This window comes from Desulforhopalus singaporensis (assembly GCF_900104445.1).
GTDB classification, from domain to species: domain Bacteria; phylum Desulfobacterota; class Desulfobulbia; order Desulfobulbales; family Desulfocapsaceae; genus Desulforhopalus_A; species Desulforhopalus_A singaporensis.
Genome location: NZ_FNJI01000020.1, coordinates 1 through 57,671 on the forward strand (window position 1 = coordinate 1; position 57,671 = coordinate 57,671).

Here is a 57,671-nt window from a genome sequence, read left to right on the forward strand (position 1 = left end):
CAAGCAACTCCTCCAACTGGGAAACATACTCGCCAAGTTGAGGCTGGGGTTGAAGCTTGCGCTCGTAAGTATGTTCCGTTGCACCGCTACGAATAACTTTACGGACTGTATTTCTAGACAGTCCAAGCTTACGACTAATCGTTTTTATCCCAAGCCCTTCTGAAAAGTGTAAACGACGTATTTTTGCTATGGTCTCCACTATTAACATCCTCCATTTCCTCCGTGATAATTTCATCACGGACGGGATAACATAGAGGGGTCAATTTTCGACGCTGTTTTCTTCTCTAAGGGGTCATTATTGCACGCTGATTAACAGGTATTTAGAATACAAAGATAGAGCAGCTTGTTCAGGGTGTTCTGAATTGGGAACGCACCTCTGTCGGCATACAACCTCGATAATGTTGGTGGTATAGATAACATGAAGAATTTATACTTATATTTAAGATATTGGTTCGGCCTCGGCGATTTCTTTGCTACTTGCTTTATAGACCCGCTTGAGATCTATCATGAATTCCTTCTGATTAACAAGGGATGTGGACAAGATGATTTATTTTGGGGTTAGATTTTTACTACGGAGTGTCTCTTGGTTCATGGCCTCTTTTGGTGCCATATGATCTGAATGGGAACAGTGTGATAAAACTTACCTGTTTTTTTCGATTATTGATGATGTAAAATGCAGCCATGCAAAATCGAACATTAACCTTCATCTTGGCAGGAGGCGTAGGTTCTCGTCTATTGCCATTGACCTTAAGACGCTCAAAGCCTGCAGTTCCTTTTGGTGGCAAATACCGGATTATAGATTTTACTCTGGCAAATTGCCTGCATTCCGGATTGCGTAGAGTTTTGGTGTTAACACAGTATAAATCTCATTCCCTGCATAAGCATCTCAGAGATGGCTGGTCTATTTTTAATCCCGAACTGGGAGAATATATAACGGCTGTTCCTGCTCAGATGAATTATGGCGATCATTGGTATGAAGGTACCGCAGACGCCGTTTTTCAAAATCTTAATTTGATAGACCGCAGTGATGCTGATTTCACTCTGATCCTTTCCGGAGACCATATTTACCGCATGGACTATGAGGCATTGCTCAGATTTCATAAGGATCATGGAGGGGATGTCACTGTAGCCTGTATTGAGGTTGCAGTCGAAAGAGCAAAAGATGCATTTGGTGTCGCCGTTACCAATGAACAGATGCTAATTGTTGATTATAAAGAAAAACCGAAACAACCGACGCCCATAGCTGCCGATCCCAATAAAACACTAGCGTCAATGGGTTTGTATGTGTTTCCTACAAAATTGCTGAAGCAGGTTTTGTTAGAAGATCAGTACAATACTGATTCGAGTCATGATCTGGCCAAAGATGTTCTTCCAGTCTTGGTGCAAAACAAAAAAGTGTACGCCTATAAATTTGGCGGTAAAAAAGGTAGGGTGACACAAGATCGCTACTGGCGTGATGTTGGAACTATAGATGCCTACTACAAAGCAAACATGGATCTTCTTGAGCCAGTTCCGCCTTTGAATCTTTATCAAGTCGACTGGCCTATTCGAACCTATCAACCACAGACACCACCCGCAAGGATTGTTCCTGGCACCTCTGGAGCAGAAGGTGTTTTCATCAGCTCAATGCTGGCTAGCGGTGTTGTTGTTTCGGGCGGTAACGTCAGGAACTCTGTTTTGTTTGAAGGTATTTTTATTGATGACAGAGCGACCATTGACCAGTCAATACTGTTTGCAGGAGTTCAAGTTGGCGCCGAGGCCGCATTACGAAACTGTATAGTCGACAAAAACGTTAAAATCCCACCCCAAGAGCAAATCGGTTATGATCTGACCACAGACCGACACCGTTTCACCGTTACTGAACAAGGAATTGTTGTAGTACCTGAAGGTTTTGTTTTTGGATAAAGTGACAATTGCTAATAACTGCCAGAAAACATATCAACACAAAGTTTTGTGCCATCGCTTAACTTTTTCACTAACAATTTTCTCAAAGCGGCAGAGACATTATGACCTTAATGATGACCTTCAGTGTCAGGAAAGTTGCCGCATGAACTGAATCCCGTTATATAAGGGGCGTGGCAGCTGGCAAAAAAAGTTGCAAGAATCTAGGTAGCACAGGTAGAATTTTGTCAGTCGGGTTAAAAGAATTCTAGCAGAATAGGTGGTTTTACAGCAGCACCTGAAAAAGCGATGTTTTATCACCAAACCACTAAGCATCGGAAGAATATCAAATACATGATATAGACCTCATATAAACGCCATAACGTTTAAATAAGGAAAAAACAAATGATACATGTACTCGCATCAATACAGATTAAAGAAGGCTACATCTCAGAATTTATTGAAATTTTCAAAGCCAACATCCCAAATGTTCTTGAAGAGAAAGGATGTATTGAGTATGCACCAACCATTGATGTTCCAACAGGTTTCGCCCCCCAGGAGTTGAATGCGAATAGAGTAACAATAATTGAAAAATGGGCTAGTTTAGAGGATTTAAAAGCGCATTTATCAGCACCTCATATGCTGTCTTACAGAGAAGCAACAAAACACCTTGTTACTGATCTGTCCATCAGGGTTCTCAAACAGGTATAATCTTTCTTTATTTTTTAACCATATACCGTAACAAACAGTTGAGGAAATATTTATGTGTGCATAAACCATTTTAACAACACCAAGGTTTTCTCTGGAAGAAGTTCAATTCTTATGATGCTTCATTTTTTGCGGGATCAATCGGCCATGAGTCCCAGTATCAGTGAAAGATACTGAGGATTGGTAGCAATCAGATTTAGCAATTGGTATTAATTATGGAAAATTTTTGGAAGGCTTCTTTAAGTATTTGTGGTTTTAGTGCAGTGGCTGCATTTGTTTTTTGGAGTTTGTATAAGAATTGGTTATCCTTACCAATTTTTTCTCGACTTAACCAAAATTATACTTTTATTTTGATGTTGGTTTTTTTAATTTTAACTTTTGCCGCGCTATCCTTAATGCTAATTACTTATCTAAAAGTAAACAGTACAAAGGAACAAGAAAATAATTCGATTGTAAATCAGTCTGCGGCCTTTTGTTACAGAAAAAACCCAGAATTAAAAGTGATGCTAGTGAGAACATCAGGAAGAAGGTGGACATTCCCTAAAGGAACAAACGTCGAAGGACAATCCAATTATTCCACTGCAAGGATAAATGCATTGGAAGAAGCTGGAGTCAAAGGATTTATCCAAAAGAAACCATTTTCTAACTATAAACATTATAAACAAGAGCTAAAAAATGATGGCAAGGACTGTTTAAATGAAATTTTTTTTCTTAAAGTAGATGAAGTCGTTGCTTGCAATGAAGCGCATAGAAAACCAACGTGGTTTACCTTCGATGAAGCTGAAATAGCTTTACGTGAAGGTAGAGATGCATTTTATGCAAAAGAATTTTCAAGAGTAATCAATGAAGCGAAAATAATATTATCAACATAAAATATAACTTTATAGAATAAATGCAGGATAAACTATGGTAAAAATCTCCGAAGAAATAGTTAAAATATTTATTAGGACAGAAATACACTACATTTTTTCACGAAAAAAAGCATACGGTAAAAAAAGTGACGGCTTGCTTGAACTTATTGGGGGCCATGTTGAAGATGGAGAAACGCCATTCGAGGCACTTCAAAGAGAAGCGAGGGAGGAAGAAGAAACAGGAATTCTTGCTAATTTGTTAGTTGAAAAACAATTAACTCCTATAAATGTGAATGTTGAAGTAGATGGGCTTAGTGAACAACATTTTGTTTACATTTTAAATATTACCGAAGAAGACTCGAGAAAATTAAAGGCTAGTAGTGATGAAAGTTATGGGCTAGAATTTATTGAAAATTCTTTTATTGAAACAAGTGAAGGGTTGTCAAAGCTTCGTTCTGATATCACATGGAAAACAAATGAAATTTTTATCGCATTAAGAAAAGAGGATAGCAATTGGCTCCGCCAGTTCATATAGCAGGTAATTTTTCGGTTACAGTAGCTAGATCAAGATACTTGAAGGCTTAATACTTTATGAGCAAAACACTTGGAATTTTGGGAGTGGGACATCTTGCAAGTTATGTAGTAACCGGATTGCGCAACGCGGGCGATAGCCAAGCGGTTGTGGACCAATGCAGCAAGATTGTCTTATTAATCCGGCGGCCAAATAAGAGACTGGTGGAATGTCAAACGGCGTGTAATTTTGATCCCATTGGCTTAAATATCTCTTATCTTTAAAAGCTCTTAACCCTCTAGTATGAAGAGATTTTAAAGATAAAAGATATTCAGGTCTCCATGTCGCAAAGGGGGCACTATTCAAAGCGGAAAAGGGTCTTTCGACGCTGAATGACAATTGGCCGGATTGCTCTGGAAACCTTGGCCGGAATCAAACGGAATTCACATTTTATACTCCTACTTTATAGTGGCTTAGATATTGGTTATGTGTCTTGAGATTTCTTTGGAAATATAAATAGATATCTCTATTTAGAAAAGCATATTTGGCAGCCACAGAATGATCTGCGGGAACATCATGAACAATCCGAGGCAGACAATTTGAATAAAAACAAAGGGCAATACAGAGCGGTAGATGTCTCCCATGCTGACATCGGGTGGAGCTACCGCTTTCATGTAAAATAAGTTTATACCATAGGGTGGTGTGATATATGCCATTTGCATATTTACGACGTAGAGTACGGCAAACCAGACGGGATCGAACCCAAGGCCTTTGATAACTGGGATGTAAATCGGCATACAGAGAAACAATATCGCCAGATCATCGAGAAACATGCCTAGAATTATGAAGCTAAGCTGCATGATGATCAGGACAACCCAGGGGCTTACATCCAAGCCGACAATAGTCGATTTAATCATCTGTGTAGCGCCGAGCCCGGTATAGACTGTACTGAAAACTACAGCACCGATAATGATGAACGCGGTAAAACTCGAAACATTTAATGTTTTAAGCGCCGAGTCTTTTAACATTTTCCAGCTTATTTTTTTTCGTGTAGCTGCGGCGACAATCGCGCCCAGTGCTCCCACTGCAGCAGCTTCTGTGGGAGATGTAAGCCCGAAAAAGATACATCCCAATACCGCTATAATCAGAATGCCCGGCAAGATAAGCCCTTTCAAGGAGGTTACTTTCTCTCTCAGACTGGCGCGTTCTTCTTCAGGGATTCCAGGACCTAACTCTGGCTGGAAATAACATCGCAAACCTATATAGACCATGTAGCATACTGCAAGAATAAAACCCGGAATCACTCCACCGGCAAACAGCCTGCCGACCGATTCACCAGACAGGAAAGCATACATGATCATCATCATGCTTGGTGGTATCAGAAAGCCGAGTGCACCACCCGCCTGAATCAAGCCATGGCAATTTTTTTGTCGTACCGCTTCTCCAGCATAGCTGGAAGAGCAATAACCCCCATGGAAATTGTTGCAGCCCCGCTGATTCCTACCATCGCAGCCATAATTGCGCAAATGGCTACGGTTCCAATTCCAAGGCCGCCTCTAATCCGTCCCGCCCACAGATATACTGCGTCGAAAAGATCCTTTGCCACACCAGAACCTTGCAGGATGTAACCCATAAATATGAAAAGCGGTACGGCGATGAGAATGAAATTGTTTTGAACATTCCAAACAGTAAAATATACAAGATCAAGAGAAGAAGAACCCCAGAGCCAGAGAGTCGTAGTCAACCCTACAGCCCCTAGACAAAATGCGATCGGCACACCCAGAACCATCAGAATCAGCATACTTGAAAACATGATTCCAGTTACAGCAAAAGGACTCATAACCGTTCCTCCCCGGTGACAATAAGAAGCAGATTGCGCAGAAAATCACTCAACAACTGAAGCCAAAGTAAAATCAGCCCTGCTGCTACAACGATTTTCCATTGATAGAGCGGTGGGCTCCAAACCGAGGAGGCATGCTCACGAATCTGAAAAGACTCAATCCCATAAGCAAACGCTTTCCAACACATAACCGAGAAAAAAAAGGCTACCAGCGGGTAAGTGCAGATATCCACAATCGCCATGGTCCTCGGGGACCATTTCGAATAAAAAATATCCATATTCACATGCGCCTTGCTGATTACCGCATAGGCGCCGCCACCGATCATATAGGTTCCGAAAGTCATTGTTGCTGCTTCCAGCGACCAGGACGTCGGACTATTAAAGAAGTATCTGGCAACAACCTCATAATTGACGATGAAGATCATCAAAAAAATCAACATGGAAAGAATGGAACCCGACAACTTACTCAAGGAATCGATCATTATGATGTAACGACTCAATAGATTTTTCATGATTCCTCACAAATATTATTCTGTTAATCTAAGTCCTGGAAGAGGGGCCTTGCTTGCATGCCCCTTCTTCCAGGACAAACACTTTCTCAAACTATTCTACAAGACTACTCAGCTGTTTGAGCAGGCCTATACCTTCTGCAACCGTGGTAGATCGCTTTGCTTCTTCATCCCAAACAACGACAGCAGCTTTGCGCAAAGTTGTGATATCTTCTTTCGGAAAACTGGTAACCCCCTTAAACGCTTTGCTACGCAGCAGATATTCTTCTTTTAGGATGTCATCGTAGTACTCAAGACCAGCGCGCAATGCCGCTGTCTCCAAGATGGTTTTCATATCTTCTGGCAGCTTATTCCACAGTTTTGGGTTGACAATAAAGGAGTCGATAATCGGGTCGACAATTGGAGTGGCACTGTAATAGCCAGCAACTTCGCTTAATTTCATTGCCTGATAATCAAGAGCGCCACCAAACAAAACGCCATCCACCTGACCTGTACTCAGAGCAAGATACATCTCACTCGATTTGATATTAACCGTCGCAACACCGACCTTGTTCAACATCTTGGCAGCACCACCAATGGCGCGGATTTTCATTTTACGCAGATCATCCAGAGAATTGACCGGCTGTTTGGTCAAAATATGATAGGTTGCAACCGGAGCCCAGCCGAGATAATGAACTCCCTGGTTTTCATAATTCTGTGCAACAAGTTTTTCGAAACCGAGCCCCTCAAATAGCAGTCTGGCTTCAGATACGTTTTTCCAGGCCATTGGTAGACCAATTTCGGTATTGCCGATTTCTAACTCAGAGTAATATGATCCACTGCCCTGACCGATATCAATCATCCCTGCCTTGACTGCTTTAAGAATGTTGTCAGGCGAAGTGAGGGTGCCATCTGGAAAAACGGTGATGTTCAGGCGACCATTACTCATAGTTTTGGCCAATTTTGCAAAGGTTTCTGCGCAGCCAATCATGCTTTGTGGGTAATAGCTTTGCATACGCAGGTTAAAAACACTGTCGTCTGCCAGAGCGACCATACTTGTAAACAAAAGCATTGAAACCATCAGTGCTAAAATTCTCTTTTTCATCTTTCATGTACCTTTTGGTTGAGTTGAGTAACAGTTAGGTAAATCAGCAGTAAAAGTTCATTGCATAAAAATCAACGAAACGCAGAATATGATTTTTATACCGCCGATCCTTTGTAGTTAGCTCCGGGTAAAACACAGAGCATTTCAAACAACAAATTAGCAGCCAATGTTGCCGTCCGTCCGTAAGGATCATAAGGTGGTGAAACTTCAACACAATCGCAGCCAACAAGATTGATACCTTGGCATCCCCGTATAATTTCCAAAGCCTGAATTGGATTGAGTCCACCAACCTCCAATGTTCCCGTTCCTGGTGCATAAGCTGGGTCAAGAGCATCAATGTCAAAGGACAGATATGTGGGGCGATTGCCAACCAGTTGCCGTACTTCCGACATCAATGGTGTCAACGATTTATGCCAGCATTTTTCAGCCTCAACGACACGAATGCCCTTCTGTTTTCCCCAATCGAAATCCTCAGCAGAATAGCCTGAACCACGCAAACCAATCTGAATGCTGTGATCCGGAATGATCAGGCACTCCTCAAAAGCACGACGCACTGGTGTTCCATGAGCTATTGTTTCACCTTGCATGACATCGTTGGTGTCGGCATGGGCATCGACGTGAATCAGACAAACCGGTCCGCTCTTTTTCGCTACTGCCCTTAATATAGGCAATAAGACTGTATGATCTCCACCGATGGCCAGGGGGATACAGTTGAAATCAATAATTTTTTTGGTAACGAACTCCTCAATTGCTTCGACCGATTTTAGTAGGTTATAAGGGTTGAGAGGAGCATCACCGATATCGGCAATGGATAAGGATGAAAATGGTCCGGCACCGGTTCCCATGTTGTAAGGGCGGATTTGAGTAGATTCAGCACGGACCTGTCGTGGTCCCAGACGCGTTCCAGAACGTGCAGATGTCCCCCAATCCATGGGGAGGCCATAAAAACAAGCATCAAGCCCTGAAGCATCCTCACGTTGAGGTAAACGCATGAACGTCGTTGGTGCCCCGAACTTTGGGGCAACGTTGGCACTGAGCGGTTGGTAGAAATTTTTTTCCATTGTATATCCTCTTTGTGTCGAATTCCCTTAGAAGAAGGAGTGATAGGAGAACAAAAAAATGTGTCAAAAAAAACTCAAGATAATCGAATGAGATAACGGTATATTATTTAGATGAACATGACAAACGATACGATTTTGCACATAACTTGAAATTTTCTCACATTATATCTTTTTGTACATAGGGGGGTGTGTTTGATTTTTTCGGGTAACAAAAATCCGTCGAAGGGAGAAAGGAAATGAGCAATGGATAGTTTCGATAGAATGTTTTCCCTAAATACTCTCAAGGTTTTTGAAACTGCGGCAAGGCATCGTCAGCTGGCCAGCGCTGCAGAAGAGCTTTGTGTTACATACAGCGCTGTCAGTCATCAAATTAGGGCTCTAGAGGATGCCCTTGGGGTGAAACTCTTTGATCGTTCACACAAACCAATGCTACTGACAGCAGCTGGCGCCAGGCTTTCGCAGACTCTCGTGGAAGCATTATCCAATATTAATCGAGTAACAAGAGAGTTGTCTGATAATCAGGCGACTAGAACCTTACAAATCTCCTGTGCTCCGTCACTGGCTCTCAAATGGCTCGTTCCGTCGTTGAGATCCTTCCAGGATAAATTTCCCGCACTGAGTATTCAAATTATCCCTGAAACACAGTTAACAGATCCGCGGAACGCTGATCTGGCGATCTGCTATGGGGAACCAAAAGACATTCCTGGGTGGAGAATTGTCTCAACTGCTTATGTCGAACTGACTCCAGTTGCAAATCACGACTTTATTAATCGCGTACGCGTGATTAAAAAGCCAGAGCAGTTACTGGAACATACTCTGTTGCACGAAGACGATGGGACAGTCTGGACACGCTGGCTGAGTGCATCAGGAGTTCAACTTAGCGGTAAGCTTTCGGGGCTGTTCATGGGACGGGCACATTTGGCATTGGAGGGTGCGCTTGAAGGTTGTGGAGTTGCCCTGATCGATTTGATATTAGGTGAAAAAGACATCCAGTCTGGGCGACTTATCAGACTATTTGGCCAAACAGTTCCAATGCCGTATCCTTACTATTTACTTGCCCCCAGAAAAAAAATCACATCCTTGCCGGTTCAAGAGATGGAGGAAATTATTTGTTTCGCGTTTAAAAAATGGTCTTTCAAGCAAATTGATAGAGATCTGCGAACAGAACTGCGAGGTCGCAACGCGAGCGATAAAGGGATTGTCTGAGTAATCCTAAAATCGAGTGGAGCTACATTATATGCAAAACAAAGTGGTGTCCATTATTTGACCTGTGGCGCTTCAAACCTCTCAAACCAACTATGCTGTTATATTTCCTGATATTGGCAAGCATAGTCTACACCACAGGCCTGAGTACAATTACTGTTAGAGTTGGTTTCAATTCCTGAAGTGATGAACAACGTCTCAAAACAAATAATTCTCACGAGATTTTAATCGCTCGCAATCTAACGCTTATCTACACTCATTATTTTTGAAAATTTATCTCTGTATTCTCTTGGGCTCAGATTGGTCCTGGTTTTGAATAATCTTCGGAAGGTACTTGCGTTTGCGTAGCCTATCTGCAGGGTTATGTCGTCGATACTGGCAAGCGTCGACTCCAGTTTTTTCTTTGCAGACCCGATTCGGATGTTTTGCAGGTAGGTAAGTGGAGAACAACCCACCGCTTGTTTGAACCGACGTTTGAAGTGGCGGGAGCTAATGCCCACATGGTCTGCAATTTCATCTATTATCTTAATTTCTGAATATTTTTCATGCATAAGCCGCTGCGCTTTTTCAATAGCCGCATCTGCATGCTTTTCAGCGCGACGTTCAAGAAAATAGGGTGCCTGACTTGTCCGATTTGGGTCAATCAGGAGAGCCTTGGCACATACATTTTCCAAGTCTTCTGAACCATACCGTCTGATGAGGCTCAGTCCGAAATTAAGATAGGCGGTGGCGGCACCTGTGCATATCAGACCATCTTCTTCAGTTAGAATCAGTTCGGGTCTTAGCTTGACCTTTGGAAACAGTTGTTGAAATTTTCCTGCAAACTGCCAGTTCGTGGTTGCTGTACGGTCATCGAGCAAGCCGGTTTCAGCCAGCAGGAATGAACCGGTGCAGACTGCGGCAATGGGAACATGGTGTCTGTGGTTCTCGGTCAGCCAGTTCTGGACGTCTGGTGTTAATTGATGACCCAGGTTCGCGGAAGGAAAGACCGGCGGCACGATAATGTATTCAGGTTTTTCCGTCTCCTTAATGGATCTGTGCGTCTTAAGCTCAATACAGCCACTGCTGGTAATGGGTTTGCCATCGATTGATACAAGCTCTGTGGTAAAGAGTTGCTCGCGACTATCGGTCAGCTCCTGCTGCCAGAGATTGGCAATAGCAAAGGCATCGAGCAAGCCAACCACTCCTGAAGTAAAGCAGTGTTCCGTGATGAGAAAGGTAAATTTCATGTAAAACTCAGCCCATTCGTTGGTATGAAATGAATACCTGATGTCTTTTTTTGCGCGATATTTGTCATAAATGCCACTTTGCGACGATTAAGGCAAATGGTAATTTACTTCTACGTTAAAAACAAAAAGAGGGATGTGCCGCTTCTAGCGCGAAACATCTAGCCCACGCAAAAGGAAAACGGTGATGAAAGAGTGGAAAAAATCAAGCTGCGTACTTTGTGCCCAAAACTGTGGATTGGAACTCCTGGTTGAAAACGGCCGAATGGTTAAGGTTCGACCTGATAAGGATAATCCTCGAAGCAAGGGATATGTTTGCCGAAAAGGGATGAATGTCTTGTATTATCAGTACCCTAAAGGCCGCCTGACGACGCCTCTTAAAAAGATGGGAGACCGGTTTGAACCTGTCCCCTGGGAACAGGCAGTTGAAGAAATCGGCCATCGGCTCCTTGAGATTCGAGAAAAGCACGGACCGCGAAGTCTTGCCTATATGGGGGCCAGCATGCAAGGCGGGCACTTCGAAGCCGGCTTTGGAGTCAATCTTATGAGAGCCCTCGGTTCTCAATATCTCTATTCGTCAGCGGGCCAGGAATTCAGCGGAGCCTGGTGGGTCAATGGACGTGTGTTGGGCGGCCAGCACATTCTGACTGTTCCTGATGAGGCGGAAACAGAAATGCTCGTCGCCTGGGGGTGGAACGGCATGCAGAGTCACCAGATGCCACGGGCACCGCAGGTACTTCAAGGTCTGTCAAAAAATCCTGATAAGCTGTTGGTTGTTGTGGATCCACGAAAAAGTGAAACAGCCCTGCTCGCTGATATGCACATAGCAGTTGCCCCCGGTGCGGATGCACTGTTGCTCAAAACCATGATTGTGATCATTCTCAGAAATAAATGGGAGAATAAACAGTACATCGAGCAGTACGTTGAGGATTTTGCTTCAATAAGTGGCTGGTTTATGGATCTGGATGTGGATGCTGCTCTTGATGTCTGCGGATTGGAACAGGCTCAGGTGACTGAACTTTGCCGCTTGATGACAACCAAACGATGGTGCATGCATCCGGATCTCGGGGTTTATATGAACAGGCAGAGTGCGCTTGTTTACTATTTACTCACCATACTCGGAGCAATCTGTGGAATGTTTGGTGTGCGTGGAGGCAATGTCATTCCCGGTATGATTCGGCCGCTGGGTGGTCATGCCGACGAACGGAATGCAAAAGTCTGGCGCACCGTCGCCACCGGGATGTTTCCTGCTGCTGCCGGTTTTTATCCGCCTGCAGTTGTGCCCGAAGAAATACTCTCTGACCACCCCGAGCGATTACGGGCAATCCTGGTAACCGGCTGTAATCCTCTGCGATCCTACCCCGATACCAGTGCTTATGAAGAGGCATTTGCGGCTCTCGATTTATTGGTTGTGACCGATATCGTAATGAATGAGACAGCGCAGTTTGCCCACTATGTCCTGCCCTCACGATCCATGTATGAATGCTGGGATGGGACCTTTTTCCCCTGGACGTATCCAGAGGTTTATTTTCAGATGAGACCGCCGGCGGTAGATCCTCCTGGCGAATGTTTAGAGCCCTCGCAAATATTTAGCCGTCTTGCGGAGGCAATGCAGTTGATACCGGATATTCCCGAAGAGATAGTCAAGGCTGCAGGTGGCAAGTTGTCGGAGTTCGCGGTAAAAATGATGAAGTGGGTATCGCAGGAGCCTTCAATCAGACCTGTAATGCCTTTCATTCTCGCAAAAACAATAGGTAAACATTGGGACAGTGGTAACAAGGCCGCACTCTGGGGGGTGCTGATGACCTTGCCACGAGATGTTATGAGCAACGGCGATCGAGCTGGTTTTCCCGTGGGTCACCGCCAGGGAGAGCAGATGTTTCGAGCTGTTCTTGAGAGTCCTCAGGGGGTATGGCTGGGGAGGGCAAATACGGAAGAACCTCTGGCAGGGATACGAACGAAATCTAAGAAACTGGAAATTTTTATTGTTGAAATGAAGGATGAAATTGTCGCACTTACTCCTGAGCAAGAGCGAGAAACATTAACGCCAGACACGGAATTTCCACTCATTCTTCATGCAGGCCGCCATATGCAGTACAACGCCAACACCCTTATAAGAAACCCGGAATGGAATGCGGGCAAACGGGCATGTACCGTGGCGATGAATCCTGTTGATGCAGAGGAATTACGGTTCAGCGATGGACAGCGGGTACGTGTAATCACGGAGGCTGGCAGTGAATCTGGAGAACTTGAAATATCGGAAAGTGTAAGGAGGGGCACCGTAATTATCCCTCACGGTTTTGGTCTCGAATATGATGGAAGCGTGTATGGCGTAAATGTAAACCGTCTCACTAAAAAAACGCACCGTGATCGTTTTGGTACGCCCCTGCACAGATTTGTGCCTTGTCGTATTGAGGAGTGATAATTGTGACTGCAGACATTTCTAATGAACCGGAACTCATTGACATTACCTCAGCCGATGGGTACAGAGTAGCGGCATCACTTTTCAATACCAAAACCCAGCCACTTGGGCATCTGATTGTGGCCGGAGCTACCGGGGTTCCTCAGCGCTTTTACTACAGTTTTGCCCGCTACGCCAGCTCACATGGATATACCACCCTCACCCTTGATTACAGGGGAATAGGGAGATCCAGACCGTCAACATTGGTTGGTTTCCAGGCCAGCTTTATCGACTGGGCAGATGATTTAGCTGCCGCCGTAGAGTACATGGCAAGTGACGAGGTACCGCTTTTTATGGTCGGCCATTCGTTTGGAGGACATGCCTTTGGTCTGTTGCCCAACCATCAACGCATTTCCGGATTTTATGTCTTTGCAATCGGTGCGGGTTGGCACGGCTGGATGCCTACCCTGGAAAGTTTAAAAGTTCGTTTTATTTGGAACATCGTTCTCCCAACGCTCGCTATTAGGGGATATGCGCCGATGTCTCTGCTTGGTATTGGAGAGGACCTGCCTTTTGGGGTGTATCAACAGTGGCGTCATTGGTGCTCTTTTCCCCATTATTTTTTTGATGATCCGGAAGCAACGGAAATTGCGGAAAAATTTGCCCAGGTAACAGCCCCGATCGTTGCAGCGAATGCTTTAGACGACAATTGGGCATTGCCGCGTTCCCGGAACGCATTTATTAAAGCCTACAAGAATTCGCAGATAACGTGCGTTGACCTGGTCCCGGACCAACACCGTCACGGATGCATTGGACACATGGGATATTTCCGTCCGCAAGCCCAGCCTTTGTGGGAAGATGTGCTCAACTGGTTTAAAATCATTCAATGAAATTGTTGCATCTTTCTTTTGCAACGAGTGTCCCGATAAACGTAACGATATGCCCCAGGCGGTCGTTCCGTGTCCTTTCATCTCGAAGATTACGTTCACGATTTTGTAAAAATTTAGTTGCTCTTGTTTGTTGGATAACAAGTTTGATTTTGATCATCCGGGTATTTATTGTCTTCTTATGCACTCGTTGCCCTGGCTGGTTTGGCGGTCTGTTCACTCGCAAGGAGCACCGTTCAGATGACGGGAACTCTCAATTTACGTCGCACAGTTCATGGGGGATGGCTATACAATCCGCGAGCCCCTCGAAGCCATGTTCAATCAAGAGTTCTCTTGTCAGGGCAAATTGAGTACATTTAGTGCCGCAGGTCATAGCTTTCTCTTTTCTGTTTTGTTTTACAAAAATGAAAGCGAAAGGATAAGCGGTGGCATGATCCTGGCGATTACTTTTTTTAAGTTTACAGCAAAGATAGTACAGTAACGAGATCTGGAAGAATAAGAAATTGCACTGAATTTGTCCTGGCAAAAACCTCATCAAAACTGGTCGTTTGTCCAGATCAAATCTTGAGTAACCCACTTTTCCTCAATCAACATGTATGGCTTACGATGAACTTCAGGTAGTACTCATGCCCAATGGCGCACTTCAGCTTGAATGGGCTACTGTTTCCGGCACGATGACTAATCGGCAGAATCTTCTGCAGAATGAAATCTATGATCATTATCTGTCCGGACCGGATGGCTGGCTGTTTTTTCTCGGTTTTACCAGTAACAAGACTCCCATCTCCTCTTCCCTGAATTTCTGGCGAAAGTTTGCTGCTCTCTATATCAATACGCTCAGGCTCTCATCGGACATAGAAGAATTGCGTGGCGATATTAACCTTCTTCCAGGTGATGAAGAGCTTTCAGCATTGCTCGATGCGGTCCCATTGATGACCGGGAGCGAGTATCTGCAGCCGGAAGTTCTTTCAGCTTTATGGCGTGAATTGCACCAGTCGTTCAGAAGCAAGATTGACGCCTACGAAGGGACAGTTGAACAGTTTTTCAAAGAACACAGCCCAGATGTGCACCTCGCTGGCCGCATCTACTTTCATCTTGTTGAGAATAAAGATCATGAAGCCCCGTTTGCCTTTCTTGCAACCTATTCCACCATGGTCGGTGAAGATGGCGAATCCAAACATCTTCCCTTAAAATTTGCCTTACAGGAATATGGTGACGACCAAGCCAAGCTTCTCGATCTGCTTGTTACTGTCGATACCGCCGCAAAGAAAAGTTCGCTTATCAGGGAAATGCGCGACAGTGGCGATCTTTTTCACCCGCTGGCCTGGTCCGGGCACCAGGCGTTTCTTTTCTTGCGGGAGATTCCTTTGTACGAGGAATCGGGTATTCTCTGCCGTATTCCGAACTGGTGGAAGAAAAAGAGTGCGAACATCAGCGTTGTCATAAATGTTGGTGGGAAGATGCCATCGATGATTGGTTTGGAAGCACTTCTGGACTTTGAACCACGTCTTATGTTCGGTGATACGGAAATTTCCATAGAAGAGGCACGCCGCTTGTTGGAAGAGTCTGAAGGACTTGCCTTTTTGAAAAACAAATGGGTGGTGGTTGATCAGGAAAAACTCAGGCAGACCTTGGAGACTTATGAAAAAGCCCGGCAATTAAGCGGTGATGAAGGAATGACCCTGCTGGAGGCTATGCGTTTTTCGATCTCTCCGCAAAAAAAAATGGAGGAACAGAATGCAGAAAATCTCTCATCCGTCTCCCACGGAGAGTGGCTGAAGAAGGTTTTCAACTCACTGCAAAAACCTGGGGAAACCTGCAAAGTGAAAACCAGCGGTACATTCAAGGCCAGACTTCGCGCTTACCAGCAAGATGGTCTGAATTGGCTTTATACACTGCATAGCCTAAAGCTTGGTGGTTGCCTGGCTGACGACATGGGGCTCGGAAAGACTATCCAGGTCCTGGCGTTTTTGAATGCTTTAAAGGCAGAGGTGGCAACAAGTACAAATGCAACGCTCCCCTCACTTCTCATTCTTCCGGCTTCGCTCCTGGCAAACTGGATTAGCGAAATTGAACGTTTTTACCCGTCGCTGTCATGGTTTGTCGCTCATCCGGACATGCATAAACCGGGTAAAGTTCCCGTTCCGGATAATGGACAACTTCGTGCACTGGATCTGGTGATCACAACCTACCAGATGATCCAGCGCTATAAGTGGTTGCTGGAAAACTGCTGGAACTATGTCATTCTTGATGAGGCGCAAGCGATCAAGAATCCAGGCACAAAACAGACTAAAACGGTCAAAGGGTTGAAATCTGAAAACAGAATAGTCATGACCGGTACCCCGGTGGAAAACAGATTGTCGGATCTCTGGAGCCTTTTTGATTTTGTAAATCCCGGTCTGCTCGGCAGTTCAAAGGAGTTTGGTGAATTCACCAAGCAACTGGCCAGTGCTCCCGACGGTTATGCCAGACTTCGCAACGTTGTGAGTCCTTTTATTCTAAGACGACTCAAAAGCGATAAAACGATTATCTCCGACCTCCCGGACAAGGTTGAGATGAAAAGCTGGGCGTCAATGAGTAAAAAACAGGCTGTGCTCTATCAAGAGGTCATCGAAGGAATCAACCAAACCCTGGAAGAGTCCGAAGGAATTCAGCGAAAGGGTCTCATTCTTTCGACTCTGATGAAATTGAAGCAGCTGTGCAATCATCCCGCCCAATACCTGGGGGAAGAGTTGTTTGAGGAGAAGGAGAGCGGTAAATTTCAGCGACTCAGGGAAATCTGTGAGACAATCTATGAAAAGAGGGAGCAGGTCCTGGTCTTTACCCAGTTCAAGGAGATGGCCGAGCCGCTATCCCGCTTTCTGGCGATCATTTTTCAAAGGGAAGGACTGGTTCTGCACGGCAGTGTTCCGGTGGGACAGCGAAAAAAACTGATCGAAAAATTTCAAGGTTCTAATTATGTTCCGTTCTTTGTGTTATCTCTTAAGGCGGGTGGTGTTGGTTTGAATCTTACAGCAGCCAATCATGTGATCCATTTTGATCGCTGGTGGAACCCGGCTGTGGAGAATCAGGCAACCGATCGGGCCTTTCGGCTCGGCCAGAAAAAGAACGTGATGGTCCATAAATTCCTGACCAAGGGGACTATTGAGGAAAAAATAGACCGAATGTTGACAGAGAAAGCCAGACTTTCCGACGAGGTTGTCGCTGCTTCCGGGGAAAACTGGATCACCGAAATGAGCAATGATGAGCTGCGGGATCTTTTCACTTTAACCGTTTGAAAAATAGAGAAAGGGGGAGCATCCTATGGGGTATTGGGGATTTCCAAAGTACGTCACCGTTGCCGAAAAAAAGGCAAGAGCATTGAAAAAGCTGGAAAAGCTTAAGAAAAAGAATCCAGGTATCAAACCGGTCATCCTGCAGGGAAAAACTCTTGCCCGTAACTGGTGGGGAAAGTCGTGGAACAAAAATCTCGAACGCTATGCCGACTATGAAAATCGTATCGACAGGGGGCGAAGCTATGTCCGCCTTGGAGCCGTTCTCGATCTGCAGATTAAACGGGAAAAGATTAGTGCCCTCGTGGCAGGATCTGCTGAGCAGCCGTATAAAGTGGAAATTTCAATAATGCCAATAACCCTGGAACGATGGAAAGAGATCCGGCAGCAATGCGAGGGACAGTTGCAATCGCTGCAGGATCTTCTTGCGGGAAAGTTCCCTGAATCACTGGCTGATATCTTTTTCAGCAAAGATAAGGGATTGTTTCCGGACCCCAAGGCGATCAAACTGGATTGCAGTTGCCCGGACTGGGCCACCATGTGTAAACATGTTGCTGCAACACTCTACGGGGTCGGAGCCCGTCTGGATGAAGATCCGTCCCTGTTTTTTATCCTGCGCGGGGTCAACACCAACGAACTGATAGCCAAGGCAGTAGAAGATTCTGCGAAAAAACTTGCTGCCAAAGCCGGAAAGAAGAGCGGCAATGTGCTTGACGATGCCGACCTTTCCGACATTTTTGGTATCGATATGGATAATGTGCCTGATTTTAGTAAAAAGAAGGCCGAAAAACCATCCGCTGGCCCAAATAAAAAGAAATCTGCTGCCCGGAAGAAAGCGGTCTCGGGCAAACGTACCAACCAATTATCCCGGCAGCCAACGGTATCACCCGGAAATGCAACAGCTCATGTTGCCGAGGTAATAACCGCGCGTGCCGAAGGGATCTCTATGAGTGAGCTTGTCGAGCAGACAGCGTACGACAAAACCAAACTGTACGGGATTGTGCACAGGTTAAAGAAGCAGGGAAAGATACGGTCAATCTCACATGGGGTGTATGGGAAAACATAAAAATGTTCACCAGCCCCTCACTTTTGAACGATTACAGCTCTTCAGGTAGATGCAAATTGTGCGAAGTGTTATGCCGGACGGACTAGTCATGGAGCATGTCACTCCGTAAGTGCAAAGTATTTACCTCGTTATCCGGCAGAATTTTGTTCCGGATCCAACAATCGCATTCATCCCAGAGCCAAAGCAAGCTATCTGATCAGTTGTAACGCAACAACCAAACCCGGCTCTTTACACTTCCTGAAGAAAGCTGTGCAAGAGGGGGGAAGGTTCACAAATGGCGGGCACACTCAAAATCTGATAAATAATCTGTAGTTGCCACTTCTCAGCCAGTCGGGACAATGATGCCGGTCATTCCCAGATTGTCGGTATTCTTTATATAGTCTGTTTTCGTCAGTTATGGTCCGTTTAGTGCTAATGATTGACAGGCTGTGTCCTCTCCAAATATTTATAATTTTCAAATTTCCAATAAAAAGCCATCGCCTCAAGACGACAGCATAATGGACAGGATATCAAAAAAATAAAATTTGGAGGGAACAATGAAATCTGGACTATGGAAAGGAATAATTTGCTTTTTCTTGTTGCCGCTGTCAGCAGCTTACGGTGCTTATCATCACGGTGGAGATACTGATTCTGATATCGTCCTGCAAGTTTACCCGGAAATAGAAGGGACAAAACTTGACAGCTGCGCATTATGCCATTCGGGTGGCCAATACCAGAAAAAACCAGGAGTCTTTGTGGAACTTGGCAGTTGTCAGTGGTGTCATTACTCCTATGGTTATGATGAAAGCGGGGATATTGACGATACGTTGAACGGGTATGGGGTTGATTACAAAAACGGCGGGAAAAATTTCGCGGCTTTAACGTCTATAGAGAATCTCGATTCAGACAGCGATGGTTACACCAATTCAGCAGAAATCAATGCCTTTCGCTTCCCCGGTGATTCGGATGACGATCCGACAAAGGTTCCTGCTCCGTATGTAATAATCAGTCGCGATGAATTGGAAGCCTATTTTCCATACCATGAGCAGACCATGCTGATGAACACCCACAAGTCTGGTGACTTCTACACGACATACGGTGGCGTGCCGGTTGCAGACCTGCTCGACGCTGTCAAGATACGAGAGACAGCTACAGGTATAACGGTATTTGCCCCTGACGGGTGGGCCCAATACCATCCGCTTTATGAGGACAGCGATCCCCTCATGTATCACGTCTACGGCCAGTATCCACAGGTGGAGTTTTATTATAACGAACAGGCGGATGTAGGCATAACCGATGAAGGCTGGTGTGATTACTCTGCGCCTGGGCTAGAGAACCTGGTGGGTGGAGAACCGATACATGTCGAAAATGGACTGCAGATGATGCTGGCGTATGTTCGTGCCGGCTCATATCTCGATACCGGTGAGCTTACGGAAGCAAATAAACTTGACGGTGAGGGGCCATTCCGTCTTGTTCCCCCGCAAAAAAATCCCGGGCCTCCAGACCAGAGATTAAGCGCTGATGATCAAGAAGTTATCTGGCCGTTTGGCGAGGACATGGATCACAATGCCGGATTTTCAACAAGAAGCGCCACTATCATCCGAGTTGAGCCGCTTCCCAAGGGGACAACCGATATAGATATACTCGAAGCGGGTTGGAACTATGTGGACGATTCAAAGATCCTTATTTATGGTGCTCTTGATCCGCTTAAAACTATCCTGGGAAAATTGACGACAGCAGAACAAATAATTCTCGAGTCCGATATTGGCTGTTTTCACGGCCGATCTGATAAGAAAAATCTCCTGCAGAAGATAAAGACAATCAGCAAGTCGCTCGAAAAAGGCCACGAACAGGCCGCTGCTCACCAGCTCGAAAGTCTCTTGTGGAAAATCGATGGATGTGTAACCGCGAGCAAACCTGACGCAAATGACTGGATAAGCGATTGTGATACTCAATCCGAAATCTACTGGCTCATACACGAGGCCAGGATTTTGCGCGGCGACTTTTAAGCTGTTCCTGGCATCAGAGAGAAACAGACTCATTTTCCCAGACCGGATCAGGGATTTTCCAGTCACGCCTTGGAAAAACAGTACACGCTTCCGGATCAGATGTAGCGGGAAAGCGGTCGGGCGATCATCAAAGCAATCAGCTCAAAATCCAAAGTGGATTCGCAGCAGGAAGGAACTGCGAATCCACAATAGCAGAGCGCGAGGTCAGGCTGACGGTGGGTCCCGCCAGGTCCTTCTCCTTTCGCCGCCCCCATTGAGCACCTTACCTTCCTTGGTATTGCTGTTTGGTTGCCAGCCGTAAATCTGTTGATGACTGCCCAGTCATGAACGCAGGTACCATCTTTTGGGCCAGCTTCTTTTTCTCCATATGAACAGAGTATCCCTGAACCTTATTTTCTCCTTTTGGTGACTATTTACAGTTTACGGGACAAATGTTTTCAACAAAATAATTTATACTTTTCTCAATTTTCCTTGACAAACACCCGGGTTTTTGATTTTAGCTGTATTCTGAAGTTTGTATTGTAATAGTCAAAAAACACGTTGAAAATTGGTTCTGTTGGCCTTCTTAAATATTTACAGTAGCTTGCCCTGATTGCCCTCCTGCAGCTAGTATTCAAGGAACTCTGAACATCTTGTCACACAAGCCCATGTGTCAAAAATTTAGATCGTTGTTTTCGGATTATTACGTTTTGTCTAACTATGATGGTTTTTAACAAAAGAGGTAGTAAGCGGTATGAATACATACAAAATTACAGCTGCTGATAATACCTTCACAGCCGAGGTCGAAAAGAGAAGCGGCCAGGACTTGAACGCCTGTTATCAATGCGGCAACTGCACCGCTGGATGTCCTTTTTCCTTTGCCTACGATATTCAGGTGAGCAATATCATGCGCCTCGTACAGATCGGGCAACGCGATAAAGTCCTGCAGTGCCATTCCATCTGGCTGTGTGCTTCATGCCAGTCATGTACAACCCGTTGTCCGAACAATATAGATGTAGCCGGGGTAATGGATCATATTCGCCACATGGCCCGGGAAGCGGGACTCGCAACAGAGAGGAAGGTAAAAGTATTCGTTGATTCTTTTCTTGATTCCGTTGAGCGGCATGGCAGGGTGTATGAGATGGGGCTTATGGTGTCCTACATGGCGAAAACCGGCCGTGTCTTTACCGATGTGGAACTCGCGCCAAAGGTCCTGCCCAAAGGAAAACTTCCCTTGAAGCCGCATTCAATAAAGGGCAAAGAGCAGATAGCAGCAATTTTTAAACGGTTCAGGGAGGTGAAGAGCAAATGAGTATACGTATTTCTTATTATCCCGGATGTTCCGGCAAGGGAACCTCCTCGGAATATGAGACATCGACGACCGGTGTCTGCCAGGCTCTGGACGTCGATCTCGTTGAGATTCCTGATTGGAGTTGCTGCGGTTCAACCCCTGCCCACACGGTAAATCATGTGCTGTCGTCAGCTCTTTCTGCGAGGAACCTGACTCTTGCTGAGCAGGAGGGGTTTGATACGGTCACCACGCCATGTCCCAGTTGTCTCAGCAATTTAAAGATTGCCGAGCATAAGATGCGGAAAGAATCCTTCCGCGAGGCGGTAAATGAGCTTCTGGACCAGCCCTATGGGGGAGGAGTAGATACAAAATCTGTTTTGCAGGTGCTTGTTGAAAACGTCGGCCTTGATAAGGTTCGTGAGCGGGTCAAGACACCTCTTGAGGGATTAAAAGTGGCCTGTTATTACGGCTGTATCATGAACCGGCCTCCTGAGGTGATGGATTTCGACGATCACGAGCACCCCATGGCCATGGACAATCTCATGGAAGCCATAGGTGCTGAGGTCATTCCGTTCCCCCTCAAGGTGGAATGTTGCGGTGCCTCCTTTGGCATCCCGCAACAAAACATCGTGACCACACTCTCGGGTAAATTATTGGAGGTGGCAAAAGGGCTTGGAGTGGATGCCCTGGTTACCGCCTGTCCACTGTGCCAGATGAATCTGGATCTGAGGCAGGGCCAGATCAACGCCGCGCAAGGTACGCAGCATAGCTTGCCGATTTTTTACTTTACCCAACTTATGGCCAAGGCCTTTGATTTGAGTGATGCGGTTCAAGGAATGAAGAGATTGATAGTCAATCCCCAAAAAGCTCTTGCCAAGATTGGCCAAGCTGATAAGGAAATAGCTTAAAGATTTTATGTACTTAACAGTACTACAGCCACCTGATGGTGCTATTTCAGAATTTTATTACTTAAGGGAGCTATCCTTATGAGAATAGGTGTATTTATCTGCCATTGCGGCAGCAATATTGCGGGGACCGTCGATTGTGCAAAAGTGGCCGACGCCGCAAAGGCTTTTCCTGATGTGGTGCATGCCGAAGACACCATGTACGCATGCTCCGAGCCGGGCCAGCAGGGGATCATTGATGCCATACATGAGAAAAACCTGACCGGGGTTGTTGTGGCTTCATGTACCCCGAGGATGCACGAGCCAACCTTTCGACGGGCTGTAGAGCGTGCAGGATTAAACAAATATATGTTTGAAATGGCCAATATCAGAGAGCATGTCTCCTGGATTGGCAAAGACAAAGAGCTCAATACCAACAAGGCTATCGATCTTGTTATGATGGCGGCGGAGAAACTTCGTCATAACGCGCCGCTGATGGCAAAAAAATTCGATATAAACAAGCGGGTGCTCATTATCGGTGGCGGTGTGGCCGGGATACAGGCAGCCCTTGATTGTGCCGAAGGTGGTCTGGAGGTCGTGTTGGTGGAAAAGACCACCAGTATCGGCGGGAAGATGGCAAAATTGGATAAGACCTTCCCGACCGTTGATTGCTCCTGCTGTATTCTTGGACCCAAAATGGTTGATGTTGCCCAGCATCCCAATATCACCCTCTATGCCCATGCGGAAGTAGAGGAGGTAAACGGATACATCGGTAATTTCGAGATCCGGATAAAGCAAAAGACCACCTATGTGGACTGGGAGAAATGTACGGGGTGCGGTTTGTGCATGGAAAAATGTCCCAGCAAGAAATCCTATGACCATTTCAATAACGGTGTAGGTACAACCACAGCCATTAATATTCCTTTTCCCCAGGCGATCCCCAAAAAGGCCAAAATTGATGCGGAGTACTGCCGCATGTTCACTAAAGGCAAATGCGGGGTCTGCGCCAAGGTATGTCCGACAGGGGCCATTTCCTTTGAGATGACTGACACCGAGGTTACGGAAAATGTCGGAGCCATCGTGGCTGCCACGGGTTACGATCTCTTTGATCATGCAAAATATCCTGAATATGGCGCCGGCAAGTACCCCGATGTTATTACCTCAATCCAGTACGAACGTTTAATGAGCGCTTCGGGGCCAACCAGCGGCCATATCAAGAGGCCATCTGATGGCAAAGAGCCGAAAAACGTTGTTTTTATTCAATGTGTCGGTTCAAGGGACAAATCTGTAAACAGACCGTATTGTTCCGGTTTTTGCTGTATGTATACGGCAAAGCAGGCCATCTTGACCAAGGACCATATTCCTGATTCGCGATCCTTTGTCTTCTATATGGATATCCGCTCCCCGGGCAAGGATTACGACGAGTTTGTCCGCCGGTCCATTGAACAATACGATACGCAGTATATCCGGGGCCGGGTGTCGCTTATCTATCCCCAGGGCGATAAGATGATTGTCCGCGGTGCCGATACCCTGGCCGGAGCCCAGGTGGAGGTTGAGGCCGATCTGGTGGTACTGGCTGTTGGTGCCGAGTCTGCTGCCGGTGCTCCTCAATTGGCTGAGAAGCTGCGTATTTCTTATGATTCCTATGGATTTTACATGGAGAGTCACCCCAAGCTCAAGCCTGTTGAGACAAACACGGCCGGGGTCTTCCTCGCGGGCGCCTGTCAGGGACCCAAAGATATTCCCTCTTCAGTCGGCCAGGGTAGCGCTGCGGCTGCCAAGGTGCTTTCACTTTTTTCCAAGGATCAGTTGGAATCCGACCCACAGATCGCGCTGGTCAATGCCTCCAGATGTATAGGCTGTTATAAATGTGTGGAGACATGCCCCTTTGGAGCGGTGAAAGAGGAGCAGGATCGTTTTAATAACCCCAAGGCAAGAGTTATTGAAACCATCTGTCAGGGATGCGGTGTGTGTACGGTAACCTGCCCACAATCAGCTATCCAGTTGCAACATTTTACGGATAATCAAATACTTGCGGAGGTAAAAGCACTATGCCCGTCTATGATGGTAAAGAATTAAGGATTGTAGGATTTCTGTGCAATTGGTGCTCCTACGGAGGGGCGGATACCGCAGGTGTTGCCCGTTTTCATCAAGCCACGGATCTGCGCATTATCCGGGTCCCCTGTTCAGGAAGGATCGATCCGCTATTCATTCTCAAGGCGTTTCAAGGAGGCGCGGCCGGGGTCCTGGTGTCTGGTTGTCATCCACGGGATTGCCACTATGCGGAAGGAAATTATTATGCAAGGCGTCGTCTCGAACTGTTGAAGCGGTTTTTGCCGGTAACGGGAATTGACCCCGAGAGATTTGAATACACATGGGTATCGGCATCTGAAGGACCGCGCTGGCAACACGTCGTGCAGACCTTTACCGATCGTATCCATAAATTGGGTCCAGCACCGTTACTGTCTGAGCCACTCACGGATGCAGAGATGGTTGAGTTCCAGCGCCAGGTCGAAGCCGGGCGCGGTTGCGGCTGTCATATATAATTTGCGGTCAGATATACGTTTATTGTAGAAGGAGGACAAGGTGAAAGGCCTTGAAGAATTGAAAGATAAAATACACGAGATCCTCCCGGATCTTGATCTGGTGATTGGATGGGAGCAAGGCTATGACGGTCTGCACGCCACGCCCCTTTTTATCAAAACCCCTGAAGATGTTGATCGTCTCATTATAGGGCCGCTTTGTGTGCACAATCTCGCGACCTATCTCCCTGGTTTAAAGGACAAAAAAGTTGGCGTGATTGTCAAGGGATGTGACAGCCGTGCGGTTATTGAGTTGCTGCAGGAGAAATTGATCAATAAAGACAATGTCGTCATTTTGGGCCTCACCTGTGACGGCGTTATTAATCTCACCAAGCTTGGCAGGAAAATCGGCAGTCTTGGCGCGGTTGACGACGTTAAGGTCGAAGGTGAAAAGCTCAATGTGGTGATTGGCGATCAGCAGCACAATATCGCTTTTTCCGAGGTTAAACAGGATAAATGCGAGAACTGCATCTATCCTAACGCCTTGGTGTTTGACCATTTCATTGGGGAACCGGTGGATCGTGTGGAGAATGTCGGGGCTGAACATCAAAGCTTAAGCGATTTTGAAGGCAAGAGCTTTGATCAGCGATTTGCCTTCTGGAAGCATGAGATGAGCCGCTGTATCCGCTGTCATGCCTGCCGTAACGCTTGCCCCATGTGTGTGTGCAGGGATCATTGCGTGGCAATGACAAGGAATCCGCACTGGCTCAGCCAGGAGAACAATGTAGCTGAGAACTGGATGTTCCAGATGATTCATGTCATGCACCTGACCGGCCGCTGTGTCGAGTGCGGTGAATGCGAACGGGCCTGCCCCATGGATATTCCGTTGATGTTACTCAGAAGACAGATGAACAGAGGGGTCCGCGAGGTCTTTGATTATGAGGCCGGGATCGATGCACAAAACAGACCTCCGCTGCTGACATTTAAGGTGGAAGAAGACAATATATCAGAGAGGGAGTGGTGATGAGTCAACAAAAATTTCTAGCGAGTCAATCCATAGGCTCTTTTCTTGAGACTCTTCTCCGAGAGCACCGTGTACTCGTTCCCCTTTGCGAAGGTGACAGTGTTGTTTTTCGCCCCTTTCGTAAAGGCGGGGGGCTCGAGCTTACACGTATGCCGACAACTTCGCCCAAGGAGGCGACCTTCCCGCGTGTGGAAACCTTGATGAGCTTTACCCAAAAGGTTTCGGCTCCCCAGGAAGAGGACGGTGGTAAGGAAAGGCCGGAAATAGAACTGACGGAACATCTTCCACAGGACAGTACGGTTGTTTTCGGTTCAAGGCCGTGTGGAGCAAAAGGAAAAACCATATTCAGCCGCGTGTACGATACAGAGGCTGTAAAGGATCCCTACTTTATTGCCCGCAGGGACAATACGCTGTTTATCTCCATTGCCTGTTCGGCTCCGGAGACAACATGTTTTTGCACCAGCGTAGGTGGCGGCCCGGCTGATAGCACAGGTTCAGATATTCTCCTTATCCCGGTAACCGACGGTTTTATGGCTGAGGCTGTAACCGAGGCCGGAGCAAAGTTGATGGAGTCTGCATTCTTTGATGCCGGAACGCAAAAAGCAGAGGAAGCTCAGGCTGTCGTTGAGAGGGCTGAAACAAAGCTGGGGCAGGCGCAGGACTTTTCAAATGCCCGTGAAAAGCTCTTAAAGCTCTTTGACAATGAGAGTTTTTGGGAAGAGATGTCAGCCAAATGCATAAGCTGCGGGACCTGTACCTATCTCTGTCCAACCTGCTATTGCTTCAATATAACAGATGAAACCGCCGGCAATACAGGCAAACGCGTCAGGACTTGGGACAATTGCATGGATTATCTGTTCACCCTTGAGGCGAGTACCCACAACCCCCGTAGCAGCAAGGCAAAACGGCTGAAAAATAGAGTAGGACATAAATTCAGTTACTATCCCTCTTTGCACGAAGAGCATATCGCCTGTTGCGGTTGCGGACGCTGCATAAAGAGTTGTCCTGCGGCTGTTGATATCCGTCAAATCGTAAAATCGGCACAGGAGTATGAAGATGTCAACATTTAATCCCTATCTCCCTGAACTTGCAACCATTCAAGAAATAATTCAGGAGACACACAATATTAAAACGTTTCGCGTAGTGTTGAACGATGAAGAAAAAATGAAAAACTTTTCCTTTGAGCCCGGACAGGTCGGTCAATTATCCGTGTTCGGGGTAGGGGAATCCACCTTCGTTATCAATTCACCGCCAACACGCATGGATTACCTGCAATTCAGCGTCATGAAGACAGGTGAGGTGACAGAAAGACTCCATGCTCTCAATGAAGGAGACCAGATTGGCGTACGGGCTCCCCTGGGCAAGTGTTTTCCCTATGAAGAGATGAAAGGCAAGGATATTATCTTCATCGGTGGCGGCATCGGCATGGCGCCGTTGCGGACGCTGTTGTTATACATGCTGGATAATCGTTCGGATTACGGGGATATTTCTCTTCTTTACGGTGCCAGGACGCCAAATGACATGGCTTACAGCTATGAGCTGGAAGAGTGGCTTAGCCGGGATGATATGAAGACCACCTTGACCATTGATGCCGAATATCCTGATTGGCAGCACAAGGTCGGCCTTATCCCCAATGTGCTCCTGGAGATGAATCCTTCACCTAAAAATTGTATTGCGGTGACATGTGGTCCACCCATCATGATCAAGTTCACCATACAGGCCCTGACCAAGTTGGGATTTGAAGATAGCCAGATCGTGACAACCCTGGAAAAACGCATGAAATGCGGCGTTGGCATCTGCGGTCGCTGTAATATCGGTACGAGCTACGTTTGTAAAGACGGACCAGCATATACTTATGAACAGTTAAAGCAGCTGCCCAACGAACTTTAGCGAAAAGGGAGAGAGATATGGCGGAATTATTTAAAGCCAATGATGTCGTAACCGCAGCAATTGAGATTGAAAAACGGGGAGAAAAATTTTATCTCAGCCTGGTTGACCAGGCGGAAGATTCAAAGATCCGCAAGGTCTATGAACATCTGGCCCGTGAAGAGGTGAAACATAAGCAGCTTTTTGAGGAGCTTGCCCAGCGTCTGAGTAAGGTGGAACTGCCTGCCTGGTCAAACGAGAGCGAATACCTCTCCTATCTTAATGCCCTCATTGATTCTCATCCGCTCTTTCGGATGAAGGATCTCGATGAGATCAACAAGGGTGTCTTGTCGCGGAAAGATGCCTTGCACATAGCAATTCAGTTTGAGAAGGAATCGATCCTTTTTTTCATGGAAATGCGTGAGTTTGTACCCGAGTCTGAAAAGACTTTCGTCACGCAGTGCATAGATGAGGAACGAGACCATCTGCGCAGACTGAGCGAAATGTTGTAGGCCGCGTAATCGTAGAGAGGTTCGCAATTTCCATTCGAGCCTCTCTACTTTTTTTATACAGTTATCTGTGATAAAGGGCGGGCACCGCCTCCCACCTCCCCCGGTATCTGCTCCAGGCAAGATGGAACAATTGCTTTTCCAAGATACTTCGCTGCTAAAAGGATCATTCGAACTGGTCCTTGAAATCGACGAACATTTGCTTGAGTTCCGTGAGCTCTTCCCGCAATAGCCTGGTTTCTTCTTCAAGGGATTTTATCCGCTCATCAATGATTGTTGTTTTCGGGCTTGCCGTACCAACGGGTTCATAGCCTGAAGGCTCATCCTGGTCTTCCAGCTCTCCAGACAGCAGATGGTTAAACCGAGCCTCTTTCTGGCCCGGTCGTCGAGCAATCTGTTTTACCAGGTCTCTCTCCTGGAGTTCCAGCAGGGTATCATTTACTTCCTCCAGACTGGCAAAACTATACATCCTCTCAGACCGGCCCCTCAGTTCTCCCACAGTCTGTGGCCCCCGAAGCAGCAACAGGCAGATAATCGACATTTCACGCTGCACCAGGTTCAGGCTTTTGTCAAAGTGTTGCTCAAATTTAGGCACCCGAGCGACATTGCTCTGCCAGGCCAGCTGATATTTTTTCAAGCCATCAATCGCAGCGAGCACCGTGCTTTCGTCGAACGAAACAACCGGGTTCCGGTTGGATTTTTGATTACACGCATTTACCAGGGCGTTCAGGGTGAGGGGATAATATTCCGGCGTTGCCATTTCTTTTTCCATAAGACAACCAAGAACGCGCGCCTGTTCCGGGGTAAGTTCATATTCAATCATAAGTTTTATATTTATTTGATTTAATAGGAAATTGCATCCGCGCCTGGTGCAAATATACCACAGGATTACGTGGTGTGGTATTGGTAAAATAAACCCCTCCCTTTGCAAGGTGATTATGAAAAACCACCGCTCTGACCAAAGCCGCTTGAATGATTGATGTTACCGTTGCTGTTTCATCCAGACTGATCGTTTAGACGACCAGTCACGGAGCATAGACATTTACATCGGGAAGTTTATATCGGTGTTTCAACACCTCTTCACCCGGACGATTGAAGTTTTGGGGGCTGTACCAATGTAGCAAAACACTGCCTCCTCCCCAGAGACTGGTAATTCAGGTTGTGATCGTGTTATTGAACATAATTTCTGGTCTTGCCCTCCATCGGTTCTATATCCTTTTAGACCATAAGGCCACCGCTTACGACCAGGCATTGTCCGGATACATAGTTTGAAAGCGGAGAAGCGAAAAAGAGAATGGAGGAGGCCGCTTCTTCAGCACTTCCGGCCCTTCCCATGGGAATCATCATCTCAATCATTTTTCGCTGTTTCTCCGGAACCCCCACAGCGATTTTTTCGCCCTCATGTTCAACGGCTTCGCCGATTTCCTTCGCCTGGGTCATCCGGGTGTCGATCATGTCGAAGGCAACGGCATTGGCCTGGACATTATACCTCGCCCTTCCTTTCCGACGGTTTTGGTCAGGCCGATAATGCCGGATTTGGCCGCAGAATAGTTTGCCTGTCCGACATTGCCCCCAATTCCGGCGATCGAAGAAATATTGATTATTTTTCGCGCTGGTACGGGTTTACCTGCTTCTATCTCTTTCTGGGCAACATCGCAGAAAAATGGTTTTGCCGCCCGGATGAGGCGGAAAGGGGTCTTCAGGTGCAGGTCCAAAATGGTGTCCCATTGTTCATCCCGTCATTTTGTGGAGCATGGAATCCCAGGTGAAACCGGCATTATTGACGATAATGTCTATGGTACCCCAGGTGTTAGCCGCCACTGCCACTATTTCTTGGGCAAAATCATCCGAAGTTGCATCTCCGATATATGCAATGGCTTCGCCTCCGGCTTTTTTTATGTCCTGTACGGTTTCATCGGCCGATTCCTCTTCCGGATCCGGTGATTATGGCCACCTTTATCCTTGAGCATTTTTTCCATTTCTGACCTCATCTTAGTTTGTTAGGTTACGTTCGTTACAAATTTTCAGTATAAAAAAGGGCCGCTACAGGATCAATCATTTCTAGGTGATCCCCCTGATTGTTTCAGGAGTTTACTCAAGGGTTGGAGATTGCTGAAGGAAAAAGTATCTTGATGCTCTGGTCCATCATTTGAGACCGGTTTGAGCCACCACGTGAGGCACGTTGCCTGGATCTCATCGCTGAAGCAGGTGTCCTCTGAAATACAAGGACAGGCCAAAACAGTTCAATAACACAGCGTTAATTGTCCTTTATCGCATCAAGTTGCGTATGGCTCTCTTTTTCGGGCAGGGCAACGAAGATTACCGAAACAACAACAAGCAGACATCCAATCAGTTGAAGATTGCCCAGGGACTCGCCGAGCACTATAACCCCTATCGCCAGACTGGTTATCACCTCAAAAGTGCTGAGAACGGCTGCTGCAGCGGCGCTGATTGCCTTTAGTCCCTCCTGGAACGCTACCATTCCGAACACGCTGGAGACCAATACCATCATGGTGGATGACACCAACCCCGCAAAAGAGACATCCAGTGACAGGTTTCCGGTGATAACCGTCGTGATAAGCAAGGTAATAGAGTTAAACAGACAGATGTAGAAAATTATCAGCAAGGAGTTGATGTTGTTGATTGTTCCATGAGCAACAACGAGGATGTAATAGGCGTAAAAAAGCCCGGAAACCAGCGCCAGAATAATCCCGTACAGCGCTGCCTGACCGGAACAGTTTGTCCCTGCAATCAGGTATATTCCCGGCAGGACAAGAGTTACTGCAGCAATCTGCAGCAGAGTGGCCCGGTCTTTGTAAAACAGGACGGCCCCGACGATGGTGGCGGCCGGATAGATGAAATGCAGTGTTGTCGCCAACCCGGTGTCTATATACCTGTAAGACGCGAACAGTGACACCATCATCAGGAAATAACCGAAAAAACTCGCTTTGAAAAGTTCAGGGATATGAGACTTTTCCACCTTGAGTGATATCTTTTTCACCTTCAGTATCACCAGCAGGGTTACGGCAGTGCCTAGTGCCCGAAAGAGGCTGAAAGAAAAGGGATTGAAGCCTCCTGAATATGCTAGTTTTGCAAAAAACGGTATAAGGCCGAAACATGATGCGGCAACAACCGTCAGAACTATCCCTCTAACCCTGTTTCTTGGAGTATCGCTTCTCATCTTTTGTCCAGACGGCAACTGCTCTTTGTATTTATCGGCAGGAAATATTGTCAGAAGTTTGAGGTCTGCAGGAGAATCTTCCCGGCAGCAGGTATGTACGGGGCGGGTGGAGCGGTCTCCGCAACTCGATGCCAAAAAACATCTTTAATATACCAGACCTGCAAGAGTCACAACTATAAAATTCATAGGCGTAGAAGGCAGTGGCAGCGCATCGCTGCGCAATGGCGGCAATCGGGCCTTGTGTGTTGCTGAATTTTTCAGCGGCCCAGACAAGGAATCAACTTTTTCAAGACTCTGAATAATGTTGCAATCCGCTGTTTTGTCGTTGTGGCAGTGTGCTGCCTGTTGGTCAATATCCCTTCATTTCGTATTCCTTGAAAGGTTTCTCCGGTTCACCGTCCAGAATTCGCCTAAGGATCGAGTTCATGGTGTTGGCATCGTTGTCGAACCCACCATGTGAGGTGCTGGTGGTGAAGCCGTGGTCGCCGTCGGAATAATTGATGGTGAGCCCTGGGGCAGCCAGATTTTTGGAATAAACCTGCATCCCGAGCAGCGGTTTGTCGATTTTGCGTTCCAGGGCGCGGGACACCAGGTAGAGCAGCGACTTTCTGTAAGCAAAGGCCACGTTGTCGTCCAGTTCCAGTTTGTTGCTGAGGTTGTAAATATCCAGGACGGGTATTTGGGTCTGTGGCTTGCCGGTAAGTTCGGGCTTCAGCCTTTTTGCATAGTGGGTTTTGTAAAAAGCCATGGTGCAGGCCGGAGCCATCAGGCTGCAGCTTGCTATCAGGTCGGGTATGTTGAGGTCGTCAAGCGCAACCAGCAGGTGGCCTAAAAGTATAGAACCGGTGCTGTGACCGGCCAGATGGATTTTGAGATGGGTGCCGCGAAGCGCTTCGACAAATGTCTTTATGACAAGCAGACCGTCACCGACTCTGGTGGTTCTCAGCTTGGCAAACGGCCTTCTGGCATCACTTTTCATCTCCTCCCAGACCGGTGTGAGCGGTTTGCGGACAATATCCTCAATCATCTGGTCGCTTTTTTCAATGATCCGCTCCACCATATCTCCAAAAAAACCTTCAGTTCGTCTGTTCCTGAACAATCGCAGCACCGTGTCTTTGATTTCCTCGGCAAGGCCGGTGTCGTACATGATATGAAACGGATATATTCCGTTGCGCTTGAATCCATCCTTGAGCGCGGCAATGCGTTTGGCAGAGTCGGTTGGGGAGTTGAGGCCACCGTGGGCATAAATCAGCAGATGATTGTATGTCGGGTGGTCGGTGACAGTCGACTGCTTGATGTGTTTAGCCGTGCGCCTGATATCTTCGGCAGTAGTCCAGTAATCTCCTCGTTCTTTGAAGGCGCCGTCATCAAAGTGCGCAAAGTGACCTGCGATTTCCAGCCGTTTCGGGGCAGCTTTTAGCGATTCAGCATCTTTTGTGGCCAGGGAACGGGAGGTGAGCCCAAAAATCGAAGGAATTGAAATGGCAAGCCGAAATACCCATCCGTCATTGATATTTTCAAGCCAGTCTTCATACAGCCATAAGGCAAAACCCGCCGCGCCCCACCCAGGTCCCCACGAGTTCTGGACTATAAATCCGCAGCTGTTGTAGCCAACTATGGCAAATGCATGTCCGCCTTCAACGGTTAAGGATGGTTTTATAATCGGGAGAAATTCTTCACTTCCAGTTCCTGGGGCGAACCAGCCTGCGTGCACATCAGCGGAAACGTAGATGGCGCCGACCTCATTAAGCGCCGAATGGTAATCGTTTATTTCCGGCCGTAGACGATAATAGGCCCCTATTGTGCAGACACGTGCGGCCTTGGCCCGATCGATAGTCAACTCCCCTGGATCGCCGGGGACAAAGGGCCATTGTAATTCGCTGCAGACACCCATGTTTTTCCAGCCGCGGATCGCCCCCCGGCAACTTGAACCGACATAATCCTCTCCCGGCCATTGGTCATGTTTCTTGGCCATTTCATAGAGCATTCGGGGGCTTGCCCTGAATGTCAGGTTTCTCTTTTGACAATTCAATAAATTTATGACTGCTGCCAGCCCGAAACCGGTACAAGCTCCCTCAGTGCCTTGATTCAGTATGGCACAGTCGTACCGGTTATCGATTTTCTGCTGCAGTTGCAGCAGCGCCGGTTCGTAGATACGATCCCGGATGTCGGGCATATCCTTGCGAGCGTTGAGAATTCGCTTTTCTCCAGCTATTTCAGGAGTCGGAAATATATTTCTCGCCATGATATCCCCCTCTGTGGCTGTGGTCTTTTAACAAACAAATATTCAATCAATATCGTGATTGTTTTTGCTGTTACTGTTGAATATCATTGTCGATTTTTTATTCACGCTAGAGCATAAATATGTATCGATAATTACATGTAATGATTGTGCTTTACCTTGATCTTTATTGTCTTGTTATACTCATTATATCCGCCAGCTATGGCAGGATAGCGTGCATTGAATGGGTTTTTAATTCCGATCCACACGCCTGAACCAGGCTTTTCTCCATTGATTTTTTTGCATATTCAGTTGCCTGATGCTCAGTTTTTCTCGATCCTGTTATTATTCTAAAATTTGAAACATACCGAAGATAAACCACTGACTTCACCTATTGTTTCTTTTTGGTATCAGCGTATTTGTCACCTCCTGGTTAAAAAAGAAAATTAAGGTGCTAAAATCTATAATAATCATCAAATATGAGATAATATGTGTACTATTATTTTGCGATAGGATTGTGCTGGAATTCAAAATAAAAAAGTGGAATGGACAAATTTTTTAGTTTTTTTACAATAGCAGATTATGTTCACCAAAGAGCCCTTGATCCTTGATCAACTGAATCTGCAGGGGAAGGACGTTTACCAGCGATAATGGTGGCGATGCCTGGAGTAGCGGTACTTGTTGTGGCGCCAATGTCCGCCATAATGTCCCCATCTTCGGTTGTGGCTGTCCAGGTGGACACTGCCCCTGTTGAAATAATAGCCAAAACTGAGCCTGAGGTGGTAGGGATAATCGTAATACCGGGGGGCTGGATAATATCTTTGCGGGTAGGAATAATATATTGAAGAAGGCGGGTAAATGTAGACGGGCCTCCTGTCCACTATGGTTACCTGGCTGGTGGCGGGTTCGCCCCGAATCGCCCATCTCCCGTTAACCTGCCGGCAACCGGTATCGTAACTCCTCAACTGTTTCCCGTGAATGGTTATGGAAGTTGTGAATTCCCGGCACGGAGCTCCATCGGTGTTGAAAAACGTGTGTATCGGCGTTACGCGGCCACTGCGGGTAGGCACAGGACCAACCCAATCCGCTGGTTGATTGGTTTTGTTGTATTCAAGAGCATACTGGGTGAGGCTCATCATTGCCCGCTGCTCGACTTCTGGAAGACGGGACAGGATGTGTGCCTGTATAGTCCCTGCCCACAAAAGTGACGCGATAGCCAGCCAAAGGGCGCGTGCTGCAAGTTTCATGATGTCCTCCCGGTAGATCTGCTTTCACCTTTTATTATACTATATTTACGGCATACTCGAGGAGCAAATACTATATGTGCGCTCATTCATGCCCTGAAATGTTGATGAAACTGTAGGGGACCGCCTCGGGCAGGTTTTTTAACGCCAAAAACGGAGGAGCTTCTTTCACTTGACATCGGCCTGCAGGATATGGGTAATATTGAGAAACCGATGAGTTTTGGGATCAGTTTCCCGGTTATGCAGGTGCCATACCTGTTTCAGGGGACGATATCTTTCAGGTCGCGCGATGTTACCTAAAATTTAATCCGGATAACTGGTATGAAATGGAAACAGTTTCTCACCCCGGTTGCGTCCATCAGCAACAATCAGGCAAGGGAGCTTGCGAAAGAATCAGGAGACAGTCACAAGGTCGTCTATCTCGATGTTCGTCAGCCAAAGGAATATGAACAGGAACATTTGCCCGGAGCCAAACTTATACCCCTTGGAGAACTCGACCGGCGTCTGAGTGAGCTGGACCGGGAAAAAACAATCATTGTTTACTGAGCTATCGGTGGCCGCAGCCGGGTTGCTGCGCAACTGCTCGCAGGAAGAGGGTTTACCAGGGTTTATAATCTCAGCGGGGGCATAAAAGCCTGGGAAAAGGTTACCGCCACAGGACCGGAAGACCAGGGAATGGAATTGTTCACCGGTAAAGAAAGTGTAGAAGAGTCGCTCGTCGTCGCTTTCGGTCTTGAAGGGGGGCTGAAGGACTTTTACCTCTCCATGGAAAAGAAATCCCCGGTTGAAACGGCCCGTTCTCTGTTCACCCAATTGGCAAAGATCGAGACTGTTCATCAGGGAAAACTGGTCGATCTTTACAATGAACTGACCGGCAGTCGGGCCAGTCAAGAGGATTTTTCCGAGTCTATAGTTTCTCCCGCCCTTGAAGGGGGAATGACCACGCAGGAGTATTTGTCACGCTTTAACCCCGATCTCAGTTCCATAATCGATATTGTATCAATGGCGATGGGTATAGAGGCCCAGGCCCTTGATCTGTATCAGAGGGCTTCGGGGAAGGTTAAGGATAAAAAGGCGCGTCAGGCGTTGCAGCAGATTGCTGACGAGGAAAGGACTCATCTGCAATATCTTGCCGATTACCTGGATCAAAATGCAAGCTGAGGAAAGGATATGGCGACCAAACAGCTGGTGTTGATCGGTGGCGGCCATGCCCACATGGTAACGCTTGCAAGACTGCGCTCATTTGTTAAAAAAGGATATGGGGTAACCGTTATCCAGCCGTCGGATCACCACTATTATTCTGGAATGGGGCCGGGGATGCTCGGCGGAACATACCTACCTGACCAGATTCGTTTTAATACCCGTAAGGTGGTGAAAGGCCAGGGGGGAAGATTTGTCCGCGACAAGGCGCGACTGGTCGACCCGGTCCGCCGGGTTGTGCTGCTGGAACAATCAGAGACGGAAATTTCCTACAATGTTCTTTCCTGCAACGCGGGATCCTTTGTCCCCCGTGCCGGTATCGTGACGGACCAGACCGTATTCACGGCAAAGCCAATAGAAGGACTCTGGCATGCCAGAGAGGAAATTATCAGACGGGCCGGGAGCGAGAACCTGGAAATTGCCATTGTCGGTGGAGGACCATCGTCTGTTGAAATTGCCGGCAATATCTGGCAGTTGACCCGGAACTGCAAATGTTCCTCAATCACCATCCGCATATTTGCCGGTAGCAAGCTTATGGGACATCTGCCTGCCCAAATAGGTCGACTGGCCCGCAGAATTTTCAATCGGCGGGGGATTGAGCTTATTGAAGGATCGTATGTGAAAGAGATGGGCGGCGGGGACATTTTGCTGGAAAACGGAACAACCTACAGGGCCGATCTGCTGTTTCCCGCCATGGGGGTAAGGCCGTCGAAAATATTTGCCGAATCGGGCCTGTCCACCGGAACGGACGGCGGACTGCTGGTAAACAAGTATCTGCAGTCTATCGGGGATCCAAATATTTTCGGGGGCGGCGACTGTATCTGTTTTCAACCCCAGCCACTTGATAAAGTGGGGGTTTATGCGGTACGGGAGAATCCGGTTCTCTACCACAACCTGATGGCAGCACTGGATGGTGATGAACTCAAACCGTTTAACCCGGGTGGAAAATACCTGCTTATCTATAACCTTGGAGGTGGTGTCGGGATCTTCTGCAAATGGTCCATTGTCTTTGCCGGCAAGCTTGCCTTCAGGATAAAAGACCATATTGACAGAAAGTTTATCGATACATTTCAGGCTATTGAACGCGAATTTCAGTAAATAAAGACAGGTCAATCAGCACCGGGAGGGGAGTATTTCATGAAGCCTCTTTTGGGCCCAGGATAAATTGACCATTTACCCGCCATTTTGGTACGTACTTTTAATGAGGGAGCTGATTGTCAAGCAATAACAGAAGACAGATCGGAGGAAGGAAAATGAGCATTCGGCCATATCTGGCTATTTCCGGAACCATATTTGGAATTGTCGCAATTCTTCACCTGCTTCGACTCGCCAACGGCTGGCAGGTGGTGCTTGGAACCTGGACAGTCCCGATGTGGGTGTCGTGGGGGGGCGCGCTGGTTCCCGCTGTTCTTTGTGGCTGGGCGTTTAGGCTGGCGGTGCGCAGATAACGGATATGAAAAATATTGTTGTACCCTGTTTGGTAGGCAGGACCTTTGTCAGGATCGAGACTGCCACCAGGTCTGAACCGGAAAAAAGTGTTGTCGGCTCAGGGAATGATTCCATAACATTTCACCAATACAGAAATTACGATGAAAGTTGATATTACCGGACAGCCTGATCCGGATATTTTTCGCCACCGGAAAAAATATATCCTGTGGTTTGTTTTTTTTCTGGCGTGGGTGGTTGCCGCTCTGGGGATTATCGTATTTGCCGTTTATTATGATACCAGCGGCTACAGGAATCTCGATAACTTTGCTCTTGGGTTGCTGGTTGGCGCATCCATTGGTACGACCTGGTCGGGAAACCGGCTGCAGGCTTATAAAAAACTCTTTCCGCCGCAACTGGAACAACTTGTTCAAATGCGCTCTACCCATGGGGTAATTGATGCTTACTGCCAGGGGGTGGACACGATAGGCAGACCATTGATACGGGCAGAATATGAGGCATGTGTCAAATATGCGGAACACCATCCAGGCGCCCCTTTTGCCTGAAAAAATAACAAGAGGTGAGGCCGGGGCGACGTTTACCTGGCAGCTGTTTCCCCTTGATGGCATCAGTCGATCACTGAATCCAGTTGATCCCGGCCTCCTGCCCCGAATGTATCATTGACCGGATTTTTCCGGTAGTCCCTTTCTTTGTCCGCTTTATCAGCTGCTACAGCTCTTCTGGCGTCAACACTTAAAGAACATTGGGCTGGAATCAGCCGTAGCAAGGCCGGTCATAGCGAGAAAAAGGTGGCAGAAGCAGCAAAAAAAACGTATGATGGTGTTAACGTTTACGTTAAGTAGATACTTTAGGGGCGCCATCTTAAAATGGAGATATTATGATTGGAAAGTGTGAAGGAATTGTGGTTTCGGAAGATTCGGGAGTGTTGCGCATACAGCTTGACAGGCCGGAGAAGAAAAACGCGCTTACATGTGAAATGTATCTCGCCATGGCCAGCGAACTTCAAAGAGCTAATGAGCGTGATGAGATCCGGGCTGTCCTGCTCTACAGTGCTGGCGACTGCTTTACCAGCGGTAACGACCTGAAGGATTTTCTCGATACACCGCCGGACGGTGAAAAAAGCGCGGTGATGCAGTTTCTCTTTGCCCTGAGCCGCCTGGAAAAACCGGTTATCGCCATGGTGAGTGGTTTTGCCGTAGGTATCGGGGTGACGTTGCTGCTTCATTGTGATCTTGTGTATGCCTCTGAGGATGCCTGGTTTCAGCTGCCGTTTGTCAATCTTGGTCTATGCGCAGAGGGGGCGTCCAGCTATCTGCTGCCCCGATTGACGGGGCGGGTACGGGCTGCGGAACTGTTGCTGCTCGGCGAGCCTTTTTCTGCGGAGACCGCTTATTCGCATGGAATTGTCAACAGAGTCTGGTCCCGCGGAGAGCTTTTTGCAGAGGTGGAGGAAGTTTTGCATAAGTTGGTAAGCAAGCCGGCTCCGGCGGTTAACGGGACCAAAAAACTTCTGGCCAGAGGGACCGACAGGGCGGTGCAGCAGAGCCTTGTCGAGGAGATGGAACTTTTTATCAGGTTGCTGCAGACCGATACCGCCAGGCAGATTTTATCCGACCTGCTGAACCGAAGTGAACCGTGACGACGGCTGCGTTAGTTCTCGTTTTTTTACGTTTACGGAATATTTTGTAGTTTTGTGGACAAAAGTGACAGTTGCAATTCTGTAATTACTTTTTGTCGATGTTTTTGTTTATTTGTTGTTATAACAAAAAGATGTATGTGGTTATCTGAAAAAATCAGGTGTGTGTTGCTGAAGTTTTGGCCCTGTCTTCTGTAAAAAAGCAGTGCTTTGTGTTGACATGAACGTTAATGTGAGATATAAAATAGCAACTGTTCTGTATCGGTGATGGCCAGGGTTGCGGAGGGGCTACCGGGGCAAGAGGCCAGAACTGAAATTGAACGTAGAAACATCAGTGAAAAAAACCAAATGGTTGCGGTCAGCTTTTATGCTGCAGACGTAAACTGGGTGAATGGCAGACCAATTACAACAACGGAGAAAACAAATGAGGCAGATTAATCGAGTAGCCGTTCTTGGTGCCGGAGTAATGGGCGCTACCATAGCCGCTCATCTGGCCAATGCAGGGTTGGATGTTCTTTTGCTGGATATAGTACCAAAATCTCTGGAACCGCAAGAAGAGGCAAAGGGGTTGACCCTTGAGAGCCCGGTCGTCCGCAACCGTATAGCGCGAAACGGTCTGCAGGGACTTGCCAAAATGAAGCCCGCTCCTCTGTACTCCAGAGATTATGCGGGGCTCATGACGGTCGGTAACTTTGAAGACGATCTTGACAAACTGAACAGCTGCGATTGGATCATCGAGGTTGTCGTCGAGTATATGCCGATCAAACTGGATCTATTCAAGAAGATCGTCCCCCATCTCGCTCCCGGCGCCATCCTGAGCACCAACACCAGCGGCCTGTCGGTCAACGAGATGGCCGAGGTGCTGCCGCCTGAAGTGAAGAAAAATTTTCTTGTCACCCATTTTTTCAATCCACCCCGCTACATGCGCCTGATGGAGCTTGTTCCCTGCGCTGAAACCGATCCGGTGGTCATGGAGATGATGGCTGAGTTTATCGGCAAGCGGCTGGGAAAGGGAATCGTCTACGCAAAGGATACGACTAACTTCATTGCCAACCGGATAGGGGTATACTCCATTTACAAATCCATTCAGCATATGACTGAAATGGGCATGACCGTAGAAGAAGTCGACGCGGTTGCCGGTCCTGCCAGCGGACGTGCCAAAAGCGCGGCGTTCAGGACTTCCGACCTTGTGGGGCTCGATGTTTTGGCCCATGTGGGAACGAATAATTACGAACTGGTACCCGACGACGAGGAGCGCGAGGTGTTCAAGCTCCCGAGTTTTATCAAGAAGATGATCGAAAATGGCCAGCTCGGCAACAAAGCGGGCCAGGGATTTTATAAAAGAGGCAAGCTCGACGGCAAAAAGCAGATTTTCTATTTTGATTACACAAGCGGCGATTACAAACCTCTTGAAAAACCAAAATTCGCGTCGGTTGCGGCCGTCAAGCAGGTTGACGATCCGGCCAAAAAACTGAAAATGGTTGTGAGCGGCGCAGACAAGGGCGCGGAATTTGCCTGGAAGTCAACCCGCGACACTCTGATTTACGCCTTCAACAGAATTCCTGAAATCGCCGACGACGTGGTCAATGTGGACAACGCCATGCGGTGGGGATTCAACTGGGAGATAGGTCCCTTTGAAATGCTGGATGCCATCGGCGTCAAGGAATTTGTCGGCCGTGCCGAACAGGACGGCGTAGCGGTGCCGGCAATTCTCAAAGAGATCGACTCGTTCTACCGGTATGGGCAGGCGGGGCAAAAAGAATATTTCGATCTCCAGAAAAAGGATTATGTCCCCGTACCAGTCAAGGAAGGGCAGATTCAGCTGGAGATTCTCAAAAAGGCGAACGGGGTCGTCGACAAAAACGCAGACGCTTCTGTGGTTGACCTTGGCGACGGCGTTTTCTGCCTCGAGTTTCATTCGAAGATGAATTCGATTTCCGGCGGGATCCTGGCCATGACCCACAAGGCGGTCAAACGAGCCGAGACCGAGGGGGTCGGTCTGGTTGTTGCCAACCAGGGGAGCAATTTCTCCGTCGGTGCCAACCTTATGATGCTTGCGGTGGCGGTTGCCGAGGGTGCCTGGGATGATGTCGCCATGCAGATCAAGGCGTTCCAGAATGCTACCATGGCACTTAAGTACGCAAAGGTACCGGTGGTAGCCGCTCCGTTTGGCATGACCCTTGGCGGCGGTGCCGAATTCTGTCTGCATTCCGATGCGATAAACGCCCATGCCGAAACCTATATGGGTCTGGTGGAGGTTGGCGTCGGCCTGCTTCCCGGCGGCGGCGGAACCAAGGAGATGAGTATCAGGGCCATCGAGCTTGCCGCCAAGTTCAAAACCGATGTTCAGCCCTTTATTATCAAGAATTTTCAGCAGATCGCCATGGCCAAGGTCTCTATGGGGGCGTCCGAACTTTACGGTATGGACTATATGCGTCACGGCGATTCCATCACCATGGATATCGATACCTTGATCGGTGATGCCAAGCAGAAGGTGCTTGGTCTTGCGGTGAATTATCGGCCGAAAAGCCCTGCCGCAGCTCTACCGGCTCCGGGCCGGTCCATCGCCGGGGCGGTGAAGAGTCAACTGTGGAATATGAAGATGGGTAACTTTATTTCCGACTATGATGAGCTGGTGGCAGGCTATATCGTCGATGTGATGTGCGGCGGGGATGTGGCCTCGGGAACCCTCGTCACCGAAGAGTATCTCCTGCAGCTTGAGCGGGAATATTTTCTTAAACTCTGCGGCAACAGGAAAACCGGTGAGCGGATCCAGCATATGCTGAAAACCGGCAAGCCTTTAAGAAACTAGTATTGTCAGTTTATCATCAAAAAATAGTCATATTGGAGAATTAAGATGAAAAAAGCATATATACTGGGCAGTTACAGGACTCCTGGGTGCCGGGCCAATAAGGGAAAATTGAGAAATATCCGCCCGGACGATCTGGCGGCGGTTGCAATAACAGGTCTTCTTGAGAGAACCGGGATCGATCCGGCGACAATCAACGATGTCTACCTGGGGTGTTCTTTTCCTGAAGGCGACCAGGGAATGAATATCGGCAGGGTGGCGGCGATGAAGGCAAGGCTGCCGGATACCGTACCCGGACAAACCGTTAATCGCTTCTGCTCCTCCGGGCTGCAGTCCATTGCTCTTGCCGCCGAACGTGTCATGTGCGGGTTCGCCGACTGCATCGTGGCAGGAGGGGTGGAGTCGATGTCGTCGGTTCCCATGGGCGGCATGAAATACAGTGCCAACCCCGATCTTATGGTCGACTGGCCTGAGGCGTATGCATCCATGGGGATCACCGCTGAACTGGTGGCTGAGAAATACGGCATCGATCGACTGGCGATGGATACCTTTGCTGCGGCAAGTAACGCCAAGGCCGCCGCGGCCATTGAGGCGGGAACTTTTGGTGATGAGATTATCCCGGTTGAAGTGACCAACAACATGCTGGTGGACGGCAAGATGAAGTCTATCAAGGAGGTGGTCTCTGTGGACGACGGAGTACGCCCCGGCACAACAGTTGAATCGCTTGCCAAACTCCGTTCGGTGTTCAAGGCGGGTGGTCCGGTGACCGCCGGAAACTCGTCCCAGATGACCGACGGCGCCGCGGCAAGCCTGGTGGTCTCCGAAGAGTACCTGAAGAAGATAAGCAAGGACCCAGTGGCAAGGTTTCTTGCGTTCTCCGCTAACGGCTGTCCGCCGGAACTCATGGGCATCGGCCCGATCGCGGCAATTCCCGCCGCTCTAAAGCTGGCCGGACTCAAGCAGGATGATCTCGATCTCATTGAACTCAACGAGGCTTTTGCCGCGCAGGCCCTGGCGATAATCAATACCCTCGGCCTTGATCCGGATATCATCAATGTAAACGGAGGGGCAATCGCTCTTGGCCACCCGCTGGGATGTACCGGCGCCAAGCTGACCGCAACCCTGCTGCACGAAATGGGACGGAGAAATCTTAAGTACGGTATGGTTTCCATGTGTATCGGCGGAGGAATGGGAGCTGCCGGGATTTACGAAAAACTATAAAGATATTAACCGAAGAGGACACCATAATGGCAGACAAGGAGATAGTAAAAGGCGGCCACTACCTGATCGCTGAGACTTCGTGTGCGGATGTTTTCACTCCTGAGGATTTTACCGATGAACACCGGCAGATGGGCGACACCGTCGCCCAGTTCATCGAAAACGAGATAATTCCCAATACGGATGAAATAGAGAAGCAGCAGTTTGAGCATACCTATAGCGGGATGGAGAAATGCGGCGAGCTAGGCATGCTGATGATGGAGGCGACAGAGGAGGACGGCGGACTTGATCTCGATCTGGTCTCAGCCATGCTCACCAACGAGAAGGTGTCCCACGGAGGTTCTTTTGCCGCCACCTATACTGCCCATACCGGCATTGGTACGCTGCCGCTCATCTACTACGGCAACGCCGACCAGAAAGAGAGGTATCTGGGGAAACTGATGAGCGGCGAGTGGATCGGAGCCTACTGTTTGACCGAGCCGGGCTCCGGGAGCGACGCTCTTGGCGCCCAGGCGAGCGCCGTTCTTTCCGAAGACGGCAAACACTACATTCTCAACGGAACCAAGCAGTTCATCACCAATGGCGGAATAGCCGGACTGTATACTATTTTTGCCAAGATCGACCGGGAGCATTTCACCGGTTTTCTGGTGGAAAGAGATACCGAGGGGCTCATCGTCGGCCCCGAGGAGAAGAAGCTTGGCATTAAAGGTTCCTCCACTACCCAGATCATCCTCGATAACTGCAAGGTTCCGGTGGAGAACCTGTTGGGCGAGAAGGGCAAGGGGCATAAAATCGCCTTCAATGTGCTCAATATCGGACGCCTCAAGCTGGGAGCATCTACGCTGGGCGGCTCCAAAAAAGCTCTCAAAGAAGGAATAAAATATGCCAACGAGCGGAAGCAGTTCAACACCCCGATCAGCAGGTTTGGCGCTATCGGAGAGAAAATCGCCGATCTGACCGCCCATATCTTTGCCTCTGAATCGGTTGTGTACAGGGCCGCGGGAATAATAGACGACAGGCTTGCCCGTGTCGAGAAAACAAGCGCCAACTACTACGATGAATACCTGGTCGGTATCGAGGAGTACGCCGTCGAGTGCGCCATCCCCAAGGTGTTCTGCAGCGACGTGCTTGCCCGGGTGGTGGATGAGGTGGTGCAGATACATGGCGGTTACGGGTTCGTCCAGGATTATCCGGCGGAGCGGTTCTACCGCGACGAACGTATCAACCGTATCTTTGAAGGGACCAATGAGATCAACAGGCTCATTATCCCCGGCATGATTCTGCGTAAGGCGATGAAAGGGGAGATGCCCATTCAGGCCGAGGCGATGAAGGCGTTTGAAGCTCTCATGACCCCTGGCTTTGACGAGATCGACGATACCGTTCTTTTTGGCCGTGAAAAAGCGCTGGTGAAAAACCTGAAAACGCTCTTTCTCATCCTGGCCGGAGCCGGAGTCCGGAAATTCATGGATAAGCTGGCCAATGAGCAGGAGATACTCATTGCTTCTGCCAACCTGGCCATTCAGATCTATGCCCTGGAAAGCACCGTGCTGCGGGCGGAGAAAATCCATGCAGGACTCAGCGATCGGATGCAGGAGGTGTTGACATCGGCTGTCAAGATCTTTGCCTTCGATGCGGCTGAAGCTGCAGCCACTGCGGCGAAAAAAGGCGCCTTCTTTGTCGAGGAGGGTGACAACCTTGCCATGATCTTGTCGGGTGTCCGTCGTTTCACCAAATATGATGCCAGCGGGCTGCTCGGTGCGAAAAAGACTCTGGCCGCCGCAGCCTGCGAGGGCGAAAAGTATATTTTCAACTAAAGTTCACCAGGTAACCATACTCCGGTGCCGGAATCGGCACCGGAAAAAGAGATGAGGGGCGACAATGTCTGATCCGCTGTTTGAAGGTATCGCTATCGGTTCGGTCAATCTGAAAAATCGTATCTTCATGCCCGCCATGCATCTGAACATGGCAAAAGATTTTCAGGTGACCGACCAGCTGATTGCATTTTATCGCGAGCGCGCAAAAGGCGGTACCGCGCTGATCAGCGTAGGTTATGCAACAGTCGATGAATTGTCGGGTACGCCGCTTAATATCGGCGCCCATAACGATGAGTACCTGCCGGGGCTGACGGCCCTGGCTGAGGCTATTCATGAAGGCGGGGCAAAGGCGGCGGTGCAGCTTAACCACGCAGGCCGCTATAACCCTTCGTTCTTTCTTGGCGGCAGAAAACCGGTGGCCCCCTCGCCCATTGCGTCGAGGCTGACGCGGGAGACCCCCGAAGAGCTTGACGCAGACGCAATACGAAAAATTATCGGCCGTTTTGGCGACGCCGCCGAAAGGGTCAAGAAAGCGGGCTACGACCTGGTGGAAGTGCTCGCCGGAACCGGATACCTGATCAGTGAATTCCTCTCGCCGCTGACCAATCAGAGAGAGGACGGCTACGGCGGTTGTCTCGAGAATCGGATGCGGTTCGGCCTTGAGGTCCTCGCTGAAATCAGGAGCAGGGTGGGTGACAATTACCCCATAATGGTACGGCTGAACGGCAACGATTTCATGAAGGGCGGGATTGGGCCCGAAGAGCTGATGGCGTTTGCGGTCGCCTTGGAAAAGGCTGGGGCGGATGCACTCTGTATAAATGTCGGCTGGCATGAAGCCCTGGTGCCGCAGATAGTGACCAAGGTGCCAAGAGGTGTTTTCGCCTACCTGGCAAGGGACATAAAGGACAAGGTCGGAGTTCCGGTAATCGCCAGCCACAGGATCAACGATCCGGACACAGCCAGACAGCTCATTACTGAGAATTTCTGTGATATGGTTGCCGTCGGGCGCGCACTTATCGCCGACCCGCAGTTTCCCGAAAAAGCACGCACCGCCAGGGAACAAGAGATTATCCACTGTGTAGCCTGCGGACAGGGCTGTTTTGATAATATCTTCAAAATGAAGCCGGTGCAGTGCCTTTGTAATCCCCGGGCAGGCCATGAGCTTGAAAAGGTTGAAAAACCTGAGGCTGTGAAAAAGGTGATGGTGGTCGGTGGAGGTGTAGCCGGGATTTCCGCGGCAATATCCGCCGCCGAGGCCGGTCACGCCGTCACTCTTCATGAGCAGACGATGCGTCTGGGGGGACAGCTGCATCTGGCCGGTGCCAGCCCTGGAAGGGGCGAGTTCCTGGTCTTTGCCGAGGACCTCGCCGCCAGGCTGAACAGGTGCGATGTAACGGTGATGCTCGGACAAAAAGTCGATAAACAAATTATCAGTCAGCAACAGCCCGATGTCCTTATCCTGGCAACGGGCGGCAAGCCCATCGTTGCCCGGATTGCCGGTGCAGAACAAGACAAGGTGGTACAGGCCTGGGATGTTCTGGCGCAAAAAAAAGAGACCGGGGCCAGTGTCGTGGTGATCGGCGGCGGGGCGGTCGGGGTGGAGACTGCTCTGTATCTGGCCGAACAGGGTACGCTGTCGGGGGAAGAGCTGAAGTTTCTACTCGTCAGCGGTGCGGTATCACCGGAGAAACTGTATAAGCTCGCCACCGCAGGTTCCAAAGAAGTTACCATCGTCGAGATGGTCGACAGTCTCGGTGCCAACTTCGGAAAGTCGACCAGGTGGGGGATGCTGCAGGATGTCGACAGGTTTGGCATAAAGAGCGTTGTCGGGGCAAAGGTACTGGAGATAACAGAATCCGGAGTCCTGGTCGAACAGGGCGGTAAACAGGTTATGCTGGAGGCCGACACCGTCGTTGTGGCCGTTGGCACCGCTTCCGACAATCCTGTTGAAGAGATTGCCAAAGAACTTGGAATAGCCTGTTACGTGGTTGGGGATGCCAGACAGCCGGCCACCGTTCTGGAAGCCAACCACCAGGGGTACAGGGCCGGCATCGCAGTTGGTCAACCGGTGCGAAAGTAGTCAGGCAGAAGTGATCTGTGGCAGGGTCCTGTATGGGACCGGGGGGCGGATAAGCTGTAATCGTAACATTTACAGGAGAGAAGATTATGGAAGAAGTTGTCATTGTTTCCGGGTGCAGAACAGCGATAGGCGCTTTTGGCGGGACGCTGCTGCCGATGAACGGGGCCGATCTCGCGGCGGTTACCATGAAAGAAGCTGTAAAAAGAGCGGAAATCGATCCGGCAACGATCGACGACATTCGTTACGGGTGCTGTATGGAATCGTGCGATACGCTCAATGTTACCCGGGTTGGCGCGCTGCTTGCGGGAATTCCCGACACGGTTCCTGCAGCGACTGTCAACAGGGTTTGTATTTCCGGGATGGAAGCAATGATCTCCGGTGCGGCAATGATACAGGCGGGTATGGCTGATATAATTCTCGCCGGCGGGACGGAGCATATGTCTTCGGTACCCTATCAGGTTCCCGGAGCCAGGTGGGGATGCAGGCTCCAGGACAATACTTTTGTCGATGCCATGATGCATGCCCTGCACTGCGGCTCGAAGGTTATTCCACATCCCGAGGATGGTCCGGTGGACGAGACCCAGCCGCCGCTTTCCATGTTTGTCGGCAAGCCCTATATCATGGGACATACCACTGAGTTTATCGCCCAGCATCTGGGAATTACCAGAAAAGAGATGGATGAAGTGGCGCTCAGGAGCCACAATGCGGCGGAGCGTGCAACACAAGACGGTTCGTTCAAGGATGAGATCGTACCGGTGGCAGTACCACGGAGAAAAAAAGAACCGATAATCTTCGACAAGGATGAACACTTCAGGAAAGGGTTGACAATGGAGCAGCTCGAATCCTTGCCGCCGGCCTTTGTCCCCGAGATCGGCAAGGTGACCGCGGGAAATTCATCCGGCATAAACGACGGCGCAACGGGGATGGTGATCATGTCGGCGACAAGAGCCAAAGAGCTCGGGGTAAATCCTATTGCAAAAATCAGATCGACCGCCCGGGGAGCCTGCCATCCATCGATAATGGGGCTCTCACCCGTACCTGCGGTGAAGAATCTGCTGAAGAATTCGGGACTGCGGATTGAAGACTTTGATCTTTGCGAGGTCAATGAAGCTTTTGCCGGACAGTATCTCGGCTGTGAAAAAGAACTGGGGTTGGACCGGGATATCACCAATGTTAACGGTTCGGGTATTGGCCTTGGTCATCCGGTAGGCTCTACCGGAGCGCGGCTGGTGGTTTCACTGATGTATGCGATGAAGAAAAGAAACAAGTCGCTTGGTCTTGCAACTCTCTGCGGCGGAGGCGGCGTGTCGATGGCCTGCGCCATAGAGATGCTCTAGGAGATAAGTAGCCGGTGCGGTGTCGGGGCTGTGCTGCGGGTCACGGTTGTGTTGCCGCGCAAATTATTGTCCAGGTACCACGCTGCCGTATTGAATCTGCGTGGGCCGATACTATAAAATTAAGGATAATGAAATAATCGATTTTACTGCGAGATAGAGCCAACCCTGTCGGAAGACAGGGTCTACATGATACAGATCTCACCAGACGGCCGGGTTGCCTCTTTGCAAAGGGGGCAAACTCGGCTTTTTTATTGTAGCGGGTCGCGGTCGACTTGCTACGTGCAGATTCGAATGTACGGCAAATGCTGAAACGCAACACCTTGGTACAGCGTGTTGCAGACCCAGAACCTATACGCGCAGGAGGAATCATGAAGAGGGCTATAGTTGTTGTTTTTGCATGGGTTACGGCATGGATGTTTGTGCCGTTTACCGCCTTCGGGACCGGGGGACCCGAGCCGGACCCGCCCCCGAAGGCCAAGACCGTAGCTGAACTCGCACAGCGTTACGACTCTTCCAGGTGTGTCGAGTGTCACGAGGATATCCATGACCAGTGGTCTGAGTCGCTGCACTCCAGATCAATACTGGGGTCGCCGCGCACAGCCCCGACGATAATCACCGCCATTGAAAAAGGCTTGAAACGCTTTCCTTACTCCGGGGTGAAGGAAGATTCGGACATTACGGTGGAAAACCTTATGATGTGCATGAAGTGCCATCTGCCGCAACTGGATGAAGCTACCGACGACGTGGCCAGGGAGATCGTTGCGACTATTCGCGGCTGGATGAAGGCGCTCGGAAATGCAGATGACGAGAAGGCCGCCGAGCTGGAACGAAAAATCACCAGCCTCAACATCGGCTGCACGGTTTGTCATAACAAGATGGCGCTGATACATAAATACGCCGACGGCTACCCCCAGAGCGATACCGTATACGGGTCGCAGCAAGGCGACCATGAGGACGAAATGTACCCCAAGATGGCTGAGGCTCCGGCAATCGGGGAATCGATATTCTGTGGCCAGTGTCATGGCGAGGGGCCCAATTTCGAACTTGACCATCCTTCGCAGTGCGCCACCGCTTACGGTAGTTATCTCTTTGCATATGTAGCGCATGGGGGGGACGAGTCCTGCCAGGATTGTCATATGCGCAAATCTGAGCTTGGTCATAACATACAATCCTACAACGACGGGACCATGATCAGGATGGCTCTTGATGTCGATGTTAAGGGCAGGTCTTTGTTCTGGCGCAAGAACAAGGAGGAAGGTGTGTTGCCGATCGGGGTGATCAACGTCGAGCTCTACAACAAGGCGGGACATGTTATTCCCGACGGCTGACCGACTCCCAATCGGCTGGTCCTGGAAGTGACCGCTAAAACAAACGATGGCGAGCAGATCTATCACGACAACAAAATTTACATGCCGTTTCCCGGCCGATTAGGACGGGGAAAGGAGATGGGGCGGGGTCCTTACGAAAAAAGCGGCCTGCTGAGGGAGACAAGTATTCCGCCGCTGTCGCGGATACATGAAACCTTTGAAATGGTATATCCTTTTAAGGATGTTGCCACAGGAGACACAACTCGAAGAGAGTTGATTCATGATGAAATTCAGGTATCGGTGGTGCTGTGGTATCTGCCATTCGGAGAGTTCGACGGTAACGAAGTCGTTTTTTATGAAAAAGAGCAAGCCCTCGATCTGAAAACCGAATGGATCTGGAGGTGATGTTGCATTAAACCATTTTCCGGCGGCTGCCCCGCACGATTCATGCATTATCGTCTTGTGCGGGGCGCTGGATGGCCCCCGCCATAGAGGAGGCAAGAAATGAAAATGGTCACCTTGTTGTCTGCTCTACTCTTATGGGTTGCTGCGACCGCTTCGGCGCACTGTCCGCTGACAGAGATTTTTTTCGAGAACGGATGGATAATTCATAATGAAAATGATTTTGAGCAGATTCTGCAGGAAAAACTGGTCGAATTCAGAGAGCAAATCGGCAACGACCTCGTCTTCGATCATGCTGAATACTACAGGTCGGATTATTCCCATGATTGTTATCTCATAATGCGGGTGGTGATATGGGACAGGGTCTCTACACCAAAAGATGAGATGTGGGGAGACGTGGCCTTCACGCACGTTGCTCCTTGTGAGGGAGAATATGTCGAGGTCCGGTGGTATGATCCAGTCACCGGGGAAAAGCATATCGCGTACAACCCCAAATACGTTTGTTGCTGTACCACCAAAATTCCCCTGGCCTATAATACGATATTCTGAGCCGGTTTTTCTTTTATATACACGTGTTAATTCGTCATTTCATGACACGTATTTTCCCCGTTATTGCCGGTCCCGGGAGGTTGGGGAAAAGGCCTTAACCTAAAAACGGTGGCTGTGGTTTTTAACCGGCTCCCAGATGTTTTCGCGCTGACGCCAGACAGCGCCTGGCGTGTTCTTCGTAACCGTATTTTTTTACTCTTTGCAGGTTGGGCAGTTCTATTGAGCAGGTAATATCAGCGGGCAGACTTTTAAAGATTGCGGAAAAGTCTATACACCCTTCCCCGATATAGAGGCGATTGTCTCTTGCAATACGCGTCATCTCCTGCTTGTCCCGGGGAATTTCCGGGGACGTGTCGCAGACATGGATAAACTGGAACCAGTGGTGAGGCAGTGCGGTGATCTCCTCCGGGGTCACCCCGGAAAAATGCAGATACAGCGTATCGAGCAGTATCGCCGAGTTACAACGATTTGCCGCAGCAACGATGTCCGCGGCCTGCTGCAGGTTGGTGAGACGGGAAAATGACGGAAATTCCAGGTTAACAGTAAGACCAAGAGGTTTGGCCAGGTCACAGAGTCGGGCAAAATGTTCAACGATAACATCCCGGTCCCCGGTGGTGTTGGTCCAGGCGCTTGAGATAACATGGCGCGCCCCCAGCTCCGCGGCAACCTCCATTGCCGGGAGATAGTCCCGCGGATCTTTGTTAACAAGGATGCGCGCAAGCTCAATGTCCCAGACCTCAATCCCCGTTTGAGCCAGGGCGGTCCTGGTGTCGCTGATCATTTTTTTGTCTTCCGGGAGGTAAAGATTCTCTCCGGCGACACCCATGGGGATAAGCCTCAGGCTCACGTAATCGTACCCGGCTCGTGCCGCAAGGTAGGTCATCTCCGGCGGGGGACAGCCAATTACTGTGAGGTGGGCCAGGGAAAATTTCATGTTCATGTTATCCAATCGGTATACCGCTTTCCCGCAATATCTGGTTCTCAGTGCCGGAATGTTCCGGCACAGTCATAATTTTTACCCCGAAAAACCTGAAGTACTGGTGGGCGCAAAGCACCCCTTGAGTATGTTGTAGGTCTTGAGAATATCGTACAACCCCCTGGGGTGTTTTCGTATCATGGTTTCCGAGATATTTGGGGGTGTCCATCTTTGCTGACGGAAATCCGTCAGCAGTTGATCTTGTCGCTGTTCCGGATTAAAAGCCAAAGAGATGGGGGATACCGGTTACCGTTGCCGGAACAAAAGCGATTATAATAAGGGCCAGCACCTCAACCAGGAAAAGGGGGATAATCTGTCTTGTCAGCCTGCCCAGGCCGACGTTGGCGATCGAGTCGGCGACAAAGAGACAGAGTCCCATCGGCGGGGTAATCAGACCGATCATCAGGTTGAAAACCACCAGGATACCGAAATGCGTCGGGTCTATTCCCATGGTTACGGCGATGGGATGGAGAATGGGTACGAGCACCAGCATCGCCGCTATGCCTTCCAGAAAAAGACCGACAAACAGGAAGAGCAGCATTGCGGCAATGAGAAACATCCAGCGCGCGGTCATGAACTCCAGGGTAAAATCGGTAATCATGTTGGGAATACGGTTATAGGTGAGCAGCCAGTTTCCGGCGGCTACGGCGCCGATGACGATCATGATCACCGCACTGTCCCGCATTGAACGGCCGAAGATGGCGGGCAGGGCGGAAAATTTCAGTTCCCTGAAGATAAAAAGACCCACGATAAGCGCATAGGCCACTGCAAAGGATGCCGCTTCCGTAGGGGTGACAACGCCAAGCAATATGCTGCCAACGACGAATATCGGCATAAGCAGGGGGATGATGCCCTGCAGCAAAATGGTGCGCTTTAGGTCTTTGTCCTCTGTTTTTTCCGGCTGCTCAAAGTTGCCGGCAAAGATCATGACATAGATTGACAGCAGTGTTGCCAGCAGGATTCCCGGGCCGATTCCTCCAAGGAACAGGGCGGGTACCGATACCCCGGTTACGGTTAACGCATAGATAATTACCGGGATCGAAGGGGGGATGATAGGGCCTATGACTGAAGACGCCGCGGTTATTGCCGCCGCGAAGTCCCTGGGGTAGCCGCGTTTTTCCATTTCCGGTATGAAGACTCGGCCAATGGCCGAGGTGTCGGCGACGGCAGAGCCTGAGAGTCCAGCGAAAACAACCGAGGCCCAGATGTTGATCATGGCCAGGCCCGCACGGCATCTTCCAACCAGAACACTTGTAAAGGCGATGATCCTGCTGGTAATGCCCGATTCGTTCATCAGGTCTCCTGCGAGGATAAATAGAGGGATGGCAAGCAGCGGAAACGACCTCATCCCGCCGTACATCTGCGTGGCGACTATCCGGATATTGTAGGGAAAATCTCCTGTGGCCATGAAATACAACAGTGTTGCAACTATGGCAAAAGCTATCGGGACCCCTATGACCAGACATGTTGCTAAAACTATGTAAACCATAAATTACCTCGTTATCTGCAGGAAGGAGCACCATCGGTCAGGCGCTGCAAGAATTTCAGTATTGCGGCGATGGCCACCATTATGCCGCCGCCAATCATTGCCGCCTGGTAGGGATACAGCGTTCCGAAAACGAGAAAATGTTTGAGCCCGGTTATCGCGGTCAGCTGCTTTGCCAGGTTGATCATCCCGGAAGACTCCATCGCGCCTCGCTTTGCGGCAAAGAGGTAGCCTGAGTAAGCAAGAAGAGAACCTGTGATCACCATGACGAGATCAACGAGCATAAACAGATAACGGCTGGTCTTTTCGGAGAGAAAGCCCACCAGCATGGTAAACTTGATATGCCGGTCTTCGAGGTAGGCCCAGGCCGACCCGAACATGATTCCGTATATCGCAACGAAAATTGGCAGTTCCTCTCCCCACTCAAAAGATTTTCCGATGGTGTAGCGGCGAAGGGAGTTGAGAAACACGACGATGAACACCACGGCCATGCTCAATGATGCCCCTCCACCCATGAAAACGGTCACAAGCTTTGATATTTTCCTGACTATGCTCTGCATTGATTTGCCTCTTGTGGTTGTCGATGATCTACCGTGCTAAAAGGGGCTTTCATGAGCCGGAGACTGGCAGCCGGCTCACGGTCTTCATGGTTTACCGATTACTTCGTTGCCTTGGTCACGGCGTCGTCAAGCTTCTTGATCCATACCGCATCGTCACCGAGCTGTTCGGCAAGCCATTTGCGTACCGCCGGTTGTGCCAGCGCCTTAAACTGGTTGAGTTCCTCCGCGGTGGGCGAGTAGACGGCCATGCCTTCCGCCGCAACCTTGGTGACGCCTTCCGCAGTATTAAACTGCTGAATTGCCCGCCCCATAAGTCCTGCAGTGCGGGCCGCCTTTTTGATGACAGCCTGGTCTTTGGGTGAGAGCATGTCGAAAAATTCATTATTGACGACGATAAAGTCGGTGCCGTATACATGGCCGTCGAGAATGAGGTATTTCTGGAGCTTGTGGAAATTATTGTTATAGATGACGCCGACCGGGTTCTCCTGACCGTCGATAACGCCGGTTGACATGGCGTTGGGAACCTCGGACCAGGCAATGGGCGTAGGTTCTCCTCCAAGGCTTTTCACCAGCTCGAGGTAGAGGGTGATCGGCTGGACCCGGATTTTCAGTCCTTTCATGTCGGCGGGGCTTTTTATTTCACGTACGTTGTTGGTGAAATTCCGGAAACCGGTCTCCCCGTAGGCGAGGGTTTTCAGTCCCGATTTTTCCTCGCAGTGCTTGGCGAGTTCATCCCCGAACGGTCCGTCCAGAACGTCCCAGGCAATCGGTGCCGAAGAAAAGATGTATGGAATGTTGAGTATGTCCGCAGTTTTGCATATCTTGCCCATGGCACCGGAGATAATTGCAACCTGGGTGGTTCCTTCCTGGACCTGTTGTACCAGGTCGTTTTCATTGCCGAGTGCGCCTGCAGGAAAAAGCTCTACCTTGATATCACTTTCACCTTCTACAATGTTTTTGAAGATGATCCCCGCAGCACCTTTTTTGGAAGATTGCCAGTTGGCGGGGTCTACGTGGCCAAGCTTTATGGTCGGACCGGCGATGGCCGTGGTCGAAAACAGCGCGATAGTCCCTGCAAGGACCAGTTTCAGGGTTGAACGAAGCATTTTTTTCCTCCTCTGGATTGTGGGTTACATGCTGTAAGGTGTCTTGTGGTCAACAGTTGCTGGCAACACGTGTAATCGCTGGCGGCAACGGATCGTCTCTGTCTGTTATTCTATCATGTCTGCGTGAAATAGTAGTTGTTTTGCAAAATAGATGCTGTTTTCGAGGCAGCAGAATTATACTTGCACAAGGTAGTGGAATAGAACAGATTTGAGCTGATATTCCCTACCTCGCCGGACACCACACTAAAAATTGAAGCGGTTCTGGAAATGGGAGGCCTGTTATCCTCCCGTTCCCCTCCTGACAGAAACGTGGGCGCTGAATCAGTCGGTGCTCACGTGGGAAATTTTTTCCCCCGGTGAATAGATGTCGAGGATGTTCCAGTACCCGGTCGTGGGGACCGGATTGTTTATCATGCGAACATCGATTACCACCGGTTTGTTGAGCGCTATGGCTCTTTCAAGTGAGGGTTTGAAGTCCCCGGCAGATTCTACCGTGATTCCCTCCACGCCGTACGCTCTGGCAATGGCTGCATAGTCGGGCGAAGTGGACTCGCCGTCTTTTTCAAAAACTGTACCGAAGGTTGTCTGGTAGTGTGCTTTTTCAAGGCCGGCGATGGTACCGAAGGCGTTGTTGTTCATGATCAGCCAGATAACCGCCAGGTTTTCGTGGCGGGCAGTGGCCAGCAGGGCAGGATTCTGGCCGAATCCGCCATCGCCGATCAGGGCGACAACAATTCTGTCGGGGGCTGCTATTTTTGCGCCGATGGCGGCGGGACCGCCGAATCCCATGGTGGCGTAGCCCCCTGGGGTCAGGATGCTGCCCGGGACGAACACGGGAAATTGCTGGCCAACCCCGTTTTTATTCCAACCGACGTCGGTGGTAATAATGGCGTTTCTGGGCAGCACGGCACGGGTCTCCGCAAGGATCCGTTCCGGCATCATCGGGAAAGCGTCGCTTGTCTCCATGGCCACGTTTTTCTGCCGGAACCCCGCCTGCACATCGGCGATTTCCTGCTGCAGCCCAGGGCGTCGAACACCTTCGGGAACCTTGGCCCTGGCAACTTTTGTCAGGATACCAAGCGCCTGTTTGAGGTCTGCTACCGCGCCGATTTCAACCGGATAGTTGCGCCCTATTTCGCTTGGTTCGATATCGATCTGGATCAGTCTGGCGGTACCGGGGATATCGAAAGTATACTCGGGATACCAGGAGCTGCAGTCGGCCTCCTTGAAGCGGCTGCCCAGGCCGAGGATCAGGTCGGCGTTGCGGCAGGAGTCGTTGATATACCTGGTGCCCCAGAACCCGGTCATGCCGAGGATAAAGGGGTGATCGTCCGGCAGCGCGCCTTTGCCCATCAGAGAGTGGGCGACCGGGAGTTGCAGGTGGTCGACAAATTTTTGAAGTTCTGTTGCGGCTTTTGCCAGGAGGATGCCGCCGCCGACATAGAGGATCGGCCGTTCGGCCGCGAGAATAGCGTCGATGATCTCCTCTGCGGTCTGTTGGTCAAGCGACGGCTTTCGCAGACTTTTGGTGTTGCCGAGCTGTCTGTCGAAAAGATGCGGATCCACTTCTTTTGAGAAGATATCCATGGGGACATCTACAAGAACCGGTCCCGGTTGTCCGGACTCTGCCAGTTGAAACGCTTTTTCGATTATTTCCGGAAACAATTCGGGGCGCTCGACTCGCCAGGCCCTTTTGACAAAGGGTTTGTAGATTTCATACTGCGCCCCGTCGCTGTGCAGGTTCACTTCCTGGTGCGGGTGTTTTCCGTAATAGTGGCTGGGGATATCGCCCGCTATTACCACCATCGGGATGCAGTCCAGGGCGGCGTTGGCAACCCCCGTGGCCGCGTTGGTCATTCCGGGGCCGAGGTGGCTCAATACCACCGATGCTTTTCCTGTCACCCGGGCATAGCCGTCCGCCGCATGGGAGGCTATCTGTTCGTGGCGGACATTGATGAATTGGATTGAGCTTTTTTCAATAGCCGAGAGTACCGCAATGTTGGTATGTCCGCATAGACCGAAAATATGCTTGATGCCACGGCGTTCCAGATATCTGACCAGCTGGTGGGAAACGATGTTGTTCATGGTTCTCTCCATGGTTGCCGAACTAGGTATTACCAGGTTTCGGTGTTGTAGAATTCGCCGAACAGCTCTTCGTCGCTTGGTCGGTCCTCGGGAATCGGGCGGGAGACCCAGGTGTAGTTGAGATAATGTTTCAGAGAGATATTTTCATTGGTAATGTTCCCGGCCCATACGCCACAGCCCATGCTTGAGGTCATCGGCATACCGTTGGAGAAGCTTCCTGCATTGGCCTTCGACTGGGGTTGCCGTACCATCATTCTACTTACCGGTGCGGTTAATGCAAGCTGGTGAATGTGTTCGTCGTTGAACGAGTAGATCCCGCATGAGTGGCCTTTTCCCTGGGTATCGTAGATGTGACGGACCATCTCCAGCGCGTCTGCAAAGCCGCTGTATTTAAAAATGGCCAGCAGGGTTCCCAGTTTTTCGGTGGAAAACGGATACTCTCTGCCGATATTTT

Annotated in this window: 48 protein-coding genes and 2 pseudogenes (1 of these 50 running past the window's edge); 31 read left to right on the forward strand and 19 right to left on the reverse strand. The window is 49.1% G+C overall.

Annotated features, from left to right (window positions below):
* Positions 1-208 (reverse strand): annotated as a pseudogene (locus BLQ17_RS22900) (IS21 family transposase); the annotation flags it as partial.
* Positions 209-681: 473 nt separating this feature from the next.
* Between BLQ17_RS22900 and glgC the strand changes: the two are divergent.
* The 4 genes from glgC to BLQ17_RS13705 all read left to right on the forward strand — a co-directional run bounded on the left by glgC (position 682) and on the right by BLQ17_RS13705 (position 3,975).
* A complete protein-coding gene (gene glgC / locus BLQ17_RS13690; RefSeq protein WP_092223791.1) occupies positions 682-1,905 on the forward strand; it encodes a glucose-1-phosphate adenylyltransferase in 1,224 nt (407 codons plus the stop codon).
* A 381-nt stretch (positions 1,906-2,286) separates the two neighbouring features.
* Positions 2,287-2,592, forward strand: a complete 306-nt coding sequence (locus tag BLQ17_RS13695) for a putative quinol monooxygenase (RefSeq protein ID WP_092223792.1) — start codon at positions 2,287-2,289, stop codon at positions 2,590-2,592.
* 212 nt (positions 2,593-2,804) lie between these two features.
* A complete protein-coding gene (locus BLQ17_RS13700; RefSeq protein ID WP_092223793.1) occupies positions 2,805-3,461 on the forward strand; it encodes an NUDIX hydrolase in 657 nt (218 codons plus the stop codon).
* A gap of 34 nt (positions 3,462-3,495) precedes the next feature.
* Positions 3,496-3,975: an NUDIX domain-containing protein gene (locus BLQ17_RS13705; protein WP_092223795.1), complete on the forward strand. Its 480-nt coding sequence runs from the start codon at positions 3,496-3,498 to the stop codon at positions 3,973-3,975.
* Positions 3,976-4,481: 506 nt separating this feature from the next.
* On the opposite strand, the pseudogene BLQ17_RS13710 reads toward BLQ17_RS13705, so the two are convergent.
* The 4 genes and pseudogenes from BLQ17_RS13710 to speB form a co-directional block, all read right to left on the reverse strand.
* A pseudogene (locus BLQ17_RS13710) lies at positions 4,482-5,791 on the reverse strand (TRAP transporter large permease).
* Positions 5,788-6,303 (reverse strand): TRAP transporter small permease subunit, encoded by a 516-nt coding sequence (locus tag BLQ17_RS13715; protein WP_092223797.1) that lies wholly within the window; start codon positions 6,301-6,303, stop codon positions 5,788-5,790. The pseudogene BLQ17_RS13710 and the gene BLQ17_RS13715 overlap by 4 nt, the downstream one beginning before the upstream one ends.
* 91 nt (positions 6,304-6,394) lie before the next feature.
* Positions 6,395-7,384 carry a TRAP transporter substrate-binding protein DctP gene (gene dctP / locus BLQ17_RS13720; RefSeq protein ID WP_092223799.1) on the reverse strand — a complete coding sequence of 330 codons (990 nt, stop codon included), beginning with the start codon at positions 7,382-7,384 and terminating at the stop codon, positions 6,395-6,397.
* A 95-nt stretch (positions 7,385-7,479) separates the two neighbouring features.
* Complete coding sequence (gene speB / locus BLQ17_RS13725) at positions 7,480-8,445, reverse strand: agmatinase (protein WP_092223801.1); 966 nt, start codon at positions 8,443-8,445, stop codon at positions 7,480-7,482.
* A 243-nt stretch (positions 8,446-8,688) separates the two neighbouring features.
* Between speB and BLQ17_RS13730 the strand changes: the two genes are divergently transcribed.
* Positions 8,689-9,651 (forward strand): LysR substrate-binding domain-containing protein, encoded by a 963-nt coding sequence (locus BLQ17_RS13730; protein WP_092223803.1) that lies wholly within the window; start codon positions 8,689-8,691, stop codon positions 9,649-9,651.
* Positions 9,652-9,887: 236 nt separating this feature from the next.
* On the opposite strand, the gene BLQ17_RS13735 is transcribed toward BLQ17_RS13730, so the two are convergent.
* On the reverse strand, positions 9,888-10,877 hold the full coding sequence (locus BLQ17_RS13735) for a GlxA family transcriptional regulator (RefSeq protein WP_092223804.1): 990 nt from the start codon (positions 10,875-10,877) through the stop codon (positions 9,888-9,890).
* Between the two features lie 184 nt (positions 10,878-11,061).
* Between BLQ17_RS13735 and BLQ17_RS13740 the strand changes: the two genes are divergently transcribed.
* From BLQ17_RS13740 to BLQ17_RS13805, 13 genes are all read left to right on the forward strand, one after another.
* Entirely contained in the window at positions 11,062-13,296 is a 2,235-nt protein-coding gene (locus BLQ17_RS13740; RefSeq protein WP_092223806.1) for a molybdopterin-containing oxidoreductase family protein, read from the forward strand.
* Positions 13,297-13,301: 5 nt separating this feature from the next.
* The gene (locus BLQ17_RS13745; RefSeq protein WP_218121795.1) at positions 13,302-14,165 is read left to right on the forward strand and encodes an alpha/beta hydrolase family protein; all 864 of its coding nucleotides are present in this window, start codon (positions 13,302-13,304) and stop codon (positions 14,163-14,165) included.
* A gap of 593 nt (positions 14,166-14,758) precedes the next feature.
* On the forward strand, positions 14,759-17,437 hold the full coding sequence (locus tag BLQ17_RS13755; protein ID WP_092223808.1) for a DEAD/DEAH box helicase: 2,679 nt from the start codon (positions 14,759-14,761) through the stop codon (positions 17,435-17,437).
* 25 nt (positions 17,438-17,462) lie between these two features.
* Positions 17,463-18,497 (forward strand): SWIM zinc finger family protein, encoded by a 1,035-nt coding sequence (locus tag BLQ17_RS13760; RefSeq protein WP_092223810.1) that lies wholly within the window; start codon positions 17,463-17,465, stop codon positions 18,495-18,497.
* 536 nt (positions 18,498-19,033) lie between these two features.
* Positions 19,034-20,485 carry a GEGP motif-containing diheme protein gene (locus tag BLQ17_RS13765; protein WP_143005511.1) on the forward strand — a complete coding sequence of 484 codons (1,452 nt, stop codon included), beginning with the start codon at positions 19,034-19,036 and terminating at the stop codon, positions 20,483-20,485.
* 733 nt (positions 20,486-21,218) lie between these two features.
* Positions 21,219-21,776, forward strand: coding sequence for a 4Fe-4S dicluster domain-containing protein (locus tag BLQ17_RS13770; protein WP_092223814.1), 558 nt, complete (start codon positions 21,219-21,221; stop codon positions 21,774-21,776).
* On the forward strand, positions 21,773-22,663 hold the full coding sequence (locus BLQ17_RS13775; RefSeq protein WP_092223816.1) for a CoB--CoM heterodisulfide reductase iron-sulfur subunit B family protein: 891 nt from the start codon (positions 21,773-21,775) through the stop codon (positions 22,661-22,663). The genes BLQ17_RS13770 and BLQ17_RS13775 overlap by 4 nt, the downstream gene beginning before the upstream one ends.
* A 78-nt stretch (positions 22,664-22,741) precedes the next feature.
* Positions 22,742-24,718: a CoB--CoM heterodisulfide reductase iron-sulfur subunit A family protein gene (locus BLQ17_RS13780; protein ID WP_092223818.1), complete on the forward strand. Its 1,977-nt coding sequence runs from the start codon at positions 22,742-22,744 to the stop codon at positions 24,716-24,718.
* Positions 24,691-25,185: a hydrogenase iron-sulfur subunit gene (locus tag BLQ17_RS13785; RefSeq protein ID WP_092223820.1), complete on the forward strand. Its 495-nt coding sequence runs from the start codon at positions 24,691-24,693 to the stop codon at positions 25,183-25,185. The genes BLQ17_RS13780 and BLQ17_RS13785 overlap by 28 nt, the downstream gene beginning before the upstream one ends.
* Positions 25,186-25,225: 40 nt before the next feature.
* Positions 25,226-26,185 (forward strand): 4Fe-4S dicluster domain-containing protein, encoded by a 960-nt coding sequence (locus tag BLQ17_RS13790; protein WP_092223822.1) that lies wholly within the window; start codon positions 25,226-25,228, stop codon positions 26,183-26,185.
* Positions 26,185-27,255 (forward strand): 4Fe-4S dicluster domain-containing protein, encoded by a 1,071-nt coding sequence (locus BLQ17_RS13795; protein ID WP_092223824.1) that lies wholly within the window; start codon positions 26,185-26,187, stop codon positions 27,253-27,255. The genes BLQ17_RS13790 and BLQ17_RS13795 overlap by 1 nt, the downstream gene beginning before the upstream one ends.
* On the forward strand, positions 27,242-28,075 hold the full coding sequence (locus tag BLQ17_RS13800; protein ID WP_092223826.1) for an FAD/NAD(P)-binding protein: 834 nt from the start codon (positions 27,242-27,244) through the stop codon (positions 28,073-28,075). The genes BLQ17_RS13795 and BLQ17_RS13800 overlap by 14 nt, the downstream gene beginning before the upstream one ends.
* Positions 28,076-28,092: 17 nt before the next feature.
* Positions 28,093-28,563, forward strand: coding sequence for a ferritin-like domain-containing protein (locus BLQ17_RS13805; RefSeq protein WP_092223828.1), 471 nt, complete (start codon positions 28,093-28,095; stop codon positions 28,561-28,563).
* A 163-nt stretch (positions 28,564-28,726) separates the two neighbouring features.
* Here BLQ17_RS13805 and BLQ17_RS13810 read toward each other — a convergent pair whose 3' ends face one another.
* The 7 genes from BLQ17_RS13810 to BLQ17_RS13830 form a co-directional block, all read right to left on the reverse strand.
* Entirely contained in the window at positions 28,727-29,380 is a 654-nt protein-coding gene (locus BLQ17_RS13810; RefSeq protein ID WP_407919125.1) for a YceH family protein, read from the reverse strand.
* Between the two features lie 398 nt (positions 29,381-29,778).
* Positions 29,779-30,000: an SDR family oxidoreductase gene (locus BLQ17_RS23425; protein WP_281180539.1), complete on the reverse strand. Its 222-nt coding sequence runs from the start codon at positions 29,998-30,000 to the stop codon at positions 29,779-29,781.
* An 11-nt stretch (positions 30,001-30,011) separates the two neighbouring features.
* A complete protein-coding gene (locus tag BLQ17_RS23430; protein ID WP_218121797.1) occupies positions 30,012-30,275 on the reverse strand; it encodes an SDR family NAD(P)-dependent oxidoreductase in 264 nt (87 codons plus the stop codon).
* Between the two features lie 16 nt (positions 30,276-30,291).
* Positions 30,292-30,459 carry an SDR family NAD(P)-dependent oxidoreductase gene (locus BLQ17_RS23535; protein ID WP_218121802.1) on the reverse strand — a complete coding sequence of 56 codons (168 nt, stop codon included), beginning with the start codon at positions 30,457-30,459 and terminating at the stop codon, positions 30,292-30,294.
* 358 nt (positions 30,460-30,817) lie between these two features.
* Positions 30,818-31,741 (reverse strand): DMT family transporter, encoded by a 924-nt coding sequence (locus BLQ17_RS13820; RefSeq protein WP_092223832.1) that lies wholly within the window; start codon positions 31,739-31,741, stop codon positions 30,818-30,820.
* A 349-nt stretch (positions 31,742-32,090) separates the two neighbouring features.
* Positions 32,091-33,986: a C1 family peptidase gene (locus BLQ17_RS13825; protein WP_092223834.1), complete on the reverse strand. Its 1,896-nt coding sequence runs from the start codon at positions 33,984-33,986 to the stop codon at positions 32,091-32,093.
* Positions 33,987-34,600: 614 nt separating this feature from the next.
* Entirely contained in the window at positions 34,601-35,209 is a 609-nt protein-coding gene (locus tag BLQ17_RS13830; protein ID WP_092223836.1) for a hypothetical protein, read from the reverse strand.
* Between the two features lie 318 nt (positions 35,210-35,527).
* On the opposite strand from BLQ17_RS13830, the gene BLQ17_RS23435 reads away from it, so the two are divergent.
* The 13 genes from BLQ17_RS23435 to BLQ17_RS13895 all read left to right on the forward strand — a co-directional run bounded on the left by BLQ17_RS23435 (position 35,528) and on the right by BLQ17_RS13895 (position 51,004).
* The gene (locus BLQ17_RS23435; RefSeq protein WP_092223837.1) at positions 35,528-36,367 is read left to right on the forward strand and encodes a rhodanese-like domain-containing protein; all 840 of its coding nucleotides are present in this window, start codon (positions 35,528-35,530) and stop codon (positions 36,365-36,367) included.
* A gap of 9 nt (positions 36,368-36,376) precedes the next feature.
* Complete coding sequence (locus BLQ17_RS13840; protein WP_092223838.1) at positions 36,377-37,504, forward strand: NAD(P)/FAD-dependent oxidoreductase; 1,128 nt, start codon at positions 36,377-36,379, stop codon at positions 37,502-37,504.
* A gap of 155 nt (positions 37,505-37,659) precedes the next feature.
* Positions 37,660-37,854, forward strand: a complete 195-nt coding sequence (locus BLQ17_RS13845; RefSeq protein ID WP_092223840.1) for a hypothetical protein — start codon at positions 37,660-37,662, stop codon at positions 37,852-37,854.
* Between the two features lie 5 nt (positions 37,855-37,859).
* The gene (locus BLQ17_RS22655; protein ID WP_176761233.1) at positions 37,860-38,006 is read left to right on the forward strand and encodes a hypothetical protein; all 147 of its coding nucleotides are present in this window, start codon (positions 37,860-37,862) and stop codon (positions 38,004-38,006) included.
* On the forward strand, positions 37,996-38,397 hold the full coding sequence (locus BLQ17_RS13850; protein WP_092223842.1) for a hypothetical protein: 402 nt from the start codon (positions 37,996-37,998) through the stop codon (positions 38,395-38,397). The genes BLQ17_RS22655 and BLQ17_RS13850 overlap by 11 nt, the downstream gene beginning before the upstream one ends.
* Positions 38,398-38,729: 332 nt before the next feature.
* Positions 38,730-39,491: an enoyl-CoA hydratase gene (locus tag BLQ17_RS13855; protein ID WP_092223844.1), complete on the forward strand. Its 762-nt coding sequence runs from the start codon at positions 38,730-38,732 to the stop codon at positions 39,489-39,491.
* Between the two features lie 421 nt (positions 39,492-39,912).
* Complete coding sequence (locus BLQ17_RS13860; RefSeq protein ID WP_092223846.1) at positions 39,913-42,300, forward strand: 3-hydroxyacyl-CoA dehydrogenase/enoyl-CoA hydratase family protein; 2,388 nt, start codon at positions 39,913-39,915, stop codon at positions 42,298-42,300.
* Positions 42,301-42,345: 45 nt separating this feature from the next.
* Complete coding sequence (locus BLQ17_RS13865) at positions 42,346-43,518, forward strand: thiolase family protein (protein WP_092223848.1); 1,173 nt, start codon at positions 42,346-42,348, stop codon at positions 43,516-43,518.
* 26 nt (positions 43,519-43,544) lie between these two features.
* Positions 43,545-45,329 (forward strand): acyl-CoA dehydrogenase family protein, encoded by a 1,785-nt coding sequence (locus BLQ17_RS13870; protein WP_092223850.1) that lies wholly within the window; start codon positions 43,545-43,547, stop codon positions 45,327-45,329.
* Between the two features lie 64 nt (positions 45,330-45,393).
* Positions 45,394-47,409, forward strand: coding sequence for an oxidoreductase (locus BLQ17_RS13875; RefSeq protein WP_092223852.1), 2,016 nt, complete (start codon positions 45,394-45,396; stop codon positions 47,407-47,409).
* 86 nt (positions 47,410-47,495) lie between these two features.
* Positions 47,496-48,746 (forward strand): thiolase family protein, encoded by a 1,251-nt coding sequence (locus tag BLQ17_RS13880; protein ID WP_092223854.1) that lies wholly within the window; start codon positions 47,496-47,498, stop codon positions 48,744-48,746.
* Positions 48,747-49,114: 368 nt separating this feature from the next.
* Complete coding sequence (extKL, locus tag BLQ17_RS13885) at positions 49,115-50,458, forward strand: multiheme c-type cytochrome (seleno)protein ExtKL (protein ID WP_350297507.1); 1,344 nt, start codon at positions 49,115-49,117, stop codon at positions 50,456-50,458.
* Between the two features lie 99 nt (positions 50,459-50,557).
* A complete protein-coding gene (locus BLQ17_RS13895; protein WP_092223858.1) occupies positions 50,558-51,004 on the forward strand; it encodes a hypothetical protein in 447 nt (148 codons plus the stop codon).
* Between the two features lie 121 nt (positions 51,005-51,125).
* On the opposite strand, the gene BLQ17_RS13900 is transcribed toward BLQ17_RS13895, so the two are convergent.
* From BLQ17_RS13900 to BLQ17_RS13930, 6 genes are all read right to left on the reverse strand, one after another.
* Positions 51,126-51,944, reverse strand: coding sequence for a sugar phosphate isomerase/epimerase family protein (locus BLQ17_RS13900; RefSeq protein WP_092223859.1), 819 nt, complete (start codon positions 51,942-51,944; stop codon positions 51,126-51,128).
* 253 nt (positions 51,945-52,197) lie between these two features.
* Positions 52,198-53,469 (reverse strand): TRAP transporter large permease, encoded by a 1,272-nt coding sequence (locus BLQ17_RS13910; RefSeq protein ID WP_092223863.1) that lies wholly within the window; start codon positions 53,467-53,469, stop codon positions 52,198-52,200.
* A gap of 11 nt (positions 53,470-53,480) precedes the next feature.
* Positions 53,481-54,026, reverse strand: coding sequence for a TRAP transporter small permease (locus tag BLQ17_RS13915; RefSeq protein WP_218121799.1), 546 nt, complete (start codon positions 54,024-54,026; stop codon positions 53,481-53,483).
* A gap of 98 nt (positions 54,027-54,124) precedes the next feature.
* On the reverse strand, positions 54,125-55,132 hold the full coding sequence (locus BLQ17_RS13920) for a DctP family TRAP transporter solute-binding subunit (protein WP_092223866.1): 1,008 nt from the start codon (positions 55,130-55,132) through the stop codon (positions 54,125-54,127).
* A 321-nt stretch (positions 55,133-55,453) separates the two neighbouring features.
* Positions 55,454-57,217: a thiamine pyrophosphate-binding protein gene (locus BLQ17_RS13925; protein ID WP_092223868.1), complete on the reverse strand. Its 1,764-nt coding sequence runs from the start codon at positions 57,215-57,217 to the stop codon at positions 55,454-55,456.
* A 29-nt stretch (positions 57,218-57,246) separates the two neighbouring features.
* Positions 57,247-57,671: the end of an aldehyde dehydrogenase family protein gene (locus BLQ17_RS13930; protein WP_092223870.1), read on the reverse strand. It continues 979 nt past the right edge of the window; 425 of the gene's 1,404 nt are visible here — the last part of the coding sequence; its start codon lies beyond the right edge, outside the window; its stop codon occupies positions 57,247-57,249.

Coding starts and splice junctions, on each gene's coding strand:
- glgC (WP_092223791.1), top strand. CDS start 682: ATGCAAAATCGAACATTAACCTTCATCTTGGCAGGAGGCGTAGGTTCT.
- BLQ17_RS13695 (WP_092223792.1), top strand. CDS start 2,287: ATGATACATGTACTCGCATCAATACAGATTAAAGAAGGCTACATCTCA.
- BLQ17_RS13700 (WP_092223793.1), top strand. CDS start 2,805: ATGGAAAATTTTTGGAAGGCTTCTTTAAGTATTTGTGGTTTTAGTGCA.
- BLQ17_RS13705 (WP_092223795.1), top strand. CDS start 3,496: ATGGTAAAAATCTCCGAAGAAATAGTTAAAATATTTATTAGGACAGAA.
- BLQ17_RS13715 (WP_092223797.1), bottom strand. CDS start 6,303: ATGAAAAATCTATTGAGTCGTTACATCATAATGATCGATTCCTTGAGT.
- dctP (WP_092223799.1), bottom strand. CDS start 7,384: ATGAAAAAGAGAATTTTAGCACTGATGGTTTCAATGCTTTTGTTTACA.
- speB (WP_092223801.1), bottom strand. CDS start 8,445: ATGGAAAAAAATTTCTACCAACCGCTCAGTGCCAACGTTGCCCCAAAG.
- BLQ17_RS13730 (WP_092223803.1), top strand. CDS start 8,689: ATGGATAGTTTCGATAGAATGTTTTCCCTAAATACTCTCAAGGTTTTT.
- BLQ17_RS13735 (WP_092223804.1), bottom strand. CDS start 10,877: ATGAAATTTACCTTTCTCATCACGGAACACTGCTTTACTTCAGGAGTG.
- BLQ17_RS13740 (WP_092223806.1), top strand. CDS start 11,062: ATGAAAGAGTGGAAAAAATCAAGCTGCGTACTTTGTGCCCAAAACTGT.
- BLQ17_RS13755 (WP_092223808.1), top strand. CDS start 14,759: ATGGCTTACGATGAACTTCAGGTAGTACTCATGCCCAATGGCGCACTT.
- BLQ17_RS13760 (WP_092223810.1), top strand. CDS start 17,463: ATGGGGTATTGGGGATTTCCAAAGTACGTCACCGTTGCCGAAAAAAAG.
- BLQ17_RS13765 (WP_143005511.1), top strand. CDS start 19,034: ATGAAATCTGGACTATGGAAAGGAATAATTTGCTTTTTCTTGTTGCCG.
- BLQ17_RS13770 (WP_092223814.1), top strand. CDS start 21,219: ATGAATACATACAAAATTACAGCTGCTGATAATACCTTCACAGCCGAG.
- BLQ17_RS13775 (WP_092223816.1), top strand. CDS start 21,773: ATGAGTATACGTATTTCTTATTATCCCGGATGTTCCGGCAAGGGAACC.
- BLQ17_RS13780 (WP_092223818.1), top strand. CDS start 22,742: ATGAGAATAGGTGTATTTATCTGCCATTGCGGCAGCAATATTGCGGGG.
- BLQ17_RS13785 (WP_092223820.1), top strand. CDS start 24,691: ATGCCCGTCTATGATGGTAAAGAATTAAGGATTGTAGGATTTCTGTGC.
- BLQ17_RS13795 (WP_092223824.1), top strand. CDS start 26,185: ATGAGTCAACAAAAATTTCTAGCGAGTCAATCCATAGGCTCTTTTCTT.
- BLQ17_RS13800 (WP_092223826.1), top strand. CDS start 27,242: ATGTCAACATTTAATCCCTATCTCCCTGAACTTGCAACCATTCAAGAA.
- BLQ17_RS13805 (WP_092223828.1), top strand. CDS start 28,093: ATGGCGGAATTATTTAAAGCCAATGATGTCGTAACCGCAGCAATTGAG.
- BLQ17_RS23425 (WP_281180539.1), bottom strand. CDS start 30,000: ATGACCCAGGCGAAGGAAATCGGCGAAGCCGTTGAACATGAGGGCGAA.
- BLQ17_RS13820 (WP_092223832.1), bottom strand. CDS start 31,741: ATGAGAAGCGATACTCCAAGAAACAGGGTTAGAGGGATAGTTCTGACG.
- BLQ17_RS13825 (WP_092223834.1), bottom strand. CDS start 33,986: ATGGCGAGAAATATATTTCCGACTCCTGAAATAGCTGGAGAAAAGCGA.
- BLQ17_RS13830 (WP_092223836.1), bottom strand. CDS start 35,209: ATGAAACTTGCAGCACGCGCCCTTTGGCTGGCTATCGCGTCACTTTTG.
- BLQ17_RS13840 (WP_092223838.1), top strand. CDS start 36,377: ATGGCGACCAAACAGCTGGTGTTGATCGGTGGCGGCCATGCCCACATG.
- BLQ17_RS13845 (WP_092223840.1), top strand. CDS start 37,660: ATGAGCATTCGGCCATATCTGGCTATTTCCGGAACCATATTTGGAATT.
- BLQ17_RS22655 (WP_176761233.1), top strand. CDS start 37,860: ATGAAAAATATTGTTGTACCCTGTTTGGTAGGCAGGACCTTTGTCAGG.
- BLQ17_RS13850 (WP_092223842.1), top strand. CDS start 37,996: ATGAAAGTTGATATTACCGGACAGCCTGATCCGGATATTTTTCGCCAC.
- BLQ17_RS13855 (WP_092223844.1), top strand. CDS start 38,730: ATGATTGGAAAGTGTGAAGGAATTGTGGTTTCGGAAGATTCGGGAGTG.
- BLQ17_RS13860 (WP_092223846.1), top strand. CDS start 39,913: ATGAGGCAGATTAATCGAGTAGCCGTTCTTGGTGCCGGAGTAATGGGC.
- BLQ17_RS13865 (WP_092223848.1), top strand. CDS start 42,346: ATGAAAAAAGCATATATACTGGGCAGTTACAGGACTCCTGGGTGCCGG.
- BLQ17_RS13870 (WP_092223850.1), top strand. CDS start 43,545: ATGGCAGACAAGGAGATAGTAAAAGGCGGCCACTACCTGATCGCTGAG.
- BLQ17_RS13875 (WP_092223852.1), top strand. CDS start 45,394: ATGTCTGATCCGCTGTTTGAAGGTATCGCTATCGGTTCGGTCAATCTG.
- BLQ17_RS13880 (WP_092223854.1), top strand. CDS start 47,496: ATGGAAGAAGTTGTCATTGTTTCCGGGTGCAGAACAGCGATAGGCGCT.
- BLQ17_RS13895 (WP_092223858.1), top strand. CDS start 50,558: ATGAAAATGGTCACCTTGTTGTCTGCTCTACTCTTATGGGTTGCTGCG.
- BLQ17_RS13900 (WP_092223859.1), bottom strand. CDS start 51,944: ATGAACATGAAATTTTCCCTGGCCCACCTCACAGTAATTGGCTGTCCC.
- BLQ17_RS13910 (WP_092223863.1), bottom strand. CDS start 53,469: ATGGTTTACATAGTTTTAGCAACATGTCTGGTCATAGGGGTCCCGATA.
- BLQ17_RS13915 (WP_218121799.1), bottom strand. CDS start 54,026: ATGCAGAGCATAGTCAGGAAAATATCAAAGCTTGTGACCGTTTTCATG.
- BLQ17_RS13920 (WP_092223866.1), bottom strand. CDS start 55,132: ATGCTTCGTTCAACCCTGAAACTGGTCCTTGCAGGGACTATCGCGCTG.
- BLQ17_RS13925 (WP_092223868.1), bottom strand. CDS start 57,217: ATGAACAACATCGTTTCCCACCAGCTGGTCAGATATCTGGAACGCCGT.